This window comes from Psychrobacter sp. H7-1 (genome assembly GCF_904846585.1).
Classification (GTDB): Bacteria; Pseudomonadota; Gammaproteobacteria; order Pseudomonadales; family Moraxellaceae; genus Psychrobacter; species Psychrobacter raelei.
In genome coordinates, this window is the sequence record NZ_CAJHBH010000013.1 from 1 (window position 1) to 57,671 (window position 57,671).

The 57,671-nt window shown below is 43.3% G+C and carries 45 protein-coding genes (1 of these 45 running past the window's edge); 27 read left to right on the forward strand and 18 right to left on the reverse strand.

Annotation, left to right across the window (positions count from 1 at the left end; genetic code table 11):
• Positions 1-289: 289 nt before the first annotated feature.
• Positions 290-1,888, reverse strand: a complete 1,599-nt coding sequence (gene guaA / locus JMX92_RS05815; protein ID WP_011959311.1) for a glutamine-hydrolyzing GMP synthase — start codon at positions 1,886-1,888, stop codon at positions 290-292.
• A 585-nt stretch (positions 1,889-2,473) separates the two neighbouring features.
• Between guaA and JMX92_RS05825 the strand changes: the two genes are divergently transcribed.
• Positions 2,474-4,369: a BCCT family transporter gene (locus tag JMX92_RS05825; RefSeq protein ID WP_201544440.1), complete on the forward strand. Its 1,896-nt coding sequence runs from the start codon at positions 2,474-2,476 to the stop codon at positions 4,367-4,369.
• 138 nt (positions 4,370-4,507) lie between these two features.
• On the opposite strand, the gene JMX92_RS05830 is transcribed toward JMX92_RS05825, so the two are convergent.
• Positions 4,508-5,659 (reverse strand): MalY/PatB family protein, encoded by a 1,152-nt coding sequence (locus tag JMX92_RS05830; protein WP_201544441.1) that lies wholly within the window; start codon positions 5,657-5,659, stop codon positions 4,508-4,510.
• 47 nt (positions 5,660-5,706) lie between these two features.
• On the reverse strand, positions 5,707-6,159 hold the full coding sequence (locus JMX92_RS05835) for a GNAT family N-acetyltransferase (protein WP_201544442.1): 453 nt from the start codon (positions 6,157-6,159) through the stop codon (positions 5,707-5,709).
• Positions 6,160-6,287: 128 nt separating this feature from the next.
• Here JMX92_RS05835 and JMX92_RS05840 point away from each other — a divergent pair, with 128 nt between their 5' ends.
• Complete coding sequence (locus JMX92_RS05840; protein WP_201544443.1) at positions 6,288-6,716, forward strand: hypothetical protein; 429 nt, start codon at positions 6,288-6,290, stop codon at positions 6,714-6,716.
• 329 nt (positions 6,717-7,045) lie between these two features.
• On the opposite strand, the gene JMX92_RS05845 is transcribed toward JMX92_RS05840, so the two are convergent.
• The 4 genes from JMX92_RS05845 to JMX92_RS05860 form a co-directional block, all read right to left on the reverse strand.
• On the reverse strand, positions 7,046-8,584 hold the full coding sequence (locus JMX92_RS05845) for a hypothetical protein (RefSeq protein WP_201544444.1): 1,539 nt from the start codon (positions 8,582-8,584) through the stop codon (positions 7,046-7,048).
• A gap of 99 nt (positions 8,585-8,683) precedes the next feature.
• Positions 8,684-10,279, reverse strand: coding sequence for a hypothetical protein (locus tag JMX92_RS05850; RefSeq protein ID WP_201544445.1), 1,596 nt, complete (start codon positions 10,277-10,279; stop codon positions 8,684-8,686).
• Between the two features lie 372 nt (positions 10,280-10,651).
• A complete protein-coding gene (locus tag JMX92_RS05855; protein ID WP_201544446.1) occupies positions 10,652-11,599 on the reverse strand; it encodes an AEC family transporter in 948 nt (315 codons plus the stop codon).
• 216 nt (positions 11,600-11,815) lie between these two features.
• Complete coding sequence (locus JMX92_RS05860; protein ID WP_201544448.1) at positions 11,816-12,622, reverse strand: crotonase/enoyl-CoA hydratase family protein; 807 nt, start codon at positions 12,620-12,622, stop codon at positions 11,816-11,818.
• Between the two features lie 485 nt (positions 12,623-13,107).
• Between JMX92_RS05860 and rlmF the strand changes: the two genes are divergently transcribed.
• Complete coding sequence (rlmF, locus tag JMX92_RS05865; RefSeq protein ID WP_011959303.1) at positions 13,108-14,091, forward strand: 23S rRNA (adenine(1618)-N(6))-methyltransferase RlmF; 984 nt, start codon at positions 13,108-13,110, stop codon at positions 14,089-14,091.
• A gap of 232 nt (positions 14,092-14,323) precedes the next feature.
• Here rlmF and JMX92_RS05870 read toward each other — a convergent pair whose 3' ends face one another.
• From JMX92_RS05870 to dnaA, 5 genes are all read right to left on the reverse strand, one after another.
• Positions 14,324-14,911 carry a manganese efflux pump MntP family protein gene (locus JMX92_RS05870; protein WP_201544450.1) on the reverse strand — a complete coding sequence of 196 codons (588 nt, stop codon included), beginning with the start codon at positions 14,909-14,911 and terminating at the stop codon, positions 14,324-14,326.
• A 200-nt stretch (positions 14,912-15,111) separates the two neighbouring features.
• Positions 15,112-17,766: a DNA topoisomerase (ATP-hydrolyzing) subunit B gene (gene gyrB / locus JMX92_RS05875; RefSeq protein WP_227675280.1), complete on the reverse strand. Its 2,655-nt coding sequence runs from the start codon at positions 17,764-17,766 to the stop codon at positions 15,112-15,114.
• A gap of 243 nt (positions 17,767-18,009) precedes the next feature.
• A complete protein-coding gene (recF, locus tag JMX92_RS05880; protein WP_201544452.1) occupies positions 18,010-19,389 on the reverse strand; it encodes a DNA replication/repair protein RecF in 1,380 nt (459 codons plus the stop codon).
• 295 nt (positions 19,390-19,684) lie between these two features.
• The gene (dnaN, locus tag JMX92_RS05885; RefSeq protein WP_011959299.1) at positions 19,685-20,860 is read right to left on the reverse strand and encodes a DNA polymerase III subunit beta; all 1,176 of its coding nucleotides are present in this window, start codon (positions 20,858-20,860) and stop codon (positions 19,685-19,687) included.
• A gap of 260 nt (positions 20,861-21,120) precedes the next feature.
• Entirely contained in the window at positions 21,121-22,533 is a 1,413-nt protein-coding gene (gene dnaA / locus JMX92_RS05890; RefSeq protein ID WP_011959298.1) for a chromosomal replication initiator protein DnaA, read from the reverse strand.
• A gap of 1,116 nt (positions 22,534-23,649) precedes the next feature.
• Here dnaA and rpmH point away from each other — a divergent pair.
• The 10 genes from rpmH (at position 23,650) to JMX92_RS05940 (ending at position 34,409) form a co-directional block, all read left to right on the forward strand.
• Positions 23,650-23,784: a 50S ribosomal protein L34 gene (gene rpmH, locus JMX92_RS05895; RefSeq protein ID WP_007394757.1), complete on the forward strand. Its 135-nt coding sequence runs from the start codon at positions 23,650-23,652 to the stop codon at positions 23,782-23,784.
• Between the two features lie 145 nt (positions 23,785-23,929).
• Positions 23,930-24,322, forward strand: coding sequence for a ribonuclease P protein component (gene rnpA / locus JMX92_RS05900; protein WP_110817249.1), 393 nt, complete (start codon positions 23,930-23,932; stop codon positions 24,320-24,322).
• 95 nt (positions 24,323-24,417) lie between these two features.
• Positions 24,418-24,825, forward strand: a complete 408-nt coding sequence (gene yidD / locus JMX92_RS05905; RefSeq protein WP_201544454.1) for a membrane protein insertion efficiency factor YidD — start codon at positions 24,418-24,420, stop codon at positions 24,823-24,825.
• A 257-nt stretch (positions 24,826-25,082) separates the two neighbouring features.
• Positions 25,083-26,783, forward strand: a complete 1,701-nt coding sequence (gene yidC, locus JMX92_RS05910) for a membrane protein insertase YidC (protein ID WP_011961599.1) — start codon at positions 25,083-25,085, stop codon at positions 26,781-26,783.
• A gap of 230 nt (positions 26,784-27,013) precedes the next feature.
• Entirely contained in the window at positions 27,014-28,411 is a 1,398-nt protein-coding gene (gene mnmE / locus JMX92_RS05915) for a tRNA uridine-5-carboxymethylaminomethyl(34) synthesis GTPase MnmE (protein ID WP_201544456.1), read from the forward strand.
• Positions 28,412-28,447: 36 nt separating this feature from the next.
• A complete protein-coding gene (nrdR, locus tag JMX92_RS05920; RefSeq protein WP_110817245.1) occupies positions 28,448-28,909 on the forward strand; it encodes a transcriptional regulator NrdR in 462 nt (153 codons plus the stop codon).
• 202 nt (positions 28,910-29,111) lie between these two features.
• Positions 29,112-30,218: a bifunctional diaminohydroxyphosphoribosylaminopyrimidine deaminase/5-amino-6-(5-phosphoribosylamino)uracil reductase RibD gene (gene ribD, locus JMX92_RS05925; RefSeq protein ID WP_201544491.1), complete on the forward strand. Its 1,107-nt coding sequence runs from the start codon at positions 29,112-29,114 to the stop codon at positions 30,216-30,218.
• Positions 30,219-30,703: 485 nt separating this feature from the next.
• Positions 30,704-31,306, forward strand: coding sequence for a riboflavin synthase (locus tag JMX92_RS05930; protein WP_011961595.1), 603 nt, complete (start codon positions 30,704-30,706; stop codon positions 31,304-31,306).
• 242 nt (positions 31,307-31,548) lie between these two features.
• Positions 31,549-32,595, forward strand: coding sequence for a methionyl-tRNA formyltransferase (gene fmt / locus JMX92_RS05935; RefSeq protein WP_201544458.1), 1,047 nt, complete (start codon positions 31,549-31,551; stop codon positions 32,593-32,595).
• 227 nt (positions 32,596-32,822) lie between these two features.
• On the forward strand, positions 32,823-34,409 hold the full coding sequence (locus JMX92_RS05940; RefSeq protein WP_201544460.1) for a transcription antitermination factor NusB: 1,587 nt from the start codon (positions 32,823-32,825) through the stop codon (positions 34,407-34,409).
• A gap of 192 nt (positions 34,410-34,601) precedes the next feature.
• Here the strand turns inward: JMX92_RS05940 and JMX92_RS05945 are convergent, their stop codons facing one another.
• On the reverse strand, positions 34,602-34,925 hold the full coding sequence (locus JMX92_RS05945; protein ID WP_227675281.1) for a polyhydroxyalkanoic acid system family protein: 324 nt from the start codon (positions 34,923-34,925) through the stop codon (positions 34,602-34,604).
• A gap of 68 nt (positions 34,926-34,993) precedes the next feature.
• Entirely contained in the window at positions 34,994-36,058 is a 1,065-nt protein-coding gene (locus JMX92_RS05950; RefSeq protein WP_201544462.1) for a 2,3-butanediol dehydrogenase, read from the reverse strand.
• A 460-nt stretch (positions 36,059-36,518) separates the two neighbouring features.
• Here JMX92_RS05950 and thrC point away from each other — a divergent pair, with 460 nt between their 5' ends.
• Positions 36,519-37,949 carry a threonine synthase gene (gene thrC, locus JMX92_RS05955; RefSeq protein ID WP_201544464.1) on the forward strand — a complete coding sequence of 477 codons (1,431 nt, stop codon included), beginning with the start codon at positions 36,519-36,521 and terminating at the stop codon, positions 37,947-37,949.
• A 100-nt stretch (positions 37,950-38,049) separates the two neighbouring features.
• Here the strand turns inward: thrC and JMX92_RS05960 are convergent, their stop codons facing one another.
• Positions 38,050-39,204, reverse strand: coding sequence for a cytochrome-c peroxidase (locus JMX92_RS05960; protein WP_201544466.1), 1,155 nt, complete (start codon positions 39,202-39,204; stop codon positions 38,050-38,052).
• A 500-nt stretch (positions 39,205-39,704) separates the two neighbouring features.
• Here JMX92_RS05960 and dprA point away from each other — a divergent pair, with 500 nt between their 5' ends.
• From dprA to JMX92_RS05975, 3 genes are all read left to right on the forward strand, one after another.
• Positions 39,705-40,970, forward strand: coding sequence for a DNA-processing protein DprA (gene dprA / locus JMX92_RS05965; RefSeq protein ID WP_201544468.1), 1,266 nt, complete (start codon positions 39,705-39,707; stop codon positions 40,968-40,970).
• 76 nt (positions 40,971-41,046) lie between these two features.
• The gene (locus tag JMX92_RS05970; RefSeq protein ID WP_201544469.1) at positions 41,047-41,793 is read left to right on the forward strand and encodes an L-threonylcarbamoyladenylate synthase; all 747 of its coding nucleotides are present in this window, start codon (positions 41,047-41,049) and stop codon (positions 41,791-41,793) included.
• Positions 41,794-41,850: 57 nt separating this feature from the next.
• On the forward strand, positions 41,851-42,801 hold the full coding sequence (locus tag JMX92_RS05975; RefSeq protein ID WP_201544470.1) for a TIGR01777 family oxidoreductase: 951 nt from the start codon (positions 41,851-41,853) through the stop codon (positions 42,799-42,801).
• A 156-nt stretch (positions 42,802-42,957) separates the two neighbouring features.
• Here the strand turns inward: JMX92_RS05975 and JMX92_RS05980 are convergent, their stop codons facing one another.
• Complete coding sequence (locus tag JMX92_RS05980) at positions 42,958-43,416, reverse strand: hypothetical protein (RefSeq protein ID WP_227675282.1); 459 nt, start codon at positions 43,414-43,416, stop codon at positions 42,958-42,960.
• A gap of 39 nt (positions 43,417-43,455) precedes the next feature.
• Positions 43,456-44,841, reverse strand: a complete 1,386-nt coding sequence (locus JMX92_RS05985; protein ID WP_201544473.1) for an efflux RND transporter periplasmic adaptor subunit — start codon at positions 44,839-44,841, stop codon at positions 43,456-43,458.
• 455 nt (positions 44,842-45,296) lie between these two features.
• Here JMX92_RS05985 and grpE point away from each other — a divergent pair, with 455 nt between their 5' ends.
• The gene (gene grpE / locus JMX92_RS05990) at positions 45,297-45,902 is read left to right on the forward strand and encodes a nucleotide exchange factor GrpE (protein WP_011961583.1); all 606 of its coding nucleotides are present in this window, start codon (positions 45,297-45,299) and stop codon (positions 45,900-45,902) included.
• A gap of 276 nt (positions 45,903-46,178) precedes the next feature.
• Positions 46,179-48,104, forward strand: a complete 1,926-nt coding sequence (gene dnaK / locus JMX92_RS05995; protein ID WP_155587237.1) for a molecular chaperone DnaK — start codon at positions 46,179-46,181, stop codon at positions 48,102-48,104.
• A 220-nt stretch (positions 48,105-48,324) separates the two neighbouring features.
• Here the strand turns inward: dnaK and JMX92_RS06000 are convergent, their stop codons facing one another.
• A complete protein-coding gene (locus JMX92_RS06000) occupies positions 48,325-49,554 on the reverse strand; it encodes an 8-amino-7-oxononanoate synthase (RefSeq protein WP_201544475.1) in 1,230 nt (409 codons plus the stop codon).
• A gap of 285 nt (positions 49,555-49,839) precedes the next feature.
• On the opposite strand from JMX92_RS06000, the gene JMX92_RS06005 reads away from it, so the two are divergent.
• From JMX92_RS06005 to JMX92_RS06040, 8 genes are all read left to right on the forward strand, one after another.
• A complete protein-coding gene (locus JMX92_RS06005; protein WP_011961580.1) occupies positions 49,840-50,406 on the forward strand; it encodes a porin family protein in 567 nt (188 codons plus the stop codon).
• Between the two features lie 301 nt (positions 50,407-50,707).
• Positions 50,708-51,286, forward strand: coding sequence for an outer membrane beta-barrel protein (locus tag JMX92_RS06010; protein WP_011961579.1), 579 nt, complete (start codon positions 50,708-50,710; stop codon positions 51,284-51,286).
• 389 nt (positions 51,287-51,675) lie between these two features.
• Complete coding sequence (locus tag JMX92_RS06015; RefSeq protein ID WP_201544477.1) at positions 51,676-52,257, forward strand: porin family protein; 582 nt, start codon at positions 51,676-51,678, stop codon at positions 52,255-52,257.
• A gap of 379 nt (positions 52,258-52,636) precedes the next feature.
• A complete protein-coding gene (locus JMX92_RS06020; RefSeq protein ID WP_011961577.1) occupies positions 52,637-53,212 on the forward strand; it encodes an outer membrane beta-barrel protein in 576 nt (191 codons plus the stop codon).
• Positions 53,213-53,442: 230 nt separating this feature from the next.
• Positions 53,443-53,916 (forward strand): NfeD family protein, encoded by a 474-nt coding sequence (locus JMX92_RS06025; RefSeq protein WP_110817229.1) that lies wholly within the window; start codon positions 53,443-53,445, stop codon positions 53,914-53,916.
• A gap of 176 nt (positions 53,917-54,092) precedes the next feature.
• Complete coding sequence (locus JMX92_RS06030) at positions 54,093-54,953, forward strand: SPFH domain-containing protein (RefSeq protein ID WP_201544479.1); 861 nt, start codon at positions 54,093-54,095, stop codon at positions 54,951-54,953.
• Between the two features lie 213 nt (positions 54,954-55,166).
• Positions 55,167-56,537: an esterase-like activity of phytase family protein gene (locus JMX92_RS06035; protein ID WP_201544481.1), complete on the forward strand. Its 1,371-nt coding sequence runs from the start codon at positions 55,167-55,169 to the stop codon at positions 56,535-56,537.
• 241 nt (positions 56,538-56,778) lie between these two features.
• Positions 56,779-57,671: the 5' portion of an alpha-keto acid decarboxylase family protein gene (locus JMX92_RS06040; protein ID WP_155587241.1), read on the forward strand. It continues 769 nt past the right edge of the window; the window shows 893 of its 1,662 coding nt (coding positions 1-893); it begins with the start codon at positions 56,779-56,781; its stop codon lies beyond the right edge, outside the window.

Genomic DNA, 57,671 nt, shown 5'->3' on the forward strand with positions numbered 1-57,671 from the left:
GTCTGGAATCCTTTTATGCGTCTCATTAATAGCGTCTTGTAGTCTCATAGTAAAATAGCCCATCTACTTATTAGATGGGCTATTTTATTACTTTTATTGAGTTTTTGCCTTAACTGACTGGCATTAACCCAGTGGGGTGCTTTTCTATTTATAAACCTATCACTGACTTAAGACTTAACATCAACTCTAAAAATTTGAGTAGCGAGGAAAACGAGTGACAGCGCTACATCAAGTAGGCTGAACGAGTTTGACAACGCTAATCAGGTTTTTAGTTTGATGCGCCTGTCGGTTATTCCCACTCAATAGTCGCCGGCGGCTTGCTCGACACATCATAAGTCACACGAGACACATCTTTGATTTCGTTCATGATGCGGTTACTCACCGTCTCGATCAGCTCGTATGGCAAGTGCGCAAAGCGGGCGGTCATAAAGTCGATGGTTTCAACCGCACGTAGGGCGATAACCCACGCATAACGGCGGCCATCACCCACCACGCCGACAGATTTCACTGGGGTAAATACTGCAAAGGCCTGCGCCGTCTTCTCATACCAGCCTGAGCGCTCAAGCTCTTGCATGAAGATAGCATCCGCTTGACGCAGGATGTCGGCGTATTCTTTTTTGACTTCGCCTAAGATGCGTACGCCTAGACCTGGACCTGGGAACGGATGACGATAAATCATTTTGTGTGGTAAGCCTAAGGCAATACCCAGTTTGCGTACTTCATCTTTGAACAGATCACGCAGTGGCTCAACCAATTCAAACTGCAAGTCATCTGGCAGACCGCCCACGTTGTGGTGGCTCTTAATCACATGTGCTTTACCTTGGTGTGATTTGGCAGATTCAATCACGTCTGGGTAAATGGTACCTTGCGCTAAGAACTCAACCGGCTTACCGTCGCTGCCTTGGCTGATATCACGGGCGGCATCGGCGAATACATCAATAAAGGTTTTGCCGATGATTTTACGCTTAGCTTCCGGCTCACTCTCACCCGCTAATGCGCTTAAGAAGCGATCTTCAGCATCGACACGCACCACTTTTACGCCCATATTTTCGGCGAATACTTGCATCACTTGGTCGCCTTCGTGCAGACGCAGTAGACCATTATCCACGAACACACAAGTCAGCTGATCGCCAATGGCTTTGTGTAATAAAGCCGCCACAACTGAGCTGTCCACACCGCCTGATAGGCCAAGTAGAACTTGCTTATCACCGATTTGCTCTTTTAATTGCTCAACCCGCATATCGATGATGTTATCTGGCGTCCAGTCACCGGCGCAGCCACACACTTGATGCACAAAGCGAGACAATAACACGTCGCCTTGTAAGGTGTGCGTTACCTCTGGATGGAATTGTAGGCCGTAGTATTTTTTGTCTTCATTGACCATCACGGCGATGGGGCAGCTTGGCGTACTGGCGACGATATCAAAGCCTTTAGGGGCTTCAACTACTTTGTCACCGTGGCTCATCCACACATGCAAGCGGCTGTTGTCTTTGTGCTCATCTTCAATACCATCAAGTAAAGCGCTATGGCCCGTCACATCAATGGTAGCCGCGCCAAATTCATGCACATCACTTGCCTGAACCTTACCACCGAAGTGATCGGCCATGGCCTGCATGCCGTAGCAGATGCCTAAGATCGGCACATTTAAATCAAACAAAGCTTGATTGATTCTTGGGCTGTTTTCGTCGTGCACACTTTCAGGGCCACCTGATAAGATCACACCTTTGGCACCGAATGCTTCGATACGACTGGTATCGATATCATAAGGATACATTTCGCAGAATACGCCCGCTTCACGAACACGGCGGGCAATCAGCTGGCTGTACTGTGAGCCATAATCGATAATTAAAATGCGGTCTTCTTTGATGGTGGGTGCGGCTATACTCATAATGTCTTCCAGTCTTTGAATAAAGAATAACTAGCAAAAATTTTAGCGCCTATTTTAACAAGTTTATGCGTTATGATGGGGATTGTATGACAGAGAATTATGTCGATATCACAAATAAATTGTTATAAAGGTCTTCTATTATGAGATTAAAAAGCGCAATCGTATTTTTTATCATAGTATTTATTTTAAATAATCTACTTAACTGGGTGTTATCGCTGGGTCAAGACCTATCGTATATCGCCATTTTAAGCATGGTCACGACAGTACTGTTTTATTTTTTGATGGCCATGCGAGACAAATGGTCCAGCTAGAAAGTCAGCATAAAGCAATAACGGGCGCATGACTGGTTGTTAATTTGATAGGATAAAGGGCTTGGCAGCTTCTCATCCTAATAGTGGCGGTTAGCTTTAATGGTGCTCCTAAGTTTCGATAATGACTTTTAATGTAGCGGGTGGCTTTTATAATTAAGCCAGAATAGGCTTTAAAAGTTGGTTACTTTAGCGGCCTATCTGGTATGTTAATATATAGGCACCTATTAGTTTTATTAAAGGATTACCCCATCACTATTAATACAGGAGTCAACACATGACTAACACCAGTGGCCGTAAAAACAGCCACAAATCCAATCGACCCTCTCATTTGGACTCAGACGATTATTTACCTGACTTTATTAGGTCCACTACCCGGCATACCCGGCCACCTCGCTTAGGGACTTTTAATGCAGGTATGCAAATCTCGCAGCGCCGTCCCGACCATGAGCCTGATACCCGTATTGATAAGTTCACCTTTGGGATGGTATTGGCCATCTTATTGGGCATCTGTATTCCACTAATTTTCTTCCCAGAGCAAGGTAAAGAATGGGTCGGTATTGCCCGTAATTTTGTCACCACTAATTTTGGTTTTGCCTACCTCACCTTTGGGGTGCTGGCGATGATGTTTGTGATTTACATCATCTTCTCTGATATCGGTAAAATTAAACTCGGTCGTCCAGAAGACACTCCTGAATTTGGTGATGCCTCTTGGGCAGCCATGCTATTTTGTGGGGGTATTGGTGCCAGTATCCTGTACTGGGGCTTAATTGAGTGGGCCTACTATTACCAAGGACCACCGTTTAATATTGCCGCAGGCTCCCCCGATGCCATCCGCTGGGCGACCACTTATGGCATATTCCACTGGGGCCCTGTGGCTTGGGCCATCTATCTGGTACCGGCTGTGCCTATCGCCTATTTTTATTACGTGCGCCAGACCCCAGTTCTCAAAGTCAGTCAGACCCTAATGCCCTTATTGGGTGAGAAGCTTGCCAGCAGCAACTGGGCTAAAATGCTCGATGTGCTGTTTGTGTTCGGTATGGTTGGTGGTGGTGCGACCACGCTAGGTTTGGCCTCACCCCTAATTAACGAAGGTCTGTATAACTTATTTGGCCTACCGCGCAACATTACCATGCAGTTGGCGGTATTGTTCGTGACCACCATGATTTTCGCTTATAGTGCCTATCAAGGTCTTAAAGGCGGTATTCAAAAACTATCCAATATCAACTTTTATCTTGCCGTAGCCTTCTTGCTATTTATTTTAGTAACAGGCCCTACCGTCTTTATTTTTAATACAGGTCTAGAGGCTTTGGGACGCTCCCTTACTGAAATGCCGCGGATGATGACTTATATTGAGCCGTTTAAAGACTTTGGTAGTTTTGGCTTTGAGCACACCACTTTTCCACAAGATTGGACCGTATTCTACTGGGCATGGTGGCTAGTATTTGCACCCACTATTGGTCTATTTATCGCTAAGATTTCACGCGGTCGCACCATTCAAAACATGGTGGTGGGCTCTATGTTCTATGGCTCATTGGGCTGTGCAATGTTTATGATTATCTTGGGTAACTATGGCCTATATTTGCAGCTAACCGGTACCGTCGATGTGGTATCAATTTTAAACAATGAGACAGCCACGGCAGCTATTTTTGCGATTTTAAATAGCCTCCCCATGTCGTACTTGGTCATATCGGTATTTACCTTCTTGGCCATCATCTTCACCGCGACGACCTTTGACTCTATCTCCTATATTTTAGCGTCTGTGGTACAGGTAGAAGTAGATGATGAGCCGCACCGCTGGAACCGCTTATTTTGGGCATTTACCTTGTGTCTACTGCCAGCCATCTTGATGTTCTTAGGCGACTTGGCCACACTACAGACCGCCTCCATTATTGCTGGTGCGCCACTGATTATCATCTTATCTATGATGATGTTATCGCTGATTAAAGCGGCCCGTTACGACCTACATTATCAGCCAGATTACAACTTAAAAACCATTCATATTGAAGAGCTGGCCGAAAATGCACCTTGGGAAGAAGGCGAAACTTCTGAGGCTCCTGAGGGCTCAGTATTGGCACAGCAAGAAGAGTGGGAAACCATGATTGAGGATGAAGAAGCACAGCTTGCTGAAGAAGAAAAGCAAGATGAGCTCGATAAAGACTCAGATAAATAAGTTAGCTATTGGCTACAATTATTGGTCAGATAGCCAGAGCCAGATAGCCAGAGACAGTACCTTTGTAAATCGTCTAAAACCAAAGTGGCGGGATTCATCAATGAATCCCGCCGCTTTTTATTTCATGTTGCAACTGCTTTAATGATTTAGTGCCTGTTTGATCCGCGCCAAGCCTTCAAGCAATACCGACTCTGGGCAAGCCACATTAATACGCATTTTTAGATGCCCTTCATTACCATAGCTGATACCAGCATTGAGCTCGACCTTAGCATCTCGTAAGCTGTCATATAGCGCCTGATTGTCGTCAGCATAAGCTGAGCAATCCAGCCAAATTAGATAGGAGGCCTCAGGGCGCATCACCTTGATATCGGGCAAATGTTTGGCCAGATAATCTACCGTTAACTCAATATTTTTTTCAATATAAGCCAGCGCCTGCTCAAGCCACTCACCGCCCTGCTCATAAGCACTTTGCATGGCGCTATAAGCAAACATATTTAGCTCATATTCATCGTTTAAGCGCTGCTGATTGCTGATTTGTTTTAATAAAGCTTTGTCTTTTGCAAATATCATCGAGCCTTTGATACCCGCAATGTTAAAGGTTTTGGTCATCGAGGTTAGGCTGACCACCATGTGCTCATAGCCTGATGCCAAATTTAAAAACGGGGTAAAGGTATGACCAGTTAGGGTTAGATCTTGATGAATCTCATCACTGACAATGGCAACTTGATACTTTTTACACAGCTCAAGCACCGCTTTTAGCTCATCTTTGCTCCATACTCGCCCGCCCGGATTGTGCGGATTACACAGTAAAAACAGCTTAATTTTATGCTTCTTGATTTTGGCTTCGATGTCTTCTAAATCAAACTCATAACGCCCGTTGACCTCTTGTAATGCCGAGCTGACAACTTTACAGCCATTTAGCTTGGTCTTGGCCACAAATGGTGCATAAATCGGATCATTGATCAGTACTGCATCGCCCACCTCAGTAAACAAATTGACCAGTAACGCAATACTGGGAACCACGCCGGGCGAAAACAGAATGTTACTGGCCTCAAGCTCTAGACCATAGCGGCTGCTGTGCCAATTGATAATCGCCTGATATAAGCGATCGGTTTGTTTGGTGTACCCAAGAATGCCATGCGTAATAATCTGCTGTAGACTGTCTAAAATAGGCTGAGCGGCCTTAAAATCCATGTCAGCCACCCACAATGGAATGGTGTCATCTTCATAATGCCATTTGAGCGAGCCGGTGTTGTTTCTGTCGATTACTTCATCGAAATTGTACTGCATGGTGGGGTTCCCGTAGTTAATGTCACTTGTGTCTATGTTTAAGTGCTTTAAGTATCTATCCGCTCAAGCTCAATAATTGCTTTATTACGATAGTATAAGTCATCACGCACAGCAAAGCCCAATCGCTCCCAAAAGCCATTACCAATCTCATTACGCTGAAAAATAAACAACCCAACTTTGCTAATGGACAATGCTTTCATCGCATCCATCACATGATTGACCAGTGCCTCGCCGATGCCTTGATTGCGATAAGCCACATCCACCGCAGTATGATAAATATAACCGCGTCGCCCATCTTCTCCTGAGATAATCACACCGACGATTTGGGTGCTATCTTCTCGTTCAACTTCTGCGACAAAGCTTAGCGTTGGATTGCGTTTGAGCATACGAGCGATACCCTCTTTGGCATCATCCACATCATTTAAACCCATATTGGGTGTATTTATCCATAATTGGTACACAGCCTCGTAATCGTCGAGGGTCATTTGACGGATGGTCATGGGGTTGGCCTTTTGGTTGATCTAAAAAACACCGACTTTTATGGTGTATATTAAGGTTAAAATTAAAGCGTTATCTATCCATTTTCAGCCCATTAATACTTTGATTTAATTTACAGAGATTTATCACTATGACCTTATTTAATACAGCATCACCTAAAGCATTAGCCGCCCTTTTATTCGCATTTGTAGTACCACTTACGGCATGTCAAACCACATCAACTAACCAGCCAAATATGCAATCAACCCAACAAAAGTCCAAGATAGCTGCGGATATAGAAAAATTAACTTATGACTTAAGCTTGGTTGAGGAAAATCATCTCGAAACTAAACTTGCAGGCGACACTTATATTTTGGACACTTTTATCGTGCCTTTTGAGCAGCCTTATTATGTGTTGGTGCGCCGGACAGATGAAAAACGTATTAGTAAAAATGCGGCAGAGTTAATTGCTGAGACTTATATTCAGCCACGTGGATGCACCGAACCATTGAAACGCCGTGAAGACTTAGATAAGCAAAATGCAAAAGGCTCTGTGCATTTGGTAGGGATTGAATGTTAGATAAGGTTGATTAAGTAGCTAATCCCGCTTTCCGCTACTATCTTGGTTAGTAAGGCGACGGGCGCTAATGGGCAGAGCCATTCCTGTTGTCTCGATACTGTATCTACCCTAGTGCCCGTAACGCCTTACCGCACCAAGGATATCCGTTTCAATCGGGGCTAAACCGCTCCTTTATAGCCGAAACCATTAAAGTGCTATACTCGAATGATATCAACTATACCCAAACCCTTTAGTGTTTGAGCTATTGCATTATCTAAAGTTGGGACAGTGATAAATAGGTTGTTTATAGCCCTACTAATAGCCACAGTCCACATCGCCATTGCTAGACTTCATTGAGATTCCAAAGCTTTAATATAAGGAGGATTCTCCACACCTACAGGTACAATAATATTATCATCAGGATAAATAGCTACTTTTTCTAAATCATTAATATTAATTTCCCATGCTTGTTTAACAACTATTTTCTTTAAACTAATAGCCAAATCAAATGCAAATTTTGGCTCACTTAGTCCTTGAGTCATGTAAGCTGGAGATATTTTAAAACTTTGAAAATTATTATATGAATTTTCGAAAGTCCTCCAATTTGAATCATCACTGGGTTCCATTGTCAGAACCCTGGATATCACTGTAAATAGCTTTGCTTTTCCTCCACTTTTGATGTTTTCAGATACGACAACTCTATAATGAGCTGGATGGTATTTATCAATACCTCTAACAATGGAGATACGAAGTCTATTATTCTGGTCAATAGATGTAAGTTGTTCGATTAAATCTCTAAACACCCTTAATCCTTGTTCCTTATCTTGAAAAATTAGAAACATATAAGGTGATTCACTAGGTAAGGTTGCATAGCCAACGCCTTTCCATACAGTCGCATCCCATAAGTCAGTTCTAATTAGTGAAGTTATGGCTAATTCACTGTGTTTATGCTTTTCTATATCAAGATAAGGTTTACTTTCTTGGTCGCCAATTTTAACTTCATCTACCTTTTCAATTGTTTTTTTGGGTATAGTACTATCCCAAACAGCTTTTCTAATTAAAGGATATCGTTCTCCTTGAGTCAGCTTATCTAATAAATTTTGATTTGCATTCTCTCCAAGAACGTTATATATCGCTCCTAAACATGTCTCAAACATCATAGAACGAGCAAAGACCAAATCTTCAGTAATCATTTTTTTAAGACGGGTTTCAATATCTTTAATAATAAATGTTTTATCAATCAAACTAATGATAAAAAGCTCAAACTGTTTGTTTATGACAGGTTTATTAGTGGGATTTAAACTAGCCCATGTATAAGGATGACAAAAAACTTCGAAAACTGAACCTCTGTCCTGTACAGAGAACTCATAACTTAATAAGGTATCGGAATCTTCAAAAGAAGAGATATCAATATAAATTATAGGTATTTTTGCATAAATACCGTCTGTTAAAGCGGTGGCAAGAAAGCTTTCAAGGCTAGTATAGATAGCTTCCGCTAACTCAATAAAAGGGGTTTTATTAGGAAAGGATACTTTCACCTCACATCCTAAGACTTTGGATGAGTAGCTAATATATTTGGGAGTTGATAACAATAGTTTTGACGATGGATGCCCTGTATCGCTGTCTCTAAAATCAACCATTGATTGTAATATTCTTTTTTCATCATCACAGTCGAGTAGCTTCTTAACCTCATCCTCATAGCCAAGAACATATAGTAAAGCAACCTTAGAGTAAAATAATCCAAAAGCCTCTAAACTTTTGACTAAATATTCTAGCTCCTGAATATTTTTTAAATCACAATTAAGTAAAAGGTGTGCTAAACATCCATCAAAATTCTCAATTTTATCTTCATCGATAAATTCGCTACTAATTACTTGAGAACTTAACAAAGCAGTTTCATACCATGTGAGAGACTGAGCTATACGTCCAAGGACTAATTCATTCCAAGCTAGAGAAAAGTAAGCTTCAACAGCTTTAGATAAAATGACTCAATGTTTATGAAAGTAGTTGGTTAATAGAGAAGAAACTATTAAAAGACTTCCTCTAGCAGCCCAATGTAAGTCTACTTGCGTATATATGGTTGCTAAAGCCATATTAGCAAATGTCACATCTTCTATGGATTCCTCTTTATTAAGAGGAGCAAGTGTTTTTCCAATCAACTGAATAGCTTTATAGTAGTTTTTCTTCTCAGCTTGCCTCAAACCACGTTCGAGTGTCAGTCTACTGGCTTTTGTATCTCCATGTCTCTTTATTGATTGCTCAGTAAGATAATCTTGCAAAGCCTGATAACCTGTATATTCACTAAACAAGTCGTCCAACTCATTAATGTACCCATAAACACTTTCAAATGGGAAACCTACTAAACACTCACCATTTTCACAAACATTTAATATTCTACAAAAAATCTCATCTATCTTTTCATGATTTTGGAAAAACAACATTAATTCAATCTTAGCTAAAGATAATTCAGCCTGTAAAGAGTTACTTGGCCGACTTTTGTCCTTTGAGATATCTTTTAATTGATTAATTGTGTGTGCTACTATCGAATCATCTTGTATGCCCTCTTTATTAGTCTTTATATACTTTTCAGTCATGTAAATAGTTAAGAGAGTTACAAAATCATCCCAAAGTATTGAGTTGCTAGATTCAGTGATTAATTCATAAATAGAAATGAAGTTATTTTTAAATAAATCAAAGTCCTCAAACCAGTAATAAGATGCTCGTGCGTAGCTGTAATAAGCATTGAAGAGCTGGTTTGTTGTACCAAAACGCTTTGCTATGTTAACAGCGCGATCATAGTATCCTTGGGTTTGAAATACAGGTTGTTCTAGTTGCTTACTTAAATCAGCAGCTTCTAAAAAAATGCCAACTTGATTATGGCTAATATTATCAGGTTTAATTTCACTATTAATTTGACACTCTAGCTCATCAAACCTTTGCTTTTTACTATAATCATCCGCACTTAATTTAACCTCTCGCTTAAAGCTTGTAGATATTTGTAGTGTCTCAATAGCAATATTTTCCAGTTTATTCTTATAGATTTCATCAAGTATCCAGCTTAAATCTAAAATACATACCTGAATGTTGTATTGTTTCGATAGCTCATCTTCAAGCGCGCTTCTTTGATTAGCTTTAATAAGTTGATTAGTGATACAAAATACCTTTGTATAACCTCGTTCGGTTTCGACTATTTTTTTAACGTCAGTTTTACATTTTGATTTCCATGATTTTTGCGTACTAACAGCAAATGCCCAACGCTCGTTATTAGCATTATCATTTACACCTACATACCAAAGTAGTTTATTTTGCTCTGATACAGGGAAGGTTTGAGTGTCTGTCTTGCCATCTCCACCCGCTACGGGTCCCGTTTGCTCCAGTAAGTTAGGACAAATTATTTTTTGACAAAGTTCCTTGGCAAAGGTCTCAAATTGTAGTTCTTTGCTCTTCGTATTAAGACTAACCAAATAGTTCTCGAGATGTACTCGATCAAGTTGACCTATGGTTTTTTCTTCAGAAGTAGAGAATTGCTCGGGACGTCTATTTTTAAGAAACTGCTTTGGACTTGGTAAATGTTGGATATCCATATAATTGCCTTGAATAATATATATTTTTATTATAATTAAGTTTACTTATTCAAAAAAACTAAATAAATTCATATTACGTTTAATTTGATACTACTAAAGTACTGCTCCCTAACAAGCAAACCAAACTTTTTTCTAGCTAGTATAGTCAAAACTACAACACATAGTTGCAAGATTATAATGTCACCACTAGCCCCGATTGAAGCGGATATACTGCATGACAAGGCGAGTTGCACAAGCTTGCGATGCGGTGGCGCGCGAAGCAAGCGACGCGCCAAACCTTAGCGCATTGCCCCACTTAAGATGACAGATAGTAGCGAAAAGCGGGATTGGCTCCCTACTTGTTTATCTGATTAATAAGAGTCCTGTCACACTCTAAAACCCAACCATTCTCTGCCAATACATCAGCACCGCACTCATACTAAAAAACGAACCCACAGTCGAGATTATCACGATGGCAGACATACGATTGACCAGACCATAGTACTGACCAATAATGGCAATGGTCGAAAATACGGGGGCTGAGGCAAACAGCATAGCGACATAGTTATCTTGTAAGCTACCGCCTGATATCATGCTGATGGTCAGCAGTATCATCAATGGATGCACAATCAGCTTACCCAGGCCAATAGTAGTAATCTTAGGCAAATCACCCTTTAGCTCAAGCCCATACAAGCTCATCCCAATCACAAATAGCGCAACAGGAGCGGCCGCACCCGTAAGCATTTTAATGGTTCCAGCCACTATTGAGGGGATAGGTAGACGAAAGATAGAAAACACAATGCTGACCACAATAGAGATAATCAGCGGATTACGGGTAAAGTTTTTGGCGATACCTAACAACACGCCGGCCAATGACTTACCAGAATTTCCGTTCAGCTCTGCCATGATAAACAGCATCGGCAGGATCAGTAGGTTTTCAATAATGACGCCCATCGATAGATAGCTGGCGGCAACACTTGAGCCAACAACCATAGCCGCAACGGCATAACCGATAAAAGCACTGTTGGAGAAGGATAGCGCTGTAGAATTCAGCGCAGCAGAAACATTGTCTTGTTTCCAAATAAGCTTGGTCAGTATCAGACCGATGACAAAGGCCAGCAGCGAGCCAAGCCCATAAATAATGAGATAATATGGCCGTATCACCTCTTCAAAGGGCATATCAGCAATTGCATTGAACACCAAAGCTGGCAAAGCAATCTTTAACACCAGACTGCCCATGCCTTTGGCGTGCCTAGGGTCAATCACCTTCAATCTTACCGTTAAATAACCCAGCGCGATAATGATAAAAATAGGGGCGGTGATGTTAATAATATCCAACATATATAAGGTTGCCTCTTATCGGCAGGATAGAAATACAGATCGCTCAAAGGCGGTATTGATGATAATCGACTCAGTTCGCCCTGGTTTCATTCAAAACCAGGGCGGTGTTATTTAGTTTATTTTTAGTCTATTTTTGGTCTACTCAAGCCAAACTTGATACCACCCAATTATCTGAACCCTGCTTTTTCAACAAAGCATTAAAGAGCGGCTTGGGGCTTAACGTCCCTTAAAGTTGGCCTCACGGCGTTCAACCATCGCCATCACGCCCTCACGGGCATCTTCCGACTCAAATAAGGGAGGTAAAAAGCTGTGGATATTGGCCATAGCACTGTCTGCGCCATTGCGCGCGCCGTCTAATGCAGATGCCAATACCCCTTGCACGCCCAGCGGTGCCGCCTTGCTAATCTCAGTTGCCAACTCGTAGGCCCGGTTATACTGCTCACCTTTGGGTACCACGTCGCTCACCAGACCTAATTTGTCAGCAGTATTGGCATCAAAGGGCTTACCGGTTAATAAATATGGCATGGCTTTTTGCCAACCTGCCGCTGCCACAAAACGCACCGTCGCTCCGCCAAACGGCATGATGCCGCGCTGCACTTCCATCTGGGCAAAGTTGCAGTCGTCACTGGCGATCACCACATCGCTATTTAGCATCAGCTCAATACCGGCCGTGAAACAAGTACCTTGTACTGCCACTACAACAGGCTTGGTACGCAGCTTACCACTGATGCCCCAAGGATCGATTTGAGACTCATCAAACGCAAACACCCCTTTATCAAGCTTGTCTTGTAGCTCCATGAGATCCAGACCTGCGGTAAAGTGCTCGCCATGAGCAAAGATGAGCGCACAGCGTAGCTCGCTATCGGCTTCATAGTCAGTTAGTGCCTTTGATAACTGGGCAATCATATGGCTGTCAAAAGCATTACGCTTATCGACTCGGTTCAGACCGATTAGGCAGATGTGGCCATCTTGTTGATAAGTGAGACGAGTGAACGAGGTATTATTTTGGCTATTATTGCTCATTATTATTATCCTTTTATAAATCATAGATGACGGCATTTAGCTCATATTGTTTTTTAGCTCAAGCGAGCATCTCTTTCACTATAATCTTATGTACAAGGCTTAGCAAACCTCGCAGATATGTAATTTGTTGAGTTTCAGCGCGATGTTATTGCTCCAAACCTGTTAAACTAGCGGCAAGATTGCCAAAACTAAAAAACAGCTTAATATTGTAAACTTTTTAAAGAAAACACCTTAAACACAAGATATTGATTTTATTATAAATTTTAAATCGTTAATTGATGGTTTTTTGTTATAAAAATAGTTATCCACAGCTTAAAAAATCTCTGAAAGCCTTGATAAATAAGGGGTTTGTAGGTTTCACACACATTAATCATAGCCAGTTATTATTTTTATCGCCTATCTTGGTGCATCACCGTTATACCCTCAGGCTTCATTGCCTAACTATTTTAATTATCCACCCCTCACATGAATAAGTTTTTACGACTATGACACACCCTGTAACGCCAAAAAATACCACCCGCCCTACACCTGCTAATAAGCCTGCTGCTAGCACATTACATCCGCGCAATCCGCATCAAGGTCGTTATGATTTTGATAAGCTTATCAAAGCCTTACCTGAGCTTGAAAAACATGCCATTACCAATCCGAGCGGTGAGGCGACGATCAACTTCTCGGATGCCGATGCGGTATTAACCCTCAATAAAGCATTATTGGCGCATCATTACAACATTAAATACTGGGATTTACCCAAAGGTTATTTGTGCCCACCTATTCCTGGCCGTGCCGATTATATTCATCAAGTAGCAGACTTACTCAACAATAACAACAGTGGTTCAGAGAACAAAAAACCACATGTGTTAGACATTGGCACCGGTGCCAGCTTAATTTATCCAATTATCGGTAGTCAAAGCTATGGCTGGTACTTCACCGCCACCGATATTGATCCTGTGTCTATTAATACCGCCAAGGCCATTTGTGAGATTAATCCCAATCTAAAAAAACTGGTCACTGTCAAACAGCAAAAGAACCCAAAAAATATCTTTAAAGGCATTATCGGTGAACACGATTATTTTGATATCACTGTGTGTAACCCGCCGTTTCACGGATCAATGCAAGACGTGCTGGATGCCAATAATCGCAAACAAAGCAAACTGCAAAAAAACCGTGCCCGCCGCAATCCCAATGGCCAAGCCAACAAGTTTGCTGATGCCAAAAATAACCTAAACTTTGGCGGTCAAAACGCAGAGCTGTGGACCGAAGGCGGTGAATTTAGCTTTATTAGTCGTATGATCAATGAGAGCGTGGGCTATGCTCAGCAAGTTAACTGGTTCACCACTTTAGTGTCTCGTGCCGAGAACTTAAAGCCGCTTGACGCCTTACTGCGCAAAGTAGGCGCCAGACAAATCAAGACCATTAATATGCAGCATGGTCAAAAAGCCAGCCGCATTTTGGCATGGCGCTTTAAATAAGGCTGGAACAACTTACCTGATGACACTTTGAACCAAAAAAGAGCCTGCGTTATGACGCAGGCTCTTTTTTATTATTAACAGGTTAACCACTTTATACTTGGCTACTTTATACTTGGCTACTTTATATAGTCAAAGAAGTCTAAAATCGTGACAAGGCAACCGAGCGTAAGGTCTACAAATGCAGGTTTAGCGAGGTTAACACCGTAACTGTTTAGTTGTTCGCCGACGATAGCTATAAAACCATCTTGATACCAATGGCTATCAGCACCACACCGCCCACAACTTCAGCTTTATCTTCAAGCCAGGTTCCTGATTGACGGCCTAAATATACCCCAAAGAAGCTAAATAAAGCGGTCACAAGCGCTATAATTAAGCAGGCCAGCCAAGCATTGACGGCTAATAAGTTTAAGGTAAATCCTGCTGCCATCGCATCAATACTGGTAGCAATCGCCATCGTGCCCATCAGTTTGTGATCGACTCTCTGATTGTCATCTAGCCCGAGCTCCTCTTCTTCATGGTCACCCTGTATGGCCTCATATAGCATCTTTGCGCCCAGACCAATGAGGATAATACAGCCAATCCAAGGGGCTGCGGAGGCCAACCATCCAAGCAAAGCTGATCCCAATAAATAGCCAATCAAAGGCATCACGCCCTGAGCCACACCGAAGTAAAGTGCTGCCATCAGTGCCAGCTTTAATAACATAGACTTTGCCTTTGCTGCGCTTGAAAAGGCAGTATTGGCCTGTTTTGCCCCCAGTCCAATAGACACAGCAAACGCATCCATTGCTAAAGCAATGGCCAAAAATAGAACGTCAATCATGGGTTAATTTCCTAAGCACTCAGCAACGGCAGCTATTATAGCTGAAAAGTAAAAACCAACTAAAAACAGAGAATAAAAAACTTATGTTTCACGTGAAACAAAAAAGCCACCTTGCTAGCAAGATGACTTTTTTATTAGTGATTTAAGTCGTTATACGGTGTCCATTCTCTTGACTACTACTAGCTTTAACTACTAAGCGTTTAGATATCAAGATTGGTAACGGTTAAGGCATTTTCTTCAATGAACTGACGGCGCGGCTCTACATCATCGCCCATCAAGCACATGAATAAATGATCAGCGGCAATCGCATCCTCAATGGTGACCTTTAACATACGGCGGTTTTCAGGATCCATGGTGGTGTCCCAAAGCTGGTCGGCGTTCATCTCGCCCAGCCCTTTGTAGCGCTGCACAGACAGACCACGACGGGCTTCTTGCATCACTTGTTGCCATAGATGATCAAAGTTGCGAATTAGAGTATCTTTGGTGCCACCAGTTGTGGTATCACGGCGGATAAAGGCGGACTCTGTCAGCAACGTATTCCACTGTTTTGACAGACGCATCAAGCGTGCGTATTCGCCTGAATTAAAGAAGCCGGCATCAAGCAGATAATGCTGTGCCAAGTTATGCACGTAAATGGTAATACGAGGCAACCACTGCGGCTTGGTTGATAGCATGTCGCTGTCTTGACCTTCCACAACTTCGGCATCTTCAATATCACTATTCGGGCTGTCTACTTTTGCGCCGATTTTAAATTTAAACTGATTGTTGGCATCTTTAGCCGCTTCAGACAGCTCATCTGTGCGCGGCGCATGGATGTTATCAAGCTCAATGGAGGGGCGCAAATCACTACCGAAGTGCTCTAGCTGAGCCTGCAACTGCTGCTTCCACTCAGTCATGGCATCGAAGTCGTAAGTCATGTCTGTAGTCAGCTTAGGCACATGAGTCAAAGCATCGAGCAATATTGCAGGATAACGAATCTGCAAACGTGCTTTCACCAATTGTGTTTGGTTATAATCGTTTAATAACGTCTCTAGGGCTTGACCGGTAATGGCTGGTGCATCTTCACTAATGTGTAGATTCATCTCATCAATCGTCGAGGATAATAGATACGCTTTGAGCGCCTCATCATCTTTTAGATACAGCTCTTGACGGCCTTTTTTCACCTTGTACAAAGGCGGCTGAGCAATATAGACATAGCCTCGTTCGATAAGCTCTGGTGTTTGACGGAAGAAGAAGGTCAAAAGCAGCGTACGAATGTGTGAGCCATCCACGTCGGCATCGGTCATAATGATGATTTTGTGATAACGTACTTTATCTGGATTGTATTCATCGGGGCCAATACCACAGCCTAGCGCGGTGATTAACGTACCGACTTCAGCAGAGGATAACATCTTGTCAAAACGGGCACGCTCAACGTTTAGGATCTTACCTTTAAGCGGCAAAATAGCCTGAGTTTTACGGCTACGACCCTGCTTGGCAGAACCACCTGCTGAGTCACCCTCCACAATATATAATTCAGACAATGCTGGGTCTTTTTCTTGGCAATCAGCCAGTTTACCGGGCAGACCAGCGATGTCTAAAGTGGTTTTACGACGCGTTAATTCACGTGCTTTACGGGCTGCATCACGAGCACGGGCCGCATCAATAATCTTATTGGCAATAGATTTTGCCGCACCTGGATGCTCAAGCAAGTAGTCATTAAACTTGTCATGCATCGCTGATTCAACAGCGGATTTTACTTCGCTCGATACCAGCTTGTCTTTGGTCTGACTTGAGAATTTAGGATCAGGTACTTTGACCGAAACAATGGCGGTTAAGCCTTCACGTGCATCATCACCTGTGGTGTTCACTTTTTCTTTTTTAACCAGTTTTTCATTGTCCATATAGCTATTTAGACAACGGGTTAAGGCTGAGCGGAAACCTGATAAGTGAGTGCCGCCATCTTTTTGTGGGATGTTGTTGGTAAAACACAGCACTTTTTCATTATAAGTATCTGTCCACTGCAGTGCCGCTTCCACAACGATACCGTCTTCTTGCTCACTGACAAAATGAAAGACATCATTTAGGCCTTCTTTGCCAGAATTGATGTAAGCCACAAACTCCGATAGCCCACCTTTGTGCTCGAACACATGCTGTTTGTCTGTACGCTCATCGGTTAGCACAATGCGAACCCCTGAGTTTAAAAATGACAACTCACGTAAACGCTTGGCTAAAATATCAAAGTCAAATACGGTACCGGTAAATACCTCTGGGCTCGGATAAAAACGAATTTGAGTACCTGTCTTATTGGTTTTTTCTAATTCTTGAATATCGCTATCTGGTACGCCATCGCTATAGGTCTGCTGATAATGATGGCCTTCACGCCAAATATTCATCTCAAGCTTTTTGGATAAGGCGTTCACTACTGAGACACCCACACCGTGCAAGCCGCCTGACACCTTATAACTGTTGTCATCGAACTTACCACCGGCATGCAGCACGGTCATAATGACCTGAGCGGCCGACACGCCCTCTTCAGGATGCACATCGATAGGAATACCACGGCCATTGTCCATCACACTGACCGATTCATCTTCATGGATAATGATATCGATTTGGTCACAGTGCCCTGCCAATGCCTCGTCAATTGAGTTGTCGACTACTTCAAACACCATGTGGTGTAAGCCAGTACCGTCATCAGTATCCCCGATATACATTCCCGGACGCACGCGTACAGCTTCAAGGCCTCTTAATACTCGAATATTTTTTGAGCTATATTCTTCTGGCTCTGCACCTGCTGGTAAGTCTGTGGCATCGACCCCTTCAGGCAAGCCTTGTACTAGCGCTTGCTCGGTATTATGGTTTGATTCACTCATGTTATATCCTTTCCTAAAACGGCAATGCTGAGAGTATCAGCAATTCAAATGGCGTCGTGGCTTTATAGCTGACCTGTCAACCTTCTCTAATCTTCAGTTTTGGCAGTCCAATCTTGCCAAATACTAGGGTCACTATGCCAATAAATTTAGTATAAAACTTATTCACTATTATAGCATTTTTTAGTCATAAAAGCATGCACTGTACAGGCGTCAATTGCCGTAAACTGTAGGGTTAAGCACCCTTTACTCAGTCATTTTTTGTATATGCCCTTGTTTCACGTGAAACCTTTGCGCCTGCGGCCAATACTGTTTAATTTGCGGCATAATATCGCCATCCAAACTGGTAATAAATATCTGGCACGACAACTCAGAGAGCGTCTTAAGCAAGATACTCAGAGCCCTTTCATCCAGCTCAGCAGTGATATCATCTAGTAAAACCACAGGTAATATGGCATCGCTTAAAGCCGAAGGGTATGGTTGGTCTTCAGAGGCGCTATTAGAGCCTATAACAGTGTCTGTCACAGCGGCAGACTCAGTGAGCGATAACTTTGTGGATAGCTTTGTGGATAGTAAAGGTAGCTGAGACAAGCGAAGTGCGGTAATTAACAATTTTTTCTCACCACGTGATAATACATTAGCAGCCTGCTCTCGCACGTTACCTGTCAAGGTATAAGCGGTCTCATCTTCCCAGTCATTCACATCCTCTATATTATCCACAAGGTCTGTGGATAACTTTATGTCAGCATGAGAATGAATATTGGAATGGGCAGCAGTCTGCGCCATACCCGATGTTTCAGCAGCTTGCTGTACGGTCTGTCTCGCCTGTGCATCTTCAAGCCAAAGCACCTGTATATCTGCTCTATGACAGCCAACTCGGGTATAACCCGTCTGAAAATCCTGCGCCAGACGCTGCTGCAATAACTCATCTAAGGGCAGATCCGTATTGTATCCGGCAGAGAAACTGAGTTGAATAAAAGGAGCGTAATCTGGCAACAACTGCTCAATTAATTGATTGAATAAGGGCTGCCACTCCTCAAATGCCTCATGGCGATAATGAGTAATTAAAGCGGCATGATTGGCCAGCCCCTTGTCCCAAGCTGCCAACTCTTGTCTTTGATAATCGGACAAATACCCAGACTGCCTTAAAATAGTATTGCGCTGCTTTAATAGACGTTGGTAAGCCAACCACTGTGCATGAAATCCAGGTTTCACGTGAAACGTTATCCAGTCTAATAACTGACGACGACTGCTGCTACCTATTTCAAGCACATCCATCGATGAGGGATCAATGAGCAAGGTGGGCAACTGCTTAGCCAAGGCACTTTGTACATATACTGTCTGCTGATCTAAGCGCAAGATGGTGCTGGCATCTTGCGCCTTTTGGATGGCCATACTGCTGCCATTGGCAAACTTGGCATGGACAGTGGCGTGCGCAGCATGATGTGAGATATAACGCTTGGGCTGATGATGACGAAAGCTTTTACCCCGCGATAGCAGATACAATGACTCTAGTAAAGAAGTCTTACCACTACCATTGGCACCCACAAACACGTTACACTGCCCGACTTTAATATTAACGGAATGCAAATTACGTAATTGATGAATGCTCAGTTGCGTCAGCATAAAAAAACCTTCAAGCTATGAATAGATATCGATAGAGTCGTAAATAGCCTGACTTATTTTAAGCCAGCCATAGTTAGCATTATGACAGCAATCATTGCGATTTAAATATGCATATTGTATTTAACATAATACCAAAACATCCTTGCCATAAGATTATGTTAAATCAAATCGGTAATTACTGACTATAGTTTTAGGAAAAGTTATCCACAGCTTATCCCCATAAAAAAAGCAAAACCTTAAGTTTTGCTTTTTTATTATGGCGTTAGCTTTTAATAGTATGGGACAGCATAAGCGGTTAAATACGCATGGGCATAATGACATATTGGTGTTGGCTGTCATTGAGCTGATTTACCAATACAGAGCTATTAGCTTGACTCATGTGTAGTTGCACATCGCCGCCTAAGACATCGAGTACATCTTGTAAATAGGCTGCGTTAAACGACAACTCAATCGGGGCACCTTGATATTTTACTTGTAAGGCTTCGACTGCTTCATCTTGCTCAGCATTATTGGCACGTACTTCGACATTGCCATCTTGCGAGAATTTAAAAATAACCCCGCGCGACTTTTCATTACTTAAGATAGAAACCCGTCTTAAGACATCGGTCATTTGTTCTTTATTAGCCAGTGCTATTTTATCAGTATTATTAGGCATAACTCGGCGATAATCAGGGAATTTGCCATCTATTAAGCGTGCCGTAAAGGTCACACGTACTGAGTCATCAATCTGGCCTGTGCTGTCCACATTACCAAAAGGTAGGCTTACTTGTAAGAACTCACGGCCAAAGCTTAAGGTGAGGTTACCATCATTACCCCCCACTAATTTACCCAGCTCATTGGCCAAACGCTCAAGCTCAATAACTGCTTTGCGCGGTAAAATAGCCTGCATGCTAAAGTCATCTGCCACTTCAATAACACTACGAGCCAAAGCCAAACGGTGACCATCTGTGGCAACCGTGGTGAGCTGACGCTGCGACACTTCAAATAACATACCGGTAAGGTAATAACGAACATCTTGAATGGCCATCGCAAACTGCGTCTTAGCCATAAGATCCATCAGCACATTACGGCTTAAGGTGAGCGGCGTAATATTGGCCGGATTACCCAATATTGGGAAGTCTGCAGCTGGCAATGTGCCCAGTACAAAACGGCTTTTGCCACTATTAATCACGCAGCGCTCATTACTCTCCGCTGCAAGGTTAATCATGGTATCTTTAGGCAGTAGCTTACAGATTTCATGTAATTTAGATGCCGGCAGCGTGGTTGCACCAATACTACCTGTGGCACCATTACCAAGCTTAACTTGTGCGCTCAGCTCTACTTCTAGATCTGAGGCCGTCAAAATCAGTAGCTGCTCAGTAACCTCTAGTTTAATGTTACCCAAAACGACCATGTTATGGCGTTTGTCTGCTGCTTTAGCAATTAGATTAATGGCTTTTAAGAGCAGTTCACGATTGATAGACAGTTGCATAATATAGGACTCTTTAATGGGGTCTTAATATAAGTTAATAGCCAATTTAGTATTGATTATAAAGCTTAGCACTCACTATGACACAAGGATGCCGTTATAAACTGTAAATAACGGGTTATGGCATATTTTATAAATACCAAAAAAAACCAGATCAATGCCATTAATAGTGACCTGTTAGTATACCCAAATAACAAAGTACACACCACAAACACCCCTGCCCCAGCGACTAAATAAGGCTGAAGTCAGGCCAGATTGTAATCTTATCCCGCCTGTAGAGTCATAGATAAGGCTTTATATTCTTTATCCAACACCGGATCTTCGCTACGCAGTTGAGCAATCTTATCACAGGCGTGCATGACTGTGGTGTGATCACGACCGCCAAAAGACTGGCCAATATCAGGGAAGCTGTCTTTGGTTAACTCCCGCGCCAGGGCCATGGCAATTTGACGAGGACGCGCGATGCTACGGGTGCGTTTTTTACTCATCAAATCCTTCACCGACACATCATAGTACTCCGCCACCACCTTACGTATGTTATCCATACTTACCGCTTGCGAGCGAATGGCTATCACATCTTTTAGTGCATACTGCACCATGTCAAGGTCAATGGGATTCCCGGTCAAGTTGGCTGTGGCCACCACTTGGTTTAATGCCCCTTCTAAACGTCTGACATTCGACACCACGTTTTGAGCAATAAATAAAGCGCACTCTTTGGGAAGATCAACCCCTGATAGATGAGCTTTTTTCTGCAGAATCTGCATGCGTGTTTCCATCTCAGGCGGCTCAATCGCCACAGCCAGCCCTGATGAAAAACGTGAGCGAAATCGTTCATCAAACTCTGTCATCTGTGACGGATGACGGTCTGAAGCTAGGATAACTTGCTTGCCCTCAACCATAAAATCGGCAAATAACGACAAAAACTCATTGCTGGATTTATTTTTGCCCGCCAACACATGCACGTCATCAATAATCAACAAGTCTACCCGTTTAATCTTACGTTTGAACTCTTCAATCTTCTGGTTACGTAGTGCATAGACCAGCTGATTGATAAACTTCTCAGAAGAAAAATAGTAAAACGTTTTACCAATTTTCAAGTATCGATGTGCCACAGAGTGCATCAGATGGGTCTTACCAAGACCAGAAGGTCCGTACAAGAACAACGGGTTATGACGATTCTGCGATTGTTTTTTGCCAAGCTCCTGACAGGCTTTGTAAGCCAGCATATTAGACTTACCACTGACAAAGGTCTCAAAAGTAAAATAGGGATTGATATAACTAAGTGACTTATCTGACGCCATTTGGGCGGCATCGGCATCCTCTTCATTTTGAGTTTGCAGATTTTGTTGAGCACTCATCACCACAGGGCCATTTTGCGCACTGGCTAGGGTAGTGTGGCCCGCTTTCGTCTGCCCACCAGAGTGCACGCTACTTTCCACTTGAATCACAACTTGACGTATTTCGCCATTGCTATGCTGCTTAGCCAATACTTCAATTGCGGCAAAATGATGCTGCTGTACGTGGGAGACAAAATACTGGTTTGGAGCAAGCAACTCTAGCTTATCCCCAATGATATGAGCTGAAAGTGGACGCAGCCACATCGTAAACTCATTTTCTTTGAGCTGATATCTTAAGTCATTAAGACATCTATCCCACAACGACAAACTATCTGACATGACCCATTAACCCTAATAAAACGGACAAAAAAGCAAAATAGACAGTAACAATTAACCTGTCTGTCTTATTTCGTGGGGGTACTTTACCACACTAAATCATAAATATCATCAAAATTATGTTGTGGATAACTTTGTGGTTAAATCTGTGGATAACTAAAACAGCTAAGTTATACAGGTTTTAATAACAGGTTATCAACAGCAATAACCACAGTTTAAGTATATGATTTATAACGAATTATAGTGGTTATTCACAGAAAACAAGGGTACTAATAATAACAAAAGAACTATTATATATATAGTTATAGGGGACACCTTGTGCTGTGGATAAGTTTTTGATACTAGGCACAGCAGCTGTATAAAACATGTATTAAAACAAAGCTCTTTGAGGATAATCAGAGTAAATACAAAAAATTTAGCAGTAAGCTGATTGGTTCAGTCACAGTTATTAAACCAATCAAAGCAAGTGACTAGGTTTTACAGAGCGCTATCAAACACCTTTAGCAAACCGCCAATTAATTTAAGCAAAAGATAACTCGTATACCCAAAGATATCTTAAGCATCAGTGATCTAAACACAGCACAGGATCTGATTTTTACAGTAGTGATAAAACGCATATTAGGTATTGCGGGGAGAAAGTTGAAGTGAGCATGAGTGTCAAACAATGAGCTTTTAATTTTGCAGTACCAAATGGCTGGACTAAGTAAAAAACCGCCACTGTCAATATTTAAGATAAGCTACACTATTACCAGGATTTTATAGATGACTTTTATTACAAATTTTTATTAGTATTTATTGTCATTTATTTAGGTGAGTTTTGGTCACTAAGCTCTGCAAAATTTAAGATTCTTTAAGCTTAAATAAGTTGGATTTGACAGGTGATTTATGAGCAATTTTTTAATCAGAAATTGAGACCCTAGTGGCTAATCAAACGACAAAAAAGTGCAGATTAGATAGGTCTATTTTTAGCGCAACCTGTGATGAATTAAGGATTGCAAGCTGATGTTAACAGGCTATTTATTATTGACAATTAACAAAAATACTGGCATAATCGTTCGTTACTACAAATTCTTAGTGAACTCTATTTATTTTTAATTTCTTTGCTGTCAAAGGTGATTTATGAAACGTACATTCCAGCCAAGCGTTATCAAACGCAAGCGCACCCATGGTTTCCGTGCTCGCATGGCAACTAAAAAAGGCCGTCAAGTTTTAGCACGTCGTCGTGCAAAAGGTCGTCATCGTTTAACTGTGTAATTAATATTTAATTACTGGAAAACTGTTGATAGACACGTTAATTCGTATATTTTATTAAAAGCACCTAATTATTAGGTGCTTTTTTTGCTTATGGTATTTAAAAACTAAAAATCACCGTTATTTTTTTATTGTATGTTGACCCCTCATGACTGACTACTGTTATCCCAAAGCAAAAAGATTATTGAAGCCTGCCGAATTTAAACCGGTATTTAATCAGCCGCTGTTTAAGGTTCATCAAACCCACTTTATGGCGTTTGCTTATGATTCTGATCACTTGCAGGCCCGACTGGGTATGGCGATTACTAAGAAAAAAATCCCGACCGCAGTAGCCAGAAATACCATAAAACGTATCATTCGTGAGCAGTTTAGACATACGCATGCCCAGTTGCCAGCGCTTGATGTGGTATTTATTTTAAAAAGATCGACCAAAGCACTGAGTAATGAGCAAATGCGTCAGGAAATTTCAGATATTTTATCCAAGGTTATCTCTAAACAGCGGCGCGCTACAGCTGCAGATGTCAAACATAAAGACAAGTGATGTCTAGCGGCTGATTATTTGAGGCACTGATTGTTTTAGATACTAAGCTTGGCGAGCCTGAGTGGTCAATGGGGTGTTAAGCTAAGGAGAGCGCTATGAGTCTTCCAATAAGCGGTTTTTTTTCACGCATGTTATTGGCAATTATTCACGGTTATCAGCGCTTTGTGAGTCCTGCCTTACCGGGTCGGTGTCGCTATTATCCGACCTGCTCTGAGTATGGCAAAACAGCCATATTGTGGCATGGTGCGGGCAAAGGCGGTTGGCTTACGCTAAAGCGTATAGGCAGTTGTCATCCCCTTGGTGGGCATGGGGTCGACTTTGTGCCGCTGCCTTTGTATAAAATGGTATTTACAGCTATAGATAACAGTGTTTCACGTGAAACATTAGTAGGTCGAGGGGTTTATAAAGACAAAATTAGCTATGTGTCTCGATTAAATAACACCTTTAAAGCTTCTATTAAAGCCAGCACCTATCAAACAGAGCAGACTCATACCAAAAAGTAAGCTGAATTTAATAACACTTAAAGTAATGCTTATGTCATCTTTTGTCTGAAATATGCCTTCTATATCATTTACCATGGTTTTTTAGTAAAATAGTCACCATTTTGTAAACGTTTTAAAGGTACTGTAGCGACCAAAGTCACAGGTTTTGCTATAAAAAATTAAGCCCAGGCAAACAGACAAAGGCCTGAGCTACCGGTGACGATTACGTTTTAAGTGTTAATTTAGAACATTCATTTTGAGTTGTTTAGGACAATCTTATGCAAAAGATACTACGGGTGCTCATCATCATTGCGATGCTGATTACCGCATATTTGTTGGTGCTTGCTTGGCAGAAGGACTATGCCAATGTGCCAGCCACATCAGCAGACGCAGTAACCCCTTCTGTATCCACTTCCACCACGGGGGCCGATATTCCGACCACAGCTGGTGCTAGTGATATACCTGCAGCCACGGCAACTGATATCCCGTCAAGCAAAGCGGATAGCGAGAGTACAGAAGCCAAAGCGGGAACGCTTATCAATGTCACCACAGACCGTTATCAAGTTAAGATTGATCCGGTAGGTGGCGATGTGGTGTACGCAGCATTGCGTGACTATAATGCTAAATTACACAGCGATAATTCGTTTGTTTTATTAGAAGACTCAGGTCAACGTGTGTATGTGGCTCAGTCAGGTTTGATTGGTCCTAATGGTATCGATACTGCTTCTGGCCGTGCAAAATACAGCTATCAGTCTGATAATTATGTGATGCAGCCCGGTCAAAAGACGTTAACCGTACCGCTGACTTACAAACAAGATGGCGTGACCATTACTAAGAGCTTTACCTTCACCCAAGGCAAGTATCCTATCCGTGTTAATTATAATATTAATAACACAGGTACTCAGCCATGGAATGGTCAAGTCTTTGCTCAATTAAAACGTGATAGCAGCAAAGATCCTGGTATGTCTGATAAAGGTGCCTTAAGCATGGCGACCTATCTGGGCGGTGCTTGGGGTACACCAGATGATGATTACAACAAGCTTAAGTTCAAAGACTTCAATGATGGTGAGCTAACAGCAGCCAGCGATAAAGGTTGGGTGGGTATTGTTCAGCATTACTTCGTATCAGCTTGGACACCGAATAACTTTACAGGTCAGTTCTTCAGCCGTGAAAAAGCAGGCGATCATTTCATCGGTATGAACAGTGAGCCCATCGTTGTTCCTGCCAATAAGCAAAAAGACGTTACGGCAACCTTATATGCGGGTCCAAAAGATCAAGAATCATTGATTGAAGTGGCACCCGGCTTGAACAAAACTGTGGATTATGGCTTCTTATGGCCCATCTCAAAAGTGTTGTTCGCTATCTTAGAAGGCATTCACAAAGTCATAGGCAACTGGGGTTGGTCAATTATTGCCCTAACCTTGTTGGTCAAGATTGCGCTTATGTGGTTCTCAAATAAGAGCTACTATTCGATGGCTAAGATGCGTGCTATTGCTCCACGTCTGCAAGCCTTAAAAGAAGAGCACGGCGATGACCGTATGAAGATGTCACAAGAGATGATGGCCATCTACAAAGAAGAGCAAGTTAACCCAATGGCGGGCTGTTTGCCAATCTTGTTACAGATGCCTATTTTCTTAGCCTTGTACTGGGTATTGGTTGAGAGTGTTGAGCTACGTCATGCGCCTTGGATCTTATGGATTCAAGACTTATCAGCGATGGATCCTTGGTTCATTTTACCTATGTTGATGGGTGCCAGTATGTTCGCGCAGCAGATGTTCAGTCCGCAGCCGACAGATCCTATGCAGGCTAAGGTGATGAAGTTCTTACCGATTATTTTCACGCTATTCATGCTATTCTTCCCAGCAGGCTTGGTGTTGTACTGGACTGTGAATAACCTGTTCACTATGGGTCAGCAGTATATCGTGAACAAAAAAGTAGAACGTGAGCAAAGAGAAAAAGCGGCCAAAATGGCAAGCTAATACGCTCAAGCATTAGGCTTATGCCTACCGCTTTATGATCTAAACAGCTATAAAAAAGCACCTATATGTCTTGTATGGGTGCTTTTGTTTTTTTAGGGGCATCATTGAATATCCATCCCTTAACACCTACTATAAGACATAATATCGGCAACATAAGCGTACAGCCAAATCCGCGCAGAGCGCTTATGATTATCGCTTGCGTCACTCACTCTTAATTTGAGCCAAAAAATATGACACACACCACCACCATTGCTGCCATCGCCACCCCTGTCGGTCGCGGCGGCGTAGGGATTATTCGACTGTCAGGCCCCAAGGCTTATGCCATTGCCTGTGCACTGACCGGTAAGGAGAGTTTTACGCCTCGTTTGGCCAGTTTTTGCCGTTTTTACGATGCCAATAACAATGTGCTAGATGAAGGCCTGGTCTTGTACTTTAAAGCACCGCATTCGTTCACAGGTGAGGACGTTATCGAGCTGCAGGGTCATGGTGGCATGATATTGCAAAACCAGCTGTTAGCGCGCGTATTTGAGCTTGGTGCGCATCAAGCTCAAGCAGGTGAATTCTCCTACCGTGCCTTTGATAATGACAAACTAGACTTGCTACAAGCAGAGGCCATTGCTGATGCCATTGATGCCACCAGTGCTGCTGCTGCCAGTAGTGCTATCCGCTCTTTAACCGGCGCTTTCTCTAACAAGATTAATGAGGTATTAGAGGCGTTAATTGAGCTGCGTTTGTATGTCGAAGCTTCCATCGACTTTCCTGATGAAGAGGATGTGGACTTTTTAAGCGATGGAGTTATTGAGGGCAAGTTACAGCGCATACAGCAGCAGTTAACCACCATCTTATCCACAGCCCAACAAGGTCAGCTTTTGCGCGATGGGGTGCACGTGGTATTGGCCGGTCGCCCCAATGCGGGTAAATCAAGCCTGCTAAACAGCTTAGCAGGTCAAGAGCGTGCTATTGTCACCGATGTGGCCGGCACCACGCGTGACACGTTGCAAGAAACCATAGTGCTCAATGGACTGACCATTCATTTGACTGATACCGCAGGTCTGCGTGACACCACAGATGCTGTAGAGCGTATAGGTATCGAAAGAGCTCGTACCGCTATCAATCAAGCGGATTTGCTGTTGTTAGTGTATGATTTATCTCAAGAAGTTGACCCCTTAAAACTGGCTTCAGAGCTGTTTGGAGAAGGTATAGATGGCACCCCAAACTTTGATCCTAGTAAGCTGCTGCTTATTGGTAATAAGCGCGATTTAGTTGAAGATAAGGGTGAGGGTGCCAATAAGTTGGCAGATAAGGCAGATATTTTAGGGTATGATCAGGTCAATGTTTCATGTGAAACCTCACAAGGTATCCCACAATTAATCGCTAGTTTGTGCGATAAAGTCGGCTTTCATCCCCCCGAAAACAGCCTAATTGCCCGCACCCGTCACCTAGATGCTTTGCGCCGTACACAGCAGCATGTGGATGAAGCACATCAACAATTGGTGATATATCAAGCAGGCGAATTAGTGGCTGAAAGCCTACGTCAAGGTCAGCATAGCTTAGGTGAGATTACTGGTGAATTTAGTGCAGATGACTTATTGGGTCGTATCTTTGGCAGCTTTTGTATCGGTAAATAACAAAAACATTCTTTAGCAATCTATTGAGAGCCTATTATGCAGTGTCCCTATTGTAATGCAGATGACACCAAGGTTATTGATTCACGCTTAGCGGCTGAGGGTGCTCAGGTGCGCCGTCGCCGCCAGTGCAATCAGTGTCAAGAGCGCTTTACGACCTTTGAGGTAGTAGAGGTGGTGATGCCACGAATTATCAAGTCTAACGGGCGTATTGAGCCTTATGACTCCCAAAAACTAAAACGATCTATCCAATTACCACTGCAAAAAAGACCGGTAACCTTGGATGAGCAAGAAGCGATGATTAGCCGTATTGAGAAGCGCATTCGTCAATTGGGCGAGCGTGAGATTAGCAGTAAAGGCTTGGGTGAAGTGGTAATGAGTGAACTCAAAGAGCTTGATGATGTCGCTTATGTGCGCTTTGCCAGTGTGTATCGAGACTTTCAAGATATAGAAGCCTTTCGCCAAGAGTTACAAAATATTCGTCCAGTCGATGACCAATAGCTCTGTATGGGGCAGTTTTTACCGTTGATTATGGGCCGTTATAGGCCCTTCCTTGTTTATATGGAGCCCTGTTTATCTTATGACTACCTCACCCTCCACACCGTCAACTACTTCGCTATCCTCTGAGGATGCTTTTGACACGTTAGCCAATGATTTATCCCCAAATATAGCCAAGCATTCGATTGACAATCAGGTCGAACAAATGGCTGAAAATAAGCCGCAAACTAGGGTTGAAAATGCGGCTAATCATGCCTTAGAAATAGGCTCAAATACACCCCCAAAAAAGCAAGATTTTTACTACATGAATTTGGCCATTGAAGAGGCCAAAAAAGGGCTGTTTACTACTAGGCCAAACCCTGCTGTAGGCTGTGTTATTGTGAATAATAACTTAATAGTAGGCACGGGTTATCATCCTCAGGCAGGGCAGCCACATGCTGAAGTTTTTGCCTTAAGAGAAGCGAAAGATAATGCAAAAGGTGCCACTGCCTATGTCACTTTAGAGCCTTGTAGCCATACCGGAAGAACCCCACCTTGTGCCCAAGCTTTGATCAATTCAGGGGTATCTCGAGTAGTGGTGGCGGGGCTAGACCCCAATCCAAAGGTGGCTGGTCGCGGTATAGCCATGTTAAAAGCGGCGGGTATTGAGGTGACAGTGGGCGTATCTACCCAGCAAGCAGAGCAGTTGAATCTTGGCTTTTTAAAGGCCATGCGTACTCAAATGCCTTATGTGCGCCTAAAGATAGCCAGTAGCTTAGATGGCCGTACAGCCATGGCATCGGGCGAGTCTAAGTGGATTACAGGCCCTGCAGCACGTGAGGATGTACAGAAGCTGCGGGCGCTCAGTGGTGCCATTATTACCGGAAGCCAGACCATTATTGATGACAATCCCAGTCTAAATGTGCGCTCAAGTCAATTGGGGGTGGCCTTAGATAAGGTGCCACAGCCTAAGATTGTGGTATTAGATAGAAGACAGCGGCTTAATCAGGCGCATTATAAAGTGTTTGAGAGCCCAGACACTCTACTTTGGGCTGAGCATGATTTAACTGCCTTACTTCATCAGTTAGTGACTCAATACCAAGTACAAGATGTGCTTGTTGAAGCGGGATCACAGGTGTCAGGCAGCTTCATTGAAGCGGGATTAGTGGATGAGCTTATTGTGTATCAGGCCCCGTGTTTATTGGGACACAGCGCAAAACCTATGTTGAACTTAACTGTGGATAACTTGTTTTTGCAGCACAGGTTTGAGCGGGTAAGTGTGTCTGAAGTAGGCTCAGATTTGAAGCTGGTATATAAGCCTGTATGCCAATAAGTCATCATTAAAGTATCAATATAAGCCGACAAATGTTCGGTATTTTGTAAGAAGGTGACTGCCGTCATTTGACGCTACTATCAAGCTTGGTGCCTTGATAGTTGGCCAGTAAAGAGTGAATCATGACGATGTTAAAAAGTTATCCACAGATGAGGTGTTGTAAAATTTGGCACAGTATCAAAAGTTTCACATGAAACATGGGTTGTGGATTAATTAGGTTTCACATGAAACAAAACAACAGTGCTTTGTTGCAAAGCCTTTATAAAACAAAGGTTCCACGTGAAACTTTAATCCAATTAAGTTCCATGTGGAACCTTTTTATGGGTTGTGGATAGGTTTTTTGCTGTGGAACCTGCTAGGTTTCACAGGTTTAAGTTTTAAAAAGTTATCCACAGAGAGTTTTTAGGCTGAATTTACAGTTATATAATGAGGTCGTAGTAAGGCTTAGCAGATTTTCTGCAATTTTAATAAATATAGGAGTAGGTATGTTCACAGGTATAATCGAAAGCACAGGTACATTAAAATCTATCACCGAAGTGGGTGGAGATGTGCGTTTGGTCATTGAGTCTGATGATTTGGACTTTAGTGATGTAAAATTGGGTGACTCTATTGCCAGTAATGGCATCTGCCTGACTGTGGTAGATATGGACAGCAACAGTTATGCAGTAGATGTTTCACGTGAAACATTGGCGAAGACCGCCATGAACAACTGGCAACAAGGCGATACTTTAAATCTAGAAAAAGCGATGTTGCCCACTACTCGCTTCGGCGGTCATATGGTATCAGGTCACGTAGATGGTGTCGGTACTGTGGAGGTGATGACAGAGGATGCACGCTCTATTTATATTGAAATCTCCATTCCAGAAGCGTTAAAAAAATATGCAGCGACCAAAGGCTCAATCACAGTGGACGGCATCAGCCTAACCACCAACTTGGTGAAAGACAATATTATTTGCTTAAATATTATTCCCCATACCGCTGAGGTAACCAATATTGCGCGTCATTGGAAAGTGGGTGGGCCTGTCAATATCGAGGTCGATTTGATTGCTCGCTATCTTGAACGTTTGACGGCGGTAGCGGCTGACTAATTGAGATGAGTTTTTGGTTTAGTTAATTTGACACAATTCATCATAGACCAACACGTCTTACACTGGCCCTTCTTAGCATTAAGGAGGGCTTTTTTACTGTCAGCTTTGAGGTTAATTGCCAGACTGCCTTAGGTTTCATGGCAGGGTGTTCATAATTTCACTATAATGAAGCAAAGGCAGACTCAAGTTTGAGGTATTTACTGCTATCTTAATTCCTATCATCTGTATATCGAATAAAAATTATGAGCACTAACAACAACTCTTCTACCAGACAGCGTGTGATTTTTGCGGGTACCCCAGAATTTGCTGCAACGGCATTAAAAGCGTTAATAGAGCAGCAGCAGGCTCTGAATATAGAAATAGTGGCGGTTTATACTCAGCCAGATCGTAAAGCGGGGCGGGGGCAAAAACTTACTGCCTCGCCTGTTAAACAATTAGCAATTGAGCATAATCTGCCTGTTGAGCAGCCACTGACCTTTAAAAAGTCGGTGGAGGAGGGGCTAGCAGCTCGTGAAACATTAGTAGGTTATCAGCCTGATGTGATGATCGTTGCCGCCTATGGCCTGATCTTACCTATTGGTGTGTTAGAGACGCCAACGTATGGCTGCTTAAATATTCATGCTTCTTTGTTGCCACGTTGGCGTGGTGCGGCGCCGATTCATCGTGCATTGTTAGCTGGTGATGAGCAGACCGGTATTACCATCATGCAGATGAATAAAGGGCTGGATACCGGCGATATGCTGTATAAAGCATCTTATGATATTGCAGCCGATGAAACCACAGCGAGCTTACACGACAAAATGGCGACTATGGGCGCTGATGCTATCGTTGAAGTACTAAAAGATTTACCAAAATATCAGACGCAGGCGCAAAAGCAGGATGATAGCCTTGCTACTTATGCTGAGAAGCTAAGTAAAGCTGAAGGCGCAATTGATTGGACACAGTCAGCGGCGCATATCGAGCGTCAAATTCGCGGTATGCATTCCTATCCAGGGGCTTACACCTTTTTAGCAGATCCAGAAGGTAACAGCGAGCCTAAACGGGTCAAAGTATTGGCAGCGTTGCCAGTAAATGCGTCGCAAACAACGGTTGTAGCGCCTGGTACGATCATCAGTGTCGGCAAAAATGCGATTTTAGTGGCTTGCGGTAAAGAAGATGCTGAGGCTGAGGGCACAACACTGCGTTTAACCCAGTTACAGTTTGCTGGCAGTAAGCCTGTCAGCGCTGAGCAAGTCTGTCATGGCAGTCAGCTGGATGATGGCGATACGTTCGTTACTGCGCCAGAGTAATATATTTTGAATCATTGACGTTACGCAAAGAGTAACGAGTTTTAAGCTTATCTTATCAAGTGACCAAGCGGCTAAACGACTAAGTGACTGGGCGTTATTTATTGTGCCTCTGGAGCTACCGTACAGCCAGCACAAATAAATAATTCCCAGTCGCTAAATATCTAGCCTGAGTAAGTTTAGTCAAGTAATAAAACATAACCCATTCAATTATTATAATTAGGCATTCAATGAGCAGTAAACCAAATAGCACCACTCAGAACAAAAACGTCCGTGTCGCTGTGATTAATACCTTGTTGTCTATTCAACAAGGTCAGTCACTAAGTGGTCTTTTAGATCCTCTATTAAACAGTCTAAATGGGGATGACAAAGGCTTTGCGCATGCGTTATTGCTGACGACTTTACGCCACTGGCACGCCACGGCACGGCTGCTTGATAGCCTCGCGGATAACCCAATTGATGAGATTGAGGTGCGTACCACCATCCAACTGGGTATTACTCAGCTGTTATATCTTAATGTTGCCGATCACGCCGCTATCCATGAAACCGTAGAAGCGGTGAAACACATTGATTACGCACGTGCCTCAGGTTTGGTCAATGCGGTACTACGCAAAGTGGCGAAAAACCCCAATAAATTCCGCAAAAAAGCCAACAAAAATCACAGTTTACCGAACTGGCTGGCTCAGCAATTAAAAGCAGATTGGCGTGAGCATTATGATGAGCTGACCCAAAGCCTGCGTCAATCCGCACCGATGTTTTTGCGGGTAAATGGCTTACAAACAGACAGCCAAAGCTATCTCACTCAGCTGGCAGAAGAAGAAATCTCTGCAGAATTAATCTCATTAGAAACCTCCCTCAAGATGCCTAATACGGGCGAAACTATCGGTATTAAACAACAGGCTATTGAGCTGATTGACAGTGTCCCTGTCAGCCGTCTGCCTGAGTTTGAGGAAGGCATTGCAAGCGTACAAGATGTGCATGCACAGCTGGCTGCGTCTATTATCGATGCGTTATTGCAGCAAGTAATAACCGCTAATCCAGCGGAACACATACGTTTGCTGGATGCGTGTGCGGCACCGGGTGGCAAACTGGCACATTGGCTTGAGCTATTAGGTAATCAAGAAAAGCAACAAACAGGTTTGTTTCACGTGAAACAGAGTGATAGCCAACGGCCAGTCCTTAATAACGTTAAATTGACTGCAATTGATAATGAAGCGCCACGTATCACGCGTATTTTTGAAAATCTAGAGCGCTTGCAACTGCCAGCGCCTATCGTCAACAGCAAGCTGCACTTGGATATTGAGTGTGTCGATGCGACTACTTGGCAAGCCAAAGAGGTGAGCGACGCATCATCTGGCTTTGATGCGATACTGCTCGATGCCCCTTGTACGGCCACCGGTGTTATCCGCCGTCATCCAGACATCACCTTGCTACGTCATGAGGAAGATGTGCAGCATACCGCACAATTACAAGAGCAAATCTTGGATAACTTATGGCCACAGCTTAAGACAGGCGGCTACCTGTTATACGTCACCTGTTCGATCTTAAAGCAAGAAAACGTAGAGCAGATGCAAGCCTTCTTAAGCCGTCATAAAGATGCGGTAGCAGTCGCTTTTGACAGTGAAACCAATTGGGGTATCGAGCAAGAAGTGGGTCGTCAGTGCTTGCCGATTTATAAAATGACTGAAGCATTAGCGCCCGCAGCGGCTCAAGATGACACACCAGAGGCTGATCAGATGCAAGTCAACGCCCAAGCGCCTGCAGGTGGTGATGGATTTTATTATGCAGTGCTTAAAAAGCAGGGTAGTGACTCATAGATAAGCTAATGATACGATAAGCTAATAGTGCTTTTATTGTATTGAGCACATCAGTTCGTGATGGACAAAAGGACTGACCTCTGACTTGTTGTTCAGGTCAACGAGTTACCCAAAAAGCCCAGCTCAATAATAGAGCTGGGCTTTTTGGGTACAAATGATGGTCAAAATAATACCAATCAGCTAAAAACCGGATTAGTTAAAATACTTGCTTAACCCTGATTCTAAGGCGTCTTTGATCTTACCTTTTAATGGCTTGGCCAAAAATCCCAAGGTTGCTTCAAAACGTATTTTATTTTCATCTAATGTGGCTTTGCCATCGATGCCTTTACGTGTGATTGTCACGTTGTCTTCATTCTCGCCTTCGACATAATTGGCGTTAATACCATATTTGTCTTTGGCACTTTCAAGCCATTTTTTGGCTTGCTGGCGAGCGGTATTAAAGTCTAAGCTGTGTTGTTTTTCGATTTCGATATCTGCCATGGTGTTACCCTCTGCTATTGTAGTTCGAGTGAACATGTAGGTGCGCACTGCTGCGCACCCTATGGTTGAGTCTGATAGGCTATCATTGATATATAAGACAACCGTTATAAGTTTGGATTGACGATAATCTTAACAGCGGAGTCATTATTATGAATCAAAGTCTCAAATCCTTTTGAAACCAAATCATCTAATTTAATACGTTGAGTAATAAACGGCTCAAGATCTACCAAACCATCTTCAACCAGTTTTATGGTCTCTGGATGATTGTTAACGTAACCAATAGTGCCACGTACATCAAGCTCTTTCATAACCACACTGTGGACATCAATTTTAGCAGGATGACTCCAAATAGACACAATAACTACCGATCCTGCTGGCTTGGTCAGCTCAACTAAAGAATCTAAAACAGCGTTTACACTGGTACATTCAAAAGACACGTCCACACCGCGATCTTCGGTGATTTTCATTACCTCTTTGTTCAAGTCAACCTTGGTCGGGTCTAAAATGTAGTCAGCAACGCCACTTTCCTTGGCCTTCTCTTTACGTTTTTCGCTAAGCTCGGTCATAATAACGGTGATACCTTTTGCTTTTAATACCGCCGATAACAACAAGCCAATAGGCCCACCACCACCGACTAGAGCGATATCTCCTTTTTGTGCACCGCTACGTATAAAAGCATGGTAACCCACTGCGAGAGGCTCAATTAAAGCTGCCTGATCTAAAGGGATTTTATTTGAAATAGGATGCACCCAGCGACGTTCAACAGCAATTTTTTCTGACAAGCCACCACCGCGGCCGCCAAGACCAATGAAGTTCATGTCTTTTGAAAGGTGGTAATTATCACCAGGACCTGTGGGAACGTCATCGGCAACAATATAAGGCTCAACTACAACATGTTGACCAACTTCAATATCGTTCACCCCTTCACCAACCGCATAAACCACACCAGAAAACTCATGACCCATTGTAACAGGTGCTGACTCTCCTGATATGGGATGTGGATGTCCACAGGGTGGAATGAAGATAGGTCCTTCCATAAACTCATGCAAATCAGTACCACAAATACCGCACCAAGCTACTTTAATGCCAACTGTACCAGGTTTTACCGTAGGTTCTGGAATATCTTCGATACGAATATCACCTTTATCATAAAAACGTGCAGCTTTCATATTAGCTTCCTTTAATAGATTATCTACATGAGATGGAACAAATGAAATAAACGAGGATATGTATTAACTTTTAGTAAAAAATATTTTTCTATATCTATTAGTATAATGGGATGGGTAATAGTGCTTGTCAATATATAAGTTGTTACTACAAATAGGGTGATTATCTTTGATAAAAAAGCTTATAAAACCTATTAATCCAAACGTTTAGCCGGCTTTGGATATTAAGGATTGGATATTAGTCAAAATGGGAAAGATTAAACATCAATGGCTAATAATACATCGTCATGCGTAGGTTATATATAAGCATAAAGTGGGACAAGCTATCATAAAAGTAATAAATCCCACATACCCTACCCCAAAAACCAATAAGCTGTTTATTTAGCATGGCTTATGCCTCAAAATATGCTACTCTTTTTGATACAAAAATTGATGACCTCTTTTGACAGGATAAGACGAAGACATGAAATATATCAGTACGCGTGGTCAAACCGAGCCGATGGATTTTAGCGATGTGTTGTTGATGGGATTGGCGCCAGACGGCGGCTTGATGCTACCTGAGAGCTATCCGCAGATTGATGCTGCGACATTGGATAAGTGGCGTGATTTGAGCTATCCAGAGCTGGCGTTTGCGATTATGCGCCTGTTCGCCACCGATATTGATGAGACGGATTTAAAAGACATTATCGAGCGTACGTATACGAAAGAGATCTTTGGTAGCGATGACATCGTGCCAGTACGTAAGCTTGAAGATGACTTGTATATTTTAGGACTGTCTAATGGCCCAACGCTTGCGTTTAAAGACGTGGCGATGCAGTTTTTGGGTAATGCCTTTGAATATGTATTAAAGCAAAAAGGCAAGCGTCTGACCATCATTGGTGCCACCAGTGGCGATACCGGTAGTGCCGCAGAATATGCGCTACGTGGTAAAGACAACATCGAAGTATTTATGATGTCGCCACATGGCAAAATGAGTGAGTTTCAGCGCGCGCAAATGTATAGCTTAACCGATGCTAATATTCATAATATTGCGATCAAAGGCATGTTTGATGATTGCCAAGATATCGTTAAAGCATTGCAACAAGACGCTGATTTTAAAGCCAAATACAGCTTGGGTACGGTCAACTCAATCAACTGGGGGCGCATCCTAGCGCAAATCGTTTATTACTTTAAGGCGTACTTCTCTGTAACAAACGGTGCAGCGAATACAAGCAATGATGAAAAAGTCAGCTTCTGCGTGCCATCAGGTAACTTTGGTAATATTTGTGCCGGTCACATTGCCCGTGAAATGGGTCTGCCTATTGATCGTTTGATTGTGGCAACCAATGAAAACGACGTATTAAACGACTTCTTTAATGAAGGTACTTATACTCCGCGCCCAGCCGACAAAACGTATGTGACGTCGAGTCCGTCTATGGATATCTCAAAAGCGTCAAACTTTGAGCGCTTTGTGTACTTGTTATTGGACAAAGACAGCAAACGGGTGCATGAGCTGTTTGATGGGGTGAAGGCAGGTAACGGCTTTGATTTGTCTGACGTGCTCGATGCCGTCAATACCCGTTATGGTTTTGCGGCAGGTAAATCAACGCATCAAGACCGCTTAAATACCATCAAAGCAGTATACGAGACTTATAACGACTTGGTCGATCCACACACAGCAGATGGCATCAAAGTGGCACAAGAGCTACAAAAACAGGGTGAGGTTATCATCTGTGCAGAGACAGCATTGCCAGTGAAATTCTCAGAGACCATCTTTGAAGCGGTTGGCGAGATAGACATTGAGCGCCCTGAGCATACCAAAGATATTGAAAGCCTAGAGCAGCATGTGACGGTACTGGATAATGATGCCAGCCTAGTGGCAGATGAGATTAAAGCGGTGGTAGCACCCGTTTAGATTAAGATTTAATTGACCTGATTTGTCATAAAAAAACCAGCGACTCATTCGCTGGTTTTTTTGTTTATCGAAATCTACTCTGGCTCTTACCTTTTATAGCCTAGCCTTGTCTTTTAAACGGAATAGGCTTTGGTGTATTCTCGTTAGAGGGCGGCAGTTTAGGTAGGGTAATCTGCGGCTGATCACCAGTTAGCGTCTTCAAAAATGCCACAATGTCTTCGGTCTCTTGGGGTTCATAGGTACGGTTTAACTGAATTTTACCCATAATATTGACCGCCTCTGCCAATGAGTCTACTTGGCCATCATGGAAGTATGGATAGGTGAGCTCAATGTTACGCAGTGTCGGTACTTTAAAGACGTGTCTGTCTTCTTCCTTTCCAGTAACGGCGTAGCGTCCTTCAGATAGGTTTTGTGTGGTGTACTTCTCAAAGACCCCAAACTTTTGGAACGAGCTGCCACCTAATGTCGCACCATTGTGACAAGCGATACAGCCACTGTCTTTAAATAGCTTGTAGCCGTTTAGCTCTTGCTTATTGATGGCACTATCGTCGCCGGCAAGCCATTGGTCAAAGCGTGAATTCGGTGTCACAAGGGTATCCTCAAATAAGGCAATTGCCTCGGTTACCTGATCGATGGTGACATCACCACTTCTGCCATAAGCTTCATTAAACAAGGCTTTGTACTCTGGGATTGAGTTTAAAACCTGTTCAACATACTCATGAGACGATGCCATCTCTATTGGATTTTCAATTGGACCACCGGCCTGATCCATCAAGTCTTTGGCGCGTCCATCCCAGAACTGTGCCAAGAAGTAGCGACTGTTTAACACTGTCGGCGAGTTGATTGGCCCTTCGGCCCAGTTATGACCCACTGAGGTTGGGATGTTGTCTGTACCGCCTTTGGCAAGGTCATGACAGCTGTTACAAGACAAGGTACCTGATTTTGATAAGCGGGTATCAAACCACAGCATTTTACCCAGCTCTACTTTTTTAGGCGATTCAATCGCCTCTACTGTAATGGTTTCGACAGGCTCATCACGAACGCTGATAAGCGGCTTTACATCAGTATTACTGGCGCTCTCAGCACCTAGCTCTGTGTCTTGCGTATCTTCTGACTCATTAGATACGACGTGTTGACCGCCTGGACGAAAACATCCAGAAAGGGCGATTAGCAAGACAAGTAGTAAGAAACCAATCACGCCGACATGAGCATAAGTGACTTCCTTTCTGGGGTTATTTTGATGAGCGTTAGCCATAGCATGTGTACCTGTTGTGACTAAGAATAAGTGAAAGTTAGCAACGTGGGCTGTATTGACTGAAATGGGCTATATTGATTGACGTGTGAAATAGTTTATTCAGTATTAAGTAGTTTTAAATCCATTGTATCAGTAAGGTTTTATTAAGTACAGATAACCATATAGAAAATAAGGATTTATTTTAATCATTATAATGATGATTAAAACCAAACAATGATGGTGGATAACCTATACACTGATAACTCTCCAATGCTATGGTGCTAACGGAGAGTACGCTTCTTTAAATCAGGATAGACATACTAAACATAAGTGTCAGAGGTGTCGGAGTATAAAGATAAGAAGACAACATAACGCTATAGTCAAAGACGTCTAAAATGGTGACAAGGCAACCGAGCATCAGGTCTATAAATGTAAGCTTAGCGAGAAATGTAGGCTTAGTGAGGTTAGCGCCGTAACCGTTTAACAGCTCGCTGACTCTACTATAAAAACTGGTAAATAATATGACAGCACTTGAACCTGCATTAACGACAGAGAAAGCCGCTATACTTTTATTATGGCAACGGGTAAACACCTCTTTATCTGCCTTTTATAAACTGATTGCTCACTTTGAGACGGCGCAGCAGGCGCTACAAGCAGGCAGGAGTCAATGGCAAAACTTAGGTATTCATAAAAAGCATCTTGATCGGCATGCGCAGGCAAGTCAGGAGGAGGATGCTCAGTTTATCGCGCAGCTTGAACAGCGCATGGCCGCGGGCGAGTTTCAGTTGCTGTTTCAACAACAGGCTGATTATCCGCAGCAGCTGCTTGGTCTATTTAATCCACCACCTTTGTTGTTTTATCGAGGCAATAAGCAGCGTTTGAATCAAGCACAGATAGCCATTGTGGGCAGTCGTAGGCCGACACCAAAAGCGCAGCGCTTTAGCTTTGATATCGCTCAATATTTGGCAAAGTCTGGTTTTATTATCTGTAGTGGTTTGGCTCAAGGGGTAGACGCCCAGGCCCACTTAGGTGCTTTATCTCAGTCTGCTGAATATGCCGGGCGCAGCGTGGGGGTGATGGGTACCGGCATAGATGTCTGTTATCCCAAGCAGCACCAGGCCTTGTTTGATCGGATGATTGCAGAGGGTGGCTGTATAGTCAGTGAGCTGTTCCCAGGCACACCGCCTCACAAACACACCTTTCCTAGGCGCAATAGAATTGTCGCCGGCTTAAGTCTTGGTACTGTGGTAACCGAAGCGGCGCTACAAAGTGGCTCATTGATTACTGCACGCCTTACCTCAGAGCAGGGCAAGCAAGTGTTTGCGCTACCTAGTGACATTGATAATGTTAATGCTCAAGGGGGGCATCATCTGATTCGAGAGGGTGCGACCTTGGTGTATCATCCTGATCAAATTGTGAGTGATTTGTGCCATCAATTGGTGACACCTGTGCAGATATCGCAGGCCAAAGACACTATATATGGCAACAGTTCAGACCACTTTCATGCCAATGCTACTTCACACCCTACAAAGCATTCCAATGCAGTGAGCTCTGATACCACTGCGACACCCAAAGATAACGTGAATCCTATTTTAAAAGCGCAGAAGTCTGTTACTATTTCTGAGCACCTGCAGCCTTTGTGGGTACATATCCAATTTGAACCGCAGGACCTAGATGCCTTAATCAATAAGACCCAACTAGATACCGCTACCTTATTAAGTCAACTCATGGAGCTTGAGTTAATGGGTGCGGTCGCTGAGGTCGGCGGTCGTTATCAGCGTGTTTAAACTGTTTTGCCGGTTTTTTATCCCTATCAAATAGATGGCTTATCGGCGGTCTATTGTGTCAATGAAGTCTGAAACTATGAATGCTACTACTGAGCCGAATGGCGCTACCACCACAAGCCCTGAACAAGCCGCACAATGGCTACAGCAAGGCAAACTTCTGGCTTATCCCACCGAAAGCGTCTGGGGTATAGGCTGTGATGCTTATAACCAACAAGCCGTTGAGCAGATATTGGCCATAAAAAACAGGCCAAGCGAGAAGGGGATGATCGTGGTGACTGACAGCATTGAGCGTATCAGGCCATTATTACAGCAATTACCCCAGAGTCGTCAGCAGCAAATCATAGCCAGTTGGTCAACGCGAGCAAGTGAGGAGAATGCAGCACACACTCAGCAGGCGCACACTTGGCTATTGCCTTTAAAGACGGCTCAGTTTAGCGCCACAACAGAAGCGGATAACGAAGATACGAATACTCAAGATATTGGTGCTCAAAAGGCTAATGCTAGCAAGGCTCATGACCCACACCAACCTGGCACCGATGCTTTGGTACCTTATTGGATTACCGGCAAACATGATTCTATTGCGGTTAGAGTGATTGCGCATCCACTTATTGCTCAGCTGTGTCAGCAAATGGTCAGCTCTGCCAACCCTTATGGGTTAGTGGTCTCAACCAGCTGTAACCCATCAGGAGACTCTCCAGCTAAGAGTTTTGAGCAGGCCTATGCCTACTTTGGGCAAGACATAGCGTATCTACAAGGAGAGACTTTAGGCTATGTGCTACCTAGTCAGATCAGTGATGCATCAAGCGGGCAGGTGATTCGTTAGTCTTTTATCCTACTGTGCCCGCTACTTAATATAGGTTTGATAACACAAGGATGAGGTATGAATATTTTAATTAGTGGGGGTTCTGGATTTATTGGTCAGACATTAAGCCAATATTTACAAGATGCCCAAGGCACAGAACAAGATTCTCAATACTCAGACACTCACATAACTTGGCTGACTCGAGACGCCAGCCAGCCGCACCCAAGCTTTGTGAGCTTAATGAGTTATGAGCAATTACAAACCACGCAGTCCACCTTTGATGTGATTGTCAATCTGGCTGGGGCAGGCATAGCGGACAAACGTTGGAGTGATGAGCGCAAGCAGTTGCTGCTGCAAAGCCGGCTTAAGCCTACCCAAGCTTTATTAGATTATATAAGCCGTACCTCGGTCAAACCTAAACTGCTACTTAGCGGCTCAGCCATAGGCTGGTATGGAGACCAAGGCGAGACGCCACTTGATGAAAGCAGTCGCTTTGAGGGTAAAGGTGATGCAGATTTTGCCCATCAATTGTGTGAGGCTTGGGAGGCTAAAGCTAAGCAAGCGTTAGACTTTAAGGTACCGGTAGTTATCCTACGCACAGGCATAGTGATTCATCCCAGCGGCGGTATGCTGGCCAAGATTTTGCCTGCTTTTAAAATGGGGCTGGGTGGTCAGTTGGGGGATGGTAATCAGATCATGAGCTGGATTAGTCTGAACGATTGGGTTCGAGCGGCAGTGCATATTATGGCGCAGCATACGGCGAATGAGCATTATGCCGATAGCACTGTCTATAATTTAACGGCGCCGCATCCGCTTAGTAATGCAGTGTTTACCCAGATTGTGGGCAGTTGGTTAAAGCGTCCGACTTTTATGACTTTGCCTAAAGCCGTGTTGAAGCTGATGTTCGGAGAGATGTCAGGCTTGTTAATTGAAGGCCAAAAGGTATTGCCAAAGCATCTACTAGATACTGGCTTTGTATTTAAACATACTGCACTCAAACAAGCTTTGATGGCGCAAAAGCTGTCTTAAATCATCTGCAGATTAAGATAAAGTTTCACGTGGAACAGTCATTAAAGATATGGGTCGATCATTAGCGCTTATTTATGTTTCACGTGAAACCATCAATAAAATATCAATGAGGCTATGGCCAGTTATTTGACCTGTTATTTAATAGACTTTACCGGCTTAACGGCTTTCGTGCTTCTTTCTAATAAAGAAAATAATCGCAGTAAGCGCGGCGACCATTAGCGATAAAATGGCGCCGGTCAACAACGTATTGAGCAGTGCAAACCCAAATGGATAATGGTTCTGAGCAATACCCAGTCGATCTTGAGTAATACCCACCGAAATAATACCGGACCACAGCTCAGGAGAAGCGGGCCAGCCAAATGCCAAAAACACATTCATAAGCTGTAAACCCGCCTTAATATACACACTTCGGCGCAATGCATCGTGCCATCTGCTCAGATTCTGCTTGATAAGATAGGCATCAAGGGTGCCATATACTAGGATAAATACCACAATCCCAAGCAACATGCCGGCAAAGGCTGCAGGTATCGCACTTAATACAATGCTGCCCCACATAAAGCTGGCAAGAGCATTGGCCATGACCCAAAAGCCCCAAAACAACCAATGATTTGTCATTTCATGTGCATTTTTTATCATTATTGAACCAAAAGTATTTTATTGAACCGAAAGTATTTTGCCATCGGAATCTTTGGGTAAATCTGCCAGACAGACCAAGCTTTCATTACTGATGCCACTGACTAAGAATTGATCTGAATCGGCAAAGTACTCCACCACTTGAACGGGCGTGTATGACAAGCTTTGGTCCTGTCCCACAATCCACACATAGCCATGAATGGGTGTGGTAGGGCGAGGGTTTTTCTTAGTCAGCGGCTGTAAGTTGGCTTCATGAATGGCCTCGCGCGGCAAGCGCACACCAAGCTCAATTTGACCATATTCAATGCTCATCGAGGCGCGCATGCCAGGTTTGAGTAGTGACGCTGTGTTTTCACCAGCAATCAAAGGCGCATGTACCGTCAAAGTGTGGTTATTGGCATCGGGGGTAATGTGACTGATTTGACCAGTAAATTCTTTATGCAAATCAAACACAGTAAAGTTCACCGGCTTACCAACGGACAACTGTGACTGAGTTTCCAGTGGCAATTGTGCGATTAATTGTAGCACCCGAGTATTGGCCACAGTAATAATAGGCGAGGGTAGCGCAGCAGAGGTGTTGACTTCATCAGTTGCGCCTTTGGAGTTATCGGCGCTCTCAGTGGTATCTTTGGGCGCCGCTGTATTTTGTGTGGCAGCTGTGTTTTGTATAGCTGTGCTTTGTATATTAGTCACTTTACCAGCAATGGGTGACTTGAGCACCAAGGTCACCTCCACCAAGCGTTGGGATTTATTTGCCTGCTGAGGTGTGTTTATCTCAGTGCTTTGAGTCTTACTGTCTTGTATGGGCTTATCTACAGCGGATGAGCGCTGAGCATCATCGGCCGTATCACTGGTGGCACTGACGGCCACGCCTACGCCGCTGATACTACCAGTACCGCTTGATTTTACGGTGCGCTTGGTGGCACTGTTTTGAGTGGATTGTGCGTCTATTTTTTTATCGCCCTGATACACCTCCAGAAAGTCATTACCAATAAAAGGCAGCTCATTTTCAGCAACTTTTGCTTCAAGTCTGGCCACCACTTGCCCTGGTTGCACGCTATCACCTTTTGCCACCTCAAGCGTGCTTGACACGATGTGATAAGGGGCAGTCAAGTCAACACTGTTAACCGGCACTAAGTCGCCGACAAGGTTGTAGCTGGGCTGATAGCGCTCTGGAATACTGGTATGAATCAGGTCGTGACTGACCACGATTTTATTGTCCAAAATCTGAACCTCAGCCTGCTGCTGTTCACCCTGAGTCGCTCCATCACAGCCGACCACTGCGAGCGACGCAGCCACTATCGCCATGGCAAGCACTTTGGCATAACGGCCACGGCCCCTTTGATGTCCATCAGCGTGGGCAACTTGGGGGTGAGTGGATGAGGCGGCAAATAGCGGCGATGGCATAACAGTGAAATCCTATCGGTTGGATAATAAAAAAGGGCAAGTCATCAAACTCTCAATAACACAGTGACATAACAAAATAAGGTATGGTAATGACAAGTCTTGCACTAATTTTAGGGCAAAAACGCCACAGTCTTGTTATAGGATTGTGTTAAGTTTGTGCTTAGGGGTTGAAATTTTGGCTCATGGCCTTTATCAAGCAGTTACCATCCAAAACATTAACAAAAGATGATCCCCCCTGCTATTTAGCATTAAAGCGGGAAATAATGAAATTAAGCTGCTGAGCATAAAAACTTATACCACAAAAGATGTGTGCACAGGGCATTAAATCAGCAGACTGCAAAAAAATTAAAACGTCTGCTTCCTTTGCCCTTTTTATTCATAAATTTAATAAGTGACCCATTAAGCTATACCCATTAAGCTATATAAGCTACTTAAGCCAATAAGGAGAGAAAACCATGAGTAATAATGAAGCGAATAATCCTCAAGACAATCCAGTACATGACAATGTTGGCCACTCAGAGACCATCTTAGAAGAGACCCTAAATGAGTTTAATCCAGAGGCCAATGGCGGCGATAATGATGTGGTACACAGTGATATTGATGTGAGCACTTATCAGGCACGTATTGCAGAATTAGAAGGTGAGGTAAAAGCGGCCAAAGAAGGCCAAGCCCGCGCCAATGCCGATGCCTATAACGCTCAAAAACGCATGGAACAAGAAACTGAGAAAAGCCGTAAGTTTGCACTACAAAAATTCGCTAAAGAGTTATTAGAAGTTGTGGACAACTTAGAGCGTGCCATTGTCAGCGTCCAAGCCGATGATGATGCCGATGACGCCATCTTAGAGGGTGTAAAACTTACCCATAAATCTTTCTTAAACGTATTAAATAAGCAAGGCGTAGAAGTGGTAGACCCACAAAACGCTAAGTTTGATCCAGAGCTACACGAAGCGGTGGGCATTGATCCTGAAGCGCCAGCTGACACTGTGGGTGAGGTTCTACAAAAAGGTTATACCTTAAACGGTCGTCTATTGCGCCCTGCGATGGTTAAAGTCGGTCAATAAGTCATCAACCGTTTTGCCTGAGGCCCATCTCTGCGGCAGGATGACCAAATAAATCAGTCGCTTATAAGGGCATATGAAAGGTGAAAATGCAAAAAATGACAATAAATTGCGCAATTGTGTTGAATTTGGCTTGAAAAATAGACGCACTAAACCGATATATAAAGACAACAAGCAAGGCTTACACAGTTGTGGCATGAACCACGGACAGCATGAACAGTAAGCCAAATGCTAACATTGAAATAAACACAAACAAGAAATGATTTGGAGTTTTATATTATGGCTAAGACAATTGGTATTGATTTAGGTACAACCAACTCTTGTGTTGCAGTGATGGAAGGTGACAAAGTTAAAGTCATCGAAAACGCTGAAGGCACACGCACTACCCCTTCAATTATCGCTTATAAAGATGGCGAAATCTTAGTAGGTCAGTCTGCAAAACGTCAGGCAGTCACCAACCCAAACAACACTTTATATGCTATTAAGCGTCTTATCGGTCGCCGCTTTGATGACAAAGTGGTACAAAAAGACATCGGTATGGTGCCATACAAAATCGTTAAAGCAGACAACGGTGATGCTTGGGTAGAAGTAAACGACAAAAAAATGGCGCCACCACAGATTTCTGCTGAAATCCTACAAAAAATGAAAAAAACAGCAGAAGACTACTTAGGCGAAAAAGTAACTGATGCGGTAGTAACTGTACCTGCTTACTTTAACGATTCACAGCGTCAAGCCACTAAAGATGCCGGTAAAATTGCGGGTCTAAACGTTAAGCGTATCATCAACGAGCCGACTGCCGCAGCTTTAGCTTATGGTATGGATAAGAAAAAAGGCGATAGCACCGTTGCTGTTTATGACTTAGGTGGTGGTACATTTGACGTATCAATCATCGAAATCGCTGATGTTGATGGTGAGCAGCAGTTCGAAGTATTGTCGACCAACGGTGATACTTTCTTAGGTGGTGAAGACTTCGACTTAGCCTTGATCGACTATCTGGTTGAAGAGTTCAAAAAAGAGCAAAACTTCAACTTAAAAGGTGATCCACTAGCGATGCAGCGTCTAAAAGAAGCTGCTGAAAAAGCGAAAATTGAACTATCAAGCGCACAAAGCACTGAAGTAAACCTACCTTATATTACTGCAGATGCTAGTGGTCCTAAGCACTTGGTAGTGACTATCAGCCGCTCTAAGCTTGAAGCCTTAACCGAAGCTTTGGTAAAACGTACGATTGATCCTTGTAAAGTAGCGTTAGAAGATGCCGGCCTTAAAGCCAGCGATATCGATGACGTTATCTTAGTTGGTGGTCAGACTCGTATGCCACTGGTACAAAAAACAGTAGAAGAGTTCTTCGGTCAAGAGCCACGTAAAGACGTGAACCCTGATGAAGCGGTAGCGGTTGGTGCAGCCATTCAAGGTGCAGTATTATCAGGCGACAAAACTGACGTACTACTACTTGACGTAACCCCACTAACCCTAGGTATCGAAACCATGGGTGGCGTTATGACCGGCATCATTGAGAAAAACACTATGATTCCTACCAAAAAATCACAAGTGTTCTCAACCGCTGAAGATAACCAGCCTGCGGTAACCATTAAAGTGTTCCAAGGTGAGCGTAAAGTTGCAGCCCAAAACAAGCTATTGGGTGAGTTCAACTTAACTGATATCCCACCAGCACCTCGTGGTATGCCTCAGATCGAAGTAACCTTTGACATCAACGCTGATGGTATCATGAACATCTCAGCCAAAGACAAAGGTACTGGTAAAGAGCAAAGCATCCAGATTAAAGCCGACTCTGGTCTATCGGATGAAGAAATCGAGCAAATGGTACGTGACGCAGAAGCCAACGCTGCAGAAGATGAAAAATTCGCAGCACTAGCTCAAGTGCGTAACGAGGCTGATGGTCGCATCCATGCCATCCAAAAAGCGCTAAAAGATGCTGAAGACAAAGTTACTGAAGAAGAAAAAACTTCAGTTGAAACTGCCATCAGTGATCTAGAGTTGGCTGCTAAAGAAGATGACCATGATGACATCAAAGCCAAGCTTGAAGCTTTAGACAATGCTTTCTTGCCAATCAGTCAGAAGATTTACGCAGCAGGCCAAGGCGCAGAAGGTGCAGCACCTCAAGCCGATGCTACTGAAGCCAATGCCGCTGATGATGATGTGGTGGATGCTGAGTTTACTGAAGTCAACGAAGACGACAAAAAGTAAGCTTATAAAGTATCTCGCTTACCTCAGTTATCAACTTAGTAAGCGGTATAAAAAAGGTAAGCGGTATAAAAAAGACCGTGCTATTAGCACGGTCTTTTTTTTATGGGAAAATCACAATTGATAAGAGCTAAATAATCAATCGTCTAACGGCTTAACTTACTGAGCGGCTGGTTAAGCGACTGATTAAATGGCTGGTTAAGCGGCTAGTGATTTCGTTGTCTTATGAACCAGATAACTGCTCAATAAGCCGGCTACAGTCATCATCGGTGAGCTTAGCATTCATGACCAGTCGAATGCGTGAGGTACCTACAGGCACAGTCGGCGGACGAATGGGCAGGGCATAAAATCCTGCTTGCTGCAGCGCCTGAGCTTTTTTTATAGCGCTGGCATTATCGCCTAATATATAAGGAATAATGGGCGACTCATATTGCGCAGCTGAGTCATTGTGAATGGCGTAAGATACGCGGCGTGATATATTGGCTAAGTGACTGCGTGATTGATATAGCGAAGGCATTTTGGCCAAAATAAATCGAGTCCAGCAGTGGGTAATGGGCGGTAGCGCCGTACTAAAGATAAAATAGCGCATTTGATTAATCAACCACTCTCGAACAGAGGCATCACAAATCACATAAGCACCCATCGATGCAAAGGCTTTGCCAAAAGTACCCACGATATAATCTATATCCTCTAATGTCTGAGTTTCTTCAGCAAGTCCAAGTCCATTATATCCGAGCACACCCACTGCATGTGCCTCGTCAATATACAGCTCAATGCGAGGGTCGCCGGCCTTGAGCTTGACTAAGGCTTTTAAGTTGGCTCGATCACCATCCATACTAAAGATACTTTCTGTGACCACAATAATGCGTTGTATCTCATCACCCGCCTGCTCAATCAAAGTGGCTAGGTGCTGCATATCATTATGGCGATAGCGCTGATAGGTACAGTGTGGGTGCTTGTTGCCAATAAGGCGCACACCATCTATAAGGCTGGCGTGAATTAACGTGTCGGTCAATATTAAGGTATTAAGCGGCAGCTTAGCCAGTGCTGGCAAGATACCTATATTGGCGTGATAGCCGCTATTGACCACCAACACAGATTTGTTACACGTTGAGCGCTGCGCCTCTGGCAAAGCAAGTGTATACCACTCTAGCAGCTCCGCTTCTAATAAGGGAAGTTGACTGTGATTACCGGTCAACAGCCGAGAAGAGGTGGCACCCATCTTAGGCCTCTGGCTATCCGGCATCGCTTGCAAATCACTCAAAAACTGCGATTGTAGCTGGGTATCATTACCAAGCCCCAGATAATCATTACTTGAAATATTTAATAGCTGCTTATTATCTAAAACAATCCATTGGTTTTCATGTCTGATACCAGGCAGCTTTCGGTACTGCTCTTTTGATTTTAAAGTGTCTAGTAGCGCCGCAACGCTTGAGCTTGTGGGGCTGCTCATCGATGTCCATCCTTGATTTTTTATTGATATAAAAGGCTTATTTTGGCCCGTCAATCGTCCAAAAGATTGGACAATATATCTGTTTTATTGCTAAAAGGGGTAAATGTAACAAAAGTTTTCATAAATCTAGGATTGTAACGCACCAAATAACTAATCCTCGTAAAAAATAACTTCATGCCTATCAAACACTGACAGAACCTTTGACATATCTTGTTACTATAGATTCATGGATAACAAATAAGCTTTTTAAAGGCTGTTTGTTGACTCACTTTTTAGGAGAAGACTATGAATACTTTAAACAAAACCCTACTTGCGGTAGCTGCTGGTACCCTAATGACGGCAGGCGCTCAAGCGGCTGTTAGCTATGGTAACGGTATGACAGCTCAGCCCTATATCGGTGCTAAAGTGGGTCAATATGATCTTGATGGTGCGAAAGACAAAGGCACCTCATATGGTGTCTATGGTGGTGCCAAATTCACACCAAACCTAGGTGTTGAAGCTGAATACCTAACTACCAGTGATGAAGACTTCGGTCCAGGTACAGAATACTCAGCTGATGTATACGGCCTGTATGGTACTTATGATTATGCCTTCCCTAACACAGGTGGCTTATATGCTAAAGGCCGTGTGGGTGTCGCTAAGAATGAAGTCGATGTGGAAAGCAAGAACTCAAATCTTTATAAAGATTCTGGCTCTGAAACAGGTATCGCAGGTGGCTTAGGTCTAGGTTTTAACGTGGCACAGAATGCCTCTATCGAAGCTATGTACAACTGGTACCCTTCTATTGAAAACACACGTGGTGACGATATCGATGCCAGCGGTGTTACCTTAGGTGCTCACGTTAAATTCTAACCTTGGTATTTAACCGCTAGGCAAGAGTGATTGTTTAACACCAGTAATTGAATATCAAAACCTTGTTAATTTTCATAAATAACCAAAGCGATTGTTCGGGCAGTCGCTTTGGGTGTGAATCTAAGATTAAGAGTTTGTTTTAAAAAGATATATTTACTTTCAAAAGTTAACATTGCCGCTATCAAATAGCGACATAAAAATCGGACATATCTTGTTACTATAGGCTCATCGATACAGCGACGTGTTTAGAATAATTTTCTTATACTGATGCGAATCGCTATACTTTTAATTGGAGAATACTATGAAAACATTACAAAAAACTTTATTAGCATTGGTTGCTGGTTCATTAATGACTGCTGGCGCACAAGCAGCGATTACTTATGGTAATGGCATGACCGCTCAGCCTTACATCGGTGCTAAAATTGGTCAATACGACCTTGATGATGCAGACGATGAAGCATTATCATATGGCGTTTATGGTGGTGCTAAGTTCACACCAAACTTCGGTATTGAAGCTGAATACCTAACCACCAGTGATGAAGACTTTGCTCCTGGTTCTGAATACAGTGCTGACGTATATGGCCTATACGGTACTTACGACTACACTTTCCCAGGCTCACAAATGTACGCTAAAGGCCGTTTAGGCGTTGCTAAAAACAAAGTAGACGTAGATGCTAAAAACGTTGCTGGCCAAGTTGCAAGCTATAACGGCAAGCATTCTGACACTGGTATTGCAGGTGGTCTAGGTCTAGGTTACAACATCGCTCCTAATGCAGCAGTAGAGTTGGCTTACGATTGGTATCCAAAAGTTGAAAATGTAGGTAGCAAAGGAGACCTAGATGCTTCTGGTATCACTTTAGGTGCTAACTTCAAGTTCTAATCTAACTTGCTTGAAAATACCTAAATAGTTTGGCCGATCTGGCCAACAAAAAAAGCGATCACCTCGGTGGTCGCTTTTTTTATGGCTTATCTCACTCACAGCGACTGTTAACCTTGGCTTATCAAAAATAGTAGCTATCGCTGCTTAAAAGTATCTAAGACTATGTATTTGAGACTATGTGTTTGACTTGGCTAAGGCTATGTTTCTCATGGATAGATTTGGTAGCAAAAGTTAACATCTACACTACCAAGCATCGACACAGTTTTCGAAATATTTTGTTACTATATAGGTATAGATAAAAAGAAGGGATTTAAACAGATACGGTTATAGGTGTTTGATTTAAATGCTTTAACCCTTTCTTTCATCGAAAACAATACTAGGAGAAAATCATGAAAACATTACAAAAAACTCTACTTGCTTTAGCTGCTGGCTCATTAATGACTGTGGGTGCACAAGCTGCCGTGAACTATGGTAATGGTATGACTGCACAGCCTTATATCGGTGCAAAAATTGGTCAGTATGATCTAGACAAAGCAGACAACGAAGCCATGTCGTATGGCATCTATGGTGGTGCTAAATTCACCCCAAACTTCGGTGTCGAAGCTGAATATATGACCACTAATGATGAAGACTTCACACGTGGTGCTAATAAGTCTGAATATAGCGCTGATGTGTATGGTCTATACGGTACTTATGACTATACCTTCCCAGGCTCGCAAATGTATGCCAAAGGTCGTTTAGGTGTGGCTAAAAACAAAGTAGACATCGACTCTAAATCATTAGCTTACAATAGATACGATGGTAAAAAATCAGATACAGGTATCGCCGGTGGTCTAGGTCTAGGTTATAACCTTGCTCCTAATGCTGCGGTAGAAGTGGCTTATGACTGGTATCCAAAGGTAGATAACGTGGCTGATAAAGGTAACCTAGATGCTTCAGGCGTTACCTTAGGGGCTAACTTTAAGTTCTAAGGTGATCTAAACTCTAAGTAGCGACAAAGGCGTTAGTGCTTATCGCTAAAGTCAGTACTTAGCGCTAATAAGACAAGACACCACAAACAAGCGATCGCTGCGGCGGTCGCTTTTTTATGTGTTAAATGTGATGAGATTTTCAGCTTTTCTATTATCAATTTATCTAATAACTGTTTGTTTTTTATAGAAATTTTTGCTTGCAATTGGTAACAATGAAGGCCCCAAAGCACTACAATCATTTCGAAATATTTTGTTACTATTTAATCATAGCGAAAGGGATAGGCCGTTAAGCCATCAATAAAGCCATCAATCAATGACAAATCATGGCTTTAGAGGGCTCATCCCAATCACAGAAATGATAATCTCAAAGGAGAAGACCATGAAAACTTTACAAAAAACTCTACTTGCTTTAGCTGCTGGCTCATTAATGACTGTGGGTGCACAAGCTGCCGTGAACTATGACAATGGTATGACTGCACAGCCTTATATCGGTGCCAAAGTTGGCCAGTTCGATTTAGATGATGCCAAAGACAAAGCATTTTCATACGGTGTATATACTGGTGTGAAATCTAACCAAGGTATTGGGGTTGAAGCTGAGTACCTCACCACCGAAAAAAATGATTTAATTAAAACAGATACTGATCGCAAAGAATATAAAGCAGAAAACTATGGTTTATATGCCACTTATGACCATGCTTTCCCAAATACAGAGTTATACGCCAAAGGCCGTGTTGGTGTTGCAAAAAACAAAATCAAAGTAGAAGACAAACTGGTTGGCGGCAAGACCTCAAGCTCTGATGTGGGTATTGGTGGTGGTCTAGGCTTTGGTTATAACCTAGCACCGAATGCTGCCGTTGAGTTGGCTTATGAATGGTATCCAAAAGTAGATAAAGTAGCTGGCCTAGGTGATCTAAGATCTGAAGGGGTTACTTTAGGCGCTAACTTTAAGTTCTAATCACGCTGAATGCCATTACACTGTCTAGCAAATTTAAATCAATGACGCAGACAACTAAAAAACGATCGCTTCGGCGGTCGTTTTTTTTGTGCAAATGGCAGTTGGCAAATTAAGACTGACGGCCACAAAACCTGAAAACATCCGCGCTACTAACCGCCGCTAAAAGTGATAGTATAAGGGGCGTGCTAATAATTAATAATAAACATAATATTTAAATTAAGGATACGGTTATGTGGCAGATAGAGCCTTGGCATTGGTTGGTTCTTGGTGGGATATTAATTATCTTAGAGATGTTTCTAACCACATTTGCAGCCTTATGGTTTGGGGTAGCAGCCCTTATTGTTGCCTTGGTAAGCTGGCTTTTTCCGGTACCTGTAGTGATTCAGATTGTATTGTGGTTAATACTGTCTGTGCTGATGGTATTTATTTGGTTTAAATATATCAAGCCTTTATCGGTCGATCGTACCAAAGCCGGTCTGGGTGGCAGCATTATCATCGGTGAAAAAGGGATGATTATTAGAGCGCCCTCTGACAACCAAACCGGTACGGTGCGCTTTAGCGTACCTATCGTGGGCGCTGCTGAATGGCAATGTCGCAGCCGTGATGAACCGCTAGAGGTGGGTCAACGCGTGGTTGTGGTGGATATTATGGGTAATGAGCTGGTTGTGGCGCCTCTACCTGGCTCGGTACCTATAGCACATTAACGGTAACGGCGCTGACAGAGCATCAGCAAAGCGCTATTTGCCCCATTTATTGTTAACCTAACTATTATTAACCTAACTACTATTAACCTAACATTAGTCTAGATCAGCCATGGTCGTTATCAGTGATAAATAATAAAAATCAATAGTTATAAATATAAACAGCAGGAGTGTGGCATATGAACAGTTTGAGTATCGTGATGATTGTCTTGGTGGCCTTGGTGGTGTTTACCATCTTTAAAGGCGTCAGAATTGTGCCGCAAGGGTATAAGTGGATTGTGCAGCGCCTAGGTAAGTATCATCAAACCTTAGAGCCGGGTTTAAACTTAATTATTCCTTATGTGGATGATGTGGCTTATAAGCTCACCACCAAAGACATCGTGTTAGACATCCCTTCACAAGAGGTGATTACCCGCGATAACGTGGTCATTATTGCCAACGCCGTGGCTTATATCAGCATCGTACAGCCCGAAAAAGCGGTCTATGGTATTGAAGATTATGAGCATGGTATCCGTAACTTAGTACAAACCTCACTGCGCTCTATTATAGGTGAGATGGATTTAGACAGTGCCTTATCGAGCCGTGATCAGATTAAAGCCTTGCTTAAGCATGCCATCTCAGAGGATATCGCCGATTGGGGTATTACTCTAAAAACAGTTGAAATTCAAGACATTAACCCATCAGACACGATGCAAACCGCTATGGAAGAGCAGGCTGCCGCTGAGCGTCAACGCCGTGCTACCGTAACGCGTGCCGATGGTCAAAAACAAGCGGCTATCTTAGAAGCTGATGGCCGTCTTGAAGCCTCACGCCGTGATGCAGAAGCTCAAGTGGTACTGGCCAAAGGGTCAGAGGAATCTATTCGCTTAATCAATCAAGCGATGGGCAAAGAGGAGATGCCTGTGGTGTATCTATTGGGTGAGCAGTATATCAAGGCCATGCGTGAGCTGGCCGAGTCGGACAATGCCAAAACGGTGGTATTGCCTGCCGATATCTTAAGTACTGTAAAAGGCATGGTGGGCAATAAGTTTCAACCTTAAGGTGCGGCTTTATTTTATCCATTGAGCCTACGCTTCGATGCGCTTAGCACAACCCATTTACTTGCCAGTTACTTGACGCGAGCTGTGTATGTTCGGCAAAAGTAATAAGAGGTGTCTAAGCGGCAAAGGGGCTGTGTTGTGTCTTGCCAAGTTGCCTTATCCTCCTATATTCATACTAAGCTAAAAGCATACTAAGCTAAAAGAAGGTGAGCTATGTCAAATACTGACTTACATCCCATCACTCAAGGTGCGCCATTGCCTTATGATATCTTGGATACCACCCATGACAATGCCGCTTATCCTGGCACCCCACTTGAGATTCGTGGCGGCGGATTTGGGTCGGATGCGGCCGCTCATCCCACCAATGCCAATCAGTTTTACGCCTTGACAGACCGAGGTCCCAATTCAGACTTTAAAGGCAGTCTGGGCGAGGGCAAGCAGTTTTTGGTACCAAGCTATAGCCCAAAAATCGGCTTATTTCAGGTCGAACCTGAGGGTCAGATTATCAAAGTTAAAGAAATTGTATTAAAAGATAAAGCAGGGCAGCCAATAAGTGGACTGCCTAACCCCAAGGCTTTTGGTGGTACCAATGAGATACCTTATGATGTTCATGGTGAGCCGATGACGAAGGACCCTAGTAGGCCTTATGATCCTCAGAGCAATCCAGTAAAAACCGATCTTAACGGTTTGGATCCTGAAGGGCTGGCGGCATTGAATGATGGCAGCTTTTGGATAAGCGATGAGTATGGTCCGCATTTGGTACATTATGATGCGCAGGGGGTTGAGATTGAGCGGATTAATCCGTTTGGTGCAGATAACCGCAATACCGTTATTGCTGGGGATAAACCCTTGTTATTACCGGCAGAGTTGGCCAAGCGTCGCACCAACCGTGGTATGGAGTCATTGACCATTACCCCAGACCAAAGCACGCTGGTGGGGCTTATGGAGTCCTCAATGGACAACCCCGATAAGCAGGGCAGGCAATCTGCATTGACCCGACTATTAACGATAAATCTAGTAACAGGGCAGCTTGCGCAATACCTGTATCGACTGGATGCGGTCAATCATGTTAACTCAGCACTTGCCGCTATTAATGAGCAGCAATTTTATGTCGCTGAGCATGATCGTCAGTTTCCTTGGCAACAGCCGACTGCCAAAAAGCTGATTTACAAAATTGACTTAGCCTGTGCCACCAACATCAATGACTTTGAGCATTTAACTGATATGGCAGCAAAGTCAGACTTGGCTGTCACACTGACTCAAGATGAGCAGCTTGGACTGTTAATTGATGGCTTAACCCTTGAGCAACTGATTGCAGAAGATGAGGCTAATTGGCAGCTACTGGATAAGCTGGGTATTTATCCGGTCAAAAAAACATTGGCAGTGGATGTGCTCAAAGCCATTGATTATCCGCATGACAAGCTTGAGGGCATTTGGCTGCGTCAAGATGGTTCTTTGGGGCTATTAAATGACGATGACTTTGCCATCAATGATTCAGACAAAGGGATTGAGTATAAATATCTTGATGCCGAGAAGAGGGTAATAGATGCTAACCGGCTGTACGTGGTCACCCCAAGCGTATGACCGGATACTATTAGATGAGCTGATTTTTACACAGCTGTGACTTCATATAACATATTACTTATTTTTTGAATAGGTATCACCAAATAGAATGGTTAACTGATAAAATGAATCGCTTACTGAAATAAGCGGCTTAAAAGGAGGGGCGGTCATTAAAAGGAATTTTAAACCATAAGCCGTGCCCCATGACCCTCTTTAACTTAAGTGATAACAATCAAACCTAACTAAAATAAGAGAGTATGCTATGTCACAGCCCATCTATACCATTGCTGATTATCTATTTGACCGAGTAGCTGAAGCGGGTGCCACCGAAATCTTCGGGGTGCCAGGCGATTACAACTTAGCCTTTTTAGACAATATTATTGCTTCAAATAAACTGCGCTGGGTAGGCAATACCAATGAATTAAACGCCGGTTATGCTGCTGATGGCTATGCGCGCGAACGCCGATTTTCGGCCATGGTCACCACCTTTGGGGTAGGTGAGCTGTCTGCTATTAATGCCACTGCTGGCTCATACGCCGAGTATGTACCGGTACTGCATATTGTGGGCGCACCCAATACTCAGTTAAGAGATGGCAAGCGCCGCCTACATCACAGCTTAGGTGATGGGGTATTTAACCACTTTATTAAAATGGTGGAGCCTGTCAGCGTGGCCCGAGCTGAGATTACGGCCGAAAACGCCGCCTCTGAGATTGATAGGGTAATTCGCATGGTACTAAAAAAGCAGCGCCCTGGTTATTTATTATTGTCACCTGATGTGGCCAAGCTGCCTATTTATCGTCCCACCACTCAGCTCAAAGACAGTGAAGAGGACATCACCAGTCAAGAGGCTTTGGCTGACTTCAAAAAAGAGCTGAGCTGCTATATCGAAGGCAAAGCCACCACCTTAATTGCAGACTTAATGGTACACCGCCTGGGCCTACAATCTCAGCTAAAAGCACTGATAGCTGACACTCAAATCCCCTATGCCACTTTATCTTGGGGTAAGACCTTACTCGATGAGCACAGTGATCGCTGGGCGGGGGTTTATGTGGGTGAGCCCTCGCAGCCTACGGTAAAAGATGCCATTGAAAATGCGGAGTGTTTGATTAAATTGGGTGTTAATTATACCGACACCACCACCTCCGGCTTTACTCA

Excerpts from the sequence above, each read along its gene's own strand:
- mnmE (WP_201544456.1), top strand. The coding sequence starts at position 27,014 with ATGACACACACCACCACCATTGCTGCCATCGCCACCCCTGTCGGTCGC.
- rpmH (WP_007394757.1), top strand. The coding sequence starts at position 23,650 with ATGAAACGTACATTCCAGCCAAGCGTTATCAAACGCAAGCGCACCCAT.
- grpE (WP_011961583.1), top strand. The coding sequence starts at position 45,297 with ATGAGTAATAATGAAGCGAATAATCCTCAAGACAATCCAGTACATGAC.
- dnaK (WP_155587237.1), top strand. The coding sequence starts at position 46,179 with ATGGCTAAGACAATTGGTATTGATTTAGGTACAACCAACTCTTGTGTT.
- JMX92_RS05870 (WP_201544450.1), bottom strand. The coding sequence starts at position 14,911 with ATGATTGACGTTCTATTTTTGGCCATTGCTTTAGCAATGGATGCGTTT.
- JMX92_RS05985 (WP_201544473.1), bottom strand. The coding sequence starts at position 44,841 with ATGCCATCGCCGCTATTTGCCGCCTCATCCACTCACCCCCAAGTTGCC.
- dprA (WP_201544468.1), top strand. The coding sequence starts at position 39,705 with ATGACAGCACTTGAACCTGCATTAACGACAGAGAAAGCCGCTATACTT.
- ribD (WP_201544491.1), top strand. The coding sequence starts at position 29,112 with ATGGCTGAAAATAAGCCGCAAACTAGGGTTGAAAATGCGGCTAATCAT.
- JMX92_RS05855 (WP_201544446.1), bottom strand. The coding sequence starts at position 11,599 with ATGTTGGATATTATTAACATCACCGCCCCTATTTTTATCATTATCGCG.
- fmt (WP_201544458.1), top strand. The coding sequence starts at position 31,549 with ATGAGCACTAACAACAACTCTTCTACCAGACAGCGTGTGATTTTTGCG.
- JMX92_RS05840 (WP_201544443.1), top strand. The coding sequence starts at position 6,288 with ATGACCTTATTTAATACAGCATCACCTAAAGCATTAGCCGCCCTTTTA.
- nrdR (WP_110817245.1), top strand. The coding sequence starts at position 28,448 with ATGCAGTGTCCCTATTGTAATGCAGATGACACCAAGGTTATTGATTCA.
- yidD (WP_201544454.1), top strand. The coding sequence starts at position 24,418 with ATGAGTCTTCCAATAAGCGGTTTTTTTTCACGCATGTTATTGGCAATT.
- rlmF (WP_011959303.1), top strand. The coding sequence starts at position 13,108 with ATGACACACCCTGTAACGCCAAAAAATACCACCCGCCCTACACCTGCT.
- JMX92_RS05860 (WP_201544448.1), bottom strand. The coding sequence starts at position 12,622 with ATGAGCAATAATAGCCAAAATAATACCTCGTTCACTCGTCTCACTTAT.
- JMX92_RS06035 (WP_201544481.1), top strand. The coding sequence starts at position 55,167 with ATGTCAAATACTGACTTACATCCCATCACTCAAGGTGCGCCATTGCCT.
- JMX92_RS05830 (WP_201544441.1), bottom strand. The coding sequence starts at position 5,659 with ATGCAGTACAATTTCGATGAAGTAATCGACAGAAACAACACCGGCTCG.
- dnaN (WP_011959299.1), bottom strand. The coding sequence starts at position 20,860 with ATGCAACTGTCTATCAATCGTGAACTGCTCTTAAAAGCCATTAATCTA.
- JMX92_RS06020 (WP_011961577.1), top strand. The coding sequence starts at position 52,637 with ATGAAAACTTTACAAAAAACTCTACTTGCTTTAGCTGCTGGCTCATTA.
- JMX92_RS06030 (WP_201544479.1), top strand. The coding sequence starts at position 54,093 with ATGAACAGTTTGAGTATCGTGATGATTGTCTTGGTGGCCTTGGTGGTG.
- yidC (WP_011961599.1), top strand. The coding sequence starts at position 25,083 with ATGCAAAAGATACTACGGGTGCTCATCATCATTGCGATGCTGATTACC.
- JMX92_RS06015 (WP_201544477.1), top strand. The coding sequence starts at position 51,676 with ATGAAAACATTACAAAAAACTCTACTTGCTTTAGCTGCTGGCTCATTA.
- JMX92_RS05940 (WP_201544460.1), top strand. The coding sequence starts at position 32,823 with ATGAGCAGTAAACCAAATAGCACCACTCAGAACAAAAACGTCCGTGTC.
- dnaA (WP_011959298.1), bottom strand. The coding sequence starts at position 22,533 with ATGTCAGATAGTTTGTCGTTGTGGGATAGATGTCTTAATGACTTAAGA.
- JMX92_RS06025 (WP_110817229.1), top strand. The coding sequence starts at position 53,443 with ATGTGGCAGATAGAGCCTTGGCATTGGTTGGTTCTTGGTGGGATATTA.
- JMX92_RS05835 (WP_201544442.1), bottom strand. The coding sequence starts at position 6,159 with ATGACCATCCGTCAAATGACCCTCGACGATTACGAGGCTGTGTACCAA.
- JMX92_RS06010 (WP_011961579.1), top strand. The coding sequence starts at position 50,708 with ATGAAAACATTACAAAAAACTTTATTAGCATTGGTTGCTGGTTCATTA.
- JMX92_RS06005 (WP_011961580.1), top strand. The coding sequence starts at position 49,840 with ATGAATACTTTAAACAAAACCCTACTTGCGGTAGCTGCTGGTACCCTA.
- JMX92_RS05975 (WP_201544470.1), top strand. The coding sequence starts at position 41,851 with ATGAATATTTTAATTAGTGGGGGTTCTGGATTTATTGGTCAGACATTA.
- guaA (WP_011959311.1), bottom strand. The coding sequence starts at position 1,888 with ATGAGTATAGCCGCACCCACCATCAAAGAAGACCGCATTTTAATTATC.
- gyrB (WP_227675280.1), bottom strand. The coding sequence starts at position 17,766 with ATGAGTGAATCAAACCATAATACCGAGCAAGCGCTAGTACAAGGCTTG.
- JMX92_RS05960 (WP_201544466.1), bottom strand. The coding sequence starts at position 39,204 with ATGGCTAACGCTCATCAAAATAACCCCAGAAAGGAAGTCACTTATGCT.
- rnpA (WP_110817249.1), top strand. The coding sequence starts at position 23,930 with ATGACTGACTACTGTTATCCCAAAGCAAAAAGATTATTGAAGCCTGCC.
- JMX92_RS05970 (WP_201544469.1), top strand. The coding sequence starts at position 41,047 with ATGAATGCTACTACTGAGCCGAATGGCGCTACCACCACAAGCCCTGAA.
- JMX92_RS05825 (WP_201544440.1), top strand. The coding sequence starts at position 2,474 with ATGACTAACACCAGTGGCCGTAAAAACAGCCACAAATCCAATCGACCC.
- JMX92_RS06000 (WP_201544475.1), bottom strand. The coding sequence starts at position 49,554 with ATGAGCAGCCCCACAAGCTCAAGCGTTGCGGCGCTACTAGACACTTTA.
- recF (WP_201544452.1), bottom strand. The coding sequence starts at position 19,389 with ATGCTGACGCAACTGAGCATTCATCAATTACGTAATTTGCATTCCGTT.
- JMX92_RS05930 (WP_011961595.1), top strand. The coding sequence starts at position 30,704 with ATGTTCACAGGTATAATCGAAAGCACAGGTACATTAAAATCTATCACC.
- JMX92_RS05980 (WP_227675282.1), bottom strand. The coding sequence starts at position 43,416 with ATGACAAATCATTGGTTGTTTTGGGGCTTTTGGGTCATGGCCAATGCT.
- JMX92_RS05850 (WP_201544445.1), bottom strand. The coding sequence starts at position 10,279 with ATGGATATCCAACATTTACCAAGTCCAAAGCAGTTTCTTAAAAATAGA.
- JMX92_RS05945 (WP_227675281.1), bottom strand. The coding sequence starts at position 34,925 with ATGTTCACTCGAACTACAATAGCAGAGGGTAACACCATGGCAGATATC.
- JMX92_RS05950 (WP_201544462.1), bottom strand. The coding sequence starts at position 36,058 with ATGAAAGCTGCACGTTTTTATGATAAAGGTGATATTCGTATCGAAGAT.
- thrC (WP_201544464.1), top strand. The coding sequence starts at position 36,519 with ATGAAATATATCAGTACGCGTGGTCAAACCGAGCCGATGGATTTTAGC.